This window comes from Anaeromyxobacter oryzae (genome assembly GCF_023169945.1).
GTDB lineage: Bacteria > Myxococcota > Myxococcia > Myxococcales > Anaeromyxobacteraceae > Anaeromyxobacter > Anaeromyxobacter oryzae.
Genome location: NZ_AP025591.1, coordinates 6,596,915 through 6,654,585, shown reverse-complemented (window position 1 = coordinate 6,654,585; position 57,671 = coordinate 6,596,915). Strand labels below are relative to the sequence as shown.

The following is a 57,671-nucleotide window of genomic DNA, read 5'->3' as shown; positions in this document are numbered from 1 at the left end:
GCGCGGCGCCTCGACGCGATGGCGGGCTCGATCGTCTCGAAGCTCCTCCACGCGCCGAGCGCCCGGCTGCGCAGGGCGGCGACCGAGGGAGGGGCCGGCGAGCCGCTCGTCGAGGCCGCCGTGCAGATCTTCGGGCTGTCGGCGCCCGCGCACGCGCGCCGCGGCGAGGCCGCCTGACGGCCGGCCCCTTCACGCGGGGCCGCCGCCCTGCGATGATTGCCGAAGTGAAAGAACGGAACCGGCGCGGATGAACTTCCTCGAGCGCATCTACCAGCGGCTGGACTCGAGCCTCCGCGCGCGCATCCTCGTCCCCACCGCGCTCCTGTTCGCCCTGACGCTCTCGGCCATGGTCGCGGCCGCCGTCCACTTCTACGGCTCGGACATGGAGCGCGGCCGCCAGGAGCGGGCCGAGATCTTCGCCGGGATGGTCGCGTCCGGCGTGTCGAACGTCATGCTGGCCGGCCGCCCGCAGGACGTCTCCGGGCTGCTCGACGCGCTGGTCGCGCACCGGAGCGATCTCGTCTCCGCGAGCCTCATCAACCCGGGCGGGCACGTCTCCGTGTCGTCGAGCCCCGGCCTGCTCGGGCGCGTGCCGTGGGACGGCATCCACCGCGTCGAGGCCGTGAAGGTCGTGACGAGCTTCACGGGGGACCGCGGCGAGTACGCGGTCCTGCAGCCCATCGTGAACGGCGAGGCGTGCACCCGCTGCCACGACGTGCGCCAGCCCGTGAACGGCTGGCTCGACCTGCGCTTCACCCGGGATCCCGTCCTCGCGGCCCAGGCGCAGCTCGCGAAGACGCTGTCGCTCTCCGCCGCCGCAGCGTTCGTCTGCCTCCTCGGCATCGCGCTCTGGCTGCTCGGCCGGGAGGCGGTCACGCCGCTCCAGCGCCTGGTCACCGTGATGAGGCGCGCCGAGGCGGGCGAGCTGACGGTCCGCGCCGACGAGGGTCGGCCGGACGAGGTCGGCGTCGCGGCGCGGGGGTTCGACGCGACGCTCACCGCGCTGCGGCGAAGCCAGGCCGAGCTCGAGGCGTTCTACCGGGAGCGGATGGTGCGCGCCGACCGGTTCGCCGCGGTCGGTGAGATCGCGACGGGGCTCGCCCACGAGATCAAGAACCCGCTCGCCGGGCTCTCCGGCGCGCTCGAGCTGCTCTCGGAGGACCTCGCGCGCGATCCGCGGCACGCGGAGATCGTCTCGGAGATGCAGCACCAGGTGAACCGGCTGACGCACACCATGGAGAGCCTCCTCAGCTTCGCCCGACCCCCGAAGGCGAAGCTCCGCTCGACGGACGCGAACGCGTCCATCGAGAAGGTGCTCTTCCTCATCCGGCAGCAGTCCCGGAACGCGGGCATCACCCTGCATTCCGAGCTGGCGCCCAACCTCCCGACCGTCCTGGCGGATCCCGCCCAGCTCGAGCAGGTCTTCCTGAACATCTGCCTCAACGCCTGCCAGGCGATGGCGGCGCGCGGCGAGGGGGGGAAGCTCACGCTTCGCTCCCGTGCGGCCGAGGGCACCGTGGTCGTGGACATCGAGGACACCGGGCCCGGGATCCCGGCCGACGTCCGCGCCCAGGTGTTCAAGCCTTTCTTCACGACGAAGCGGGAGGGAAACGGTTTGGGGCTGGCGATCAGTGCCCGGATCGTGGCAGAGCACGGCGGCCACATCGGCTACCGGTGCCCGCCCGACGGTGGCACCGTCTTCACCGTGACCCTGCATCAGGCACGCCCCGGGCGCGCCGCGGAGCATGCCGCATGAACGATGCCTCGGCCCGCATCCTCGTCGTCGACGACGAGAAGCTCATCCGCTGGTCGGTGGCGGAGCGGCTTCAGCGCGACGGCTACGAGGTGCTGTCGGCGGAGTCGGGCGAGCAGGCGCTCGAGATGATCTCGGCGTCCCCGCCGGACCTCATGCTGCTCGACGTGAGGCTCCCCGGGATCGACGGCGTGCAGACGCTCCAGCGCGCGCTCTCGCTCCACCCCGAGGTGGCGGTGCTGATGATGTCCGCCCACTCGACCGTGGACGTCGCGGTCGAGGCGATGAAGCACGGCGCCATCGACTTCCTCGTGAAGCCGTTCCCGTTCCAGCAGCTCGATGCCGCCGTCCAGCGCGCGCTCGCGAACTCCCGCACGCGCCGGCAGATCGCCACGCTCACGAGCGACAAGCGCGGGGCGAGCGCGCTCGAGGCGATCGTGGGCGGCTCCGCCGCGATGGAGCAGGTGCGGAGCATGATCTCCCGCCTCGCCACCAGCGACACCACGACCGTCCTCATCGAGGGCGAGAGCGGCGCCGGCAAGGAGGTCGTCGCGCGGGCGATCCACTTCCAGAGCGCGCGCGCGGACAAGCCGATCATGCAGGTGAACTGCGCGGCGCTCCCCGAGCACCTCCTCGAGTCGGAGCTGTTCGGCCACGAGCGCGGCGCGTTCACCGACGCGCACACCCAGAAGCGCGGCCTGTTCGAGTCCGCCGAGGGCGGCTCGGTGATGCTCGACGAGATCGGCGACCTGCCGCCGGGCGGCCAGGCCAAGCTCCTCCGCCTCCTCGAGAACAAGGCGTTTCGCCGGGTCGGCGGCGTCCAGGAGCTGCGGGCCGACGTCCGGGTCATCGCCGCGACCAACGTCAACCTCGAGGAGCGCGTCTCCGAGGGGCGCTTCCGGGCCGACCTGTTCTTCCGCCTGAACGTGGTCCGGATCGTCGTGCCGCCGCTCCGGGAGCACCTCGACGACGTCCCGACGCTCGCGGCGCACTTCATCGTGCGCTTCAACCAGGAGATGAAGCGTCAGGTGAAGGGGATCTCGCCTGCCGCCCTCGAGATGCTGAAGGGCTATCACTGGCCCGGCAACGTTCGCGAGCTGCGGAACGTCGTCGAGCGCGCGTTCATCCTGCACGCCGGCACCGACGAGATCCGCCCCGAGCACCTCACGCCCGAGCTGCGTCGCGTCGCGCCGCCGAAGCGGCAGGAGAAGATCGTCCCGCAGATCACCGAGGAGGGCCTCGTGCTCGACGACGTCGAGCGCCGGCTCATCGCGGAGGCGATGGAGCGCGCGAGCGGCAACCAGTCCAAGGCCGCGCGCCTCCTCGGCGTGTCGCGCGACACGCTCCGCTACCGCCTGAAGAAGCACGGGATGGCGTAGGCGGCGCCGCCGCGGTCCGGAAACGAAACGGCCCGGGATCTCCCGGGCCGCTCGCTTCCGTCGCTTCGCCGGCCCGGAGGCCGCAGCCGCTACGCGATCGCGCGGTCGTCGATCTCCACCGGCTTGCCGTCCGTCGGCCAGTCGATCTCGGCCGCGAGCAGCTGCAGCTCCTGCTTCAGCTTCTCCTTGGCGCGGATCTCGAGCTGCCGGGCGCGCTCGCGGGAGAAGCCGAAGTGCTCGCCCAGCTCCTTCAGCGTGAGCGGGCGGTCGCTCATGACGCGCATCTCGATGATGTAGCGCTCGCGCTGGTCGAGGTGGGCGAGGGCCTCGCCGACCTTCCCGTGCACGATCTTCTGCTCCTCGGCTCCGGAGAGCTCGTCGTCCTGGCCGGGGGCGCCCGCGACCACGAAGTCGACGTGGCTGTAACTTCCGTCGTCCCCGAGCGGTGCGTCGAGCGAGAGATCGCGGCCTTCCATCCGCTGCTCCATCTCGCGGACCTCTCCCGGCTTCACGCGGAGCTTCTTCGCGACCTTGTTCGCGTCGTGCCCGTCCGAGTCGACGCCGTGCTCGGAGGACATCTTGTCCAGCTCGCGCTTCGTGCGGGCGAGGGAGAAGAACAGCTTCCGCTGCGCCTGCGTGGTCCCGAGCTTCACGAGCGACCAGGACTTGAGGATGTAGTTCTGGATGTACGCGCGGATCCACCACACCGCGTAGGAGATGAGGCGGATGCCCTTGTCCGGGTCGAACTTCTGCACCGCCTTCATGAGGCCGATGTTTCCCTCCTGGATGAGGTCGGCCATCTTGAAGCCGTAGGAGCGGTACTCGTAGGCGACCTTCACGACGAACCGGAGGTTGGCGGTCACGAGCCGGTGCGCTGCGCGCGTGTCGGCGTCCTTGCGGAACTCGCGCGCGAGGCGCTGCTCGTCCTCGACGGAGAGCAGCGGGAACCGGTTGATCTCCGAGAGATAAAGCTCGAGGGAGCTCGTCGTGCTCGGATAGGGCTGGCGGGTCATCTGGCCTCCTGGTGTACTCCGTCGTCGCCTCCCTACGCACCAAGCAACCGGTGTGCCGCCAGGGCCCCGAACGGATAACCCCCTGAATACGGCTGCTTGGCCGGAGGGCGGCGCTAGGGGTCCCGAGCCGGGGGCTATAATCATTACAGGGTCCCAAAAGAAAGGCCCTCCTCTTGGGTTTTTTGCCTGTAATAGTTTCAAAGACCTCTTTCAGACCTCGGTCGACCCACTTGCGGATGGTCGCTCGTCTCCCCATCGTGAGTGTTCGTCTCCGCGACAAAACGACCGAACGGGTACGTGCATGTCCGCAAAAGACGATGACGTTCCTCGGCCGGAGGAATCCCGAGAGCGCGAGACGCGCGGCAACTACCTGGGCTTCGTCGCGCACGAGGTCAGGAATCCGCTGTCGACCGCGCTCTGGTCGGCGGAGCTGCTCGCCCGGATGGCCGCCGAGGAGCGGGGCGGGCCGCGCGGCGAGAAGCTGACCGCCATGTGCCTGCGCTCGCTCGGGCGCGTGCGCCAGCTCATCGAGGACCACTTCCTGAGCGAGCGGCTCGACGTCGGCGGGATCCCGATCCGTCCCGAGTCGCTCGTCATCGGAGCGGTCGTCGAGGAGGCCGCCGGCCGCCGGCCGCCGGACGTCGGCGCCGTCACGATCGACGGCGACGCGTCGGTGACGCTCGAGATCGACCGGGCGCTCCTCGACCGGGCGCTCGACGCGCTGCTCGCGGCCGCCGGACGGGAGGCGGCGCCGGTGCGCGTGACGGTGCGGTCCGACGGGGGGCGTCTGGCGCTCGCGATCGCCGGCGCGCCCGCGGCGGCCGATGCGCTCGAGGATCCGAAGAAGGGCTCGCCGAGCGATCTGAAGGGGCGGGCGCTCGCCCTGCCGCTCGTACGGCGCGTGGCGCCGGCGCTGGGGGGAACGCTGGCCGTCGAGGGGGGAGCGTTCGTGCTGACGCTCCCGCTGCAGGCGGCCTATACTTCCCGCCCCGACGCCGCCGCCCACCCATGAACCGACCGCTCGTCCTCGTCGTCGACGACGATCCCGACATCCTCGATGCCATCTGCGACATCCTGGAGGCCGAAGGCTATCGCGTCGCCCGCGCCCGCCACGGGCTGGAGGCGCTCGAGCGCGTGAGCGAGGAGCTCCCCGCCGTCATCCTCCTGGACCTGATGATGCCGGTGATGGACGGACTCGCGTTCGCGAACGCGCTCCGGCAGCGGCCCGTGCCGCGGAGGATCCCGATCGTCGTGATCTCGGCGGATGGGAACCCGCAGAAGGTGGCGGCGCTCGGCGCGCAGGGCTACCTCGCGAAGCCGTTCGACATCGACGCGCTGCTCACGCACGTGTCCCACATGGCGGGCCACGCGGTCCCACGGTAGCAGGCGGTCCGCGCGGGGCGATCGCCGGCCGGCGCCAGACCGCCCCTGGTTTCGCGGTGTTCCCTTGACACGACGGGCGCGGACGGGTAGATAGCCGACCCTTTCCAAGTGCACGTCCTCCGCGGCCTTTCTCGACGCGCGGCGGACCAATGCGAGGTGTTCATGGCGACCGGACTGTTGGCGAAGAAGGTTGGGATGACGCAGATCTTCACGCCCGAGGGCGACTGCGTTCCCGTGACGGTGATCGAGGCGGGCCCCTGCACCGTGGTCCGCCGGAAGACGGCGGAGAAGGACGGCTACGACGCCGTCGTGCTCGGCTGGGAGACCGTCGACGAGAAGCACGCGCACCGGCTCACGAAGGCGGAGGTCGGCGTCTTCAAGAAGGCCGGCACGCCGATCTTCCGGCACGTGAAGGAGATCCGCGTCAAGGACGCGAAGCTCCTCGGCGACCTGAAGGCGGGTGACGTCCTCACCGTCGACAAGGTCTTCAAGCCGAACCAGCGCATCGACGTCTCCGGCGTCACGAAGGGCCGCGGCTTCGCCGGCGTCGTGAAGAAGTGGGGGATGAAGGGTGCCGCCCGCGACTCCTCCACGTCCCACGAGCACCACCGGCACATCGGCGCGATCGGTCAGCGCAAGACGCCGGGCAAGGTGTGGAAGGGCAAGCACCTCCCCGGCCACTACGGCAGCGACAACGTCACGATCCAGAACCTCACGGTCGTCGGCGTCGAGGCCGAGAAGAACCTCCTCCTCGTGTCCGGCGCCGTCCCCGGCCACGCGGATGGGGTCCTGTTCGTGAACACCGCCGTGAAGGGCCAGCCGCGGCCGAAGCAGAAGCAGGAAGAGCGCGCCCGCGCGAAGCCGAAGGTCTAGCGACCTCGGCAGCACGCCGCGCCACGAACGCCGCCCGGGAGACCGGGCGGCGTTCTGCGTTTCGGGGCTCTCGATCGGTCCGCCGGAAAGACGACGCCCCGCGCGGCAGCGGGACGCTGCACGGCGGGGCGGGGGATCTGCCTCGGGGCGGGGAGGGTGGCCCGCTACGCGTCCGCGGTCGCCGCGCCGCGCTTCCGGTCGCGCTCGATCTTGTAGCGGACGGTCGGGTCGAGGAACTTCTTCCGGAGCCGGATGGACTGCGGCGTCACCTCGACGAGCTCGTCCTCGGCGATCCACTCGAGCGCCATCTCGAGGCTCATGTCCCGCGGCGGCGTCAGGATGACGTTCTCGTCCCGGCCGGCCGCGCGGATGTTCGTGAGCTTCTTCTCCTTCGAGATGTTGAAGTCGAGGTCGTTGTCGTGGCTGTGCTCGCCCACGATCATCCCGGCGTACACCTTGTCGCCGGGCTTCACGAACAGCGAGCCGCGCTCCTGGCAGTAGAAGCAGGCGTAGGCGACCACGTCCCCCACCCGGTCCGCGACGATGGCGCCGGTCTTCCGCTTCTCGATCAGCCCCTGCCACGGCTCGTAGCCGTCGAACTGGGAGGACATGATCCCCTCGCCGCGGGTGAGGGTGAGGAACTCGCCGCGGAACCCGATGAGCCCGCGCGCCGGCACGCGGAACTGGAGGCGCGTGCGGCCGGAGCCGATGGGCTGCATGTCGACCATCCGGCCCTTGCGGCCGCCCATGCTCTGCGTCACCCCGCCCACCGCCTCGTTCGGGAGGTCACACACGAGCAGCTCCATCGGCTCGTGCACCTCGCCCTCGACGGTCTTCAGGATCGGCTCGGGGTTCGAGACGGTGAGCTCGTACCCCTCGCGCCGCATGTTCTCGACGATCACGGCGAGCTGGAGCTCGCCGCGGCCGACCACCTTGAATGCGTCGGGCGTCTCGGTGTCCTCGACGCGGATCGAGACGTTCTTGTAGGCCTCGCGGTAGAGCCGCTCGCGGATGTTCCGGCTCGTGACGTACTTCCCTTCCTTGCCGGCGAAGGGGCCGTCGTTCACCTTGAACACCATCGACATGGTGGGCTCCTCGACGCTGATGCGCGGGAGCGCCACCGGGTTCGTGAGGTCGGCGATGGTGTCGCCGATGCCGATCTCCTCCGCGCCGGCGATGCAGACGATCTCGCCGGGGCCGGCGTCCTTCACCTCGACGCGCTTCAGCCCGTCGTACGCGTAGAGCCGCACGACCTTGGCGGGGACGATCTTCCCCTCCTCGCGGATGACCGCGATGGCGTCGCCCTCGTGGAGGACGCCGGACGCGATCCGCCCGATGGCGAGGCGGCCCACGTAGTCGTCGTAGTCGAGGTTGTCGACGAGCATCTGCATGTGCGTCAGGTCGCCGACGGGCGGCGGCGGCACGTGCGTGAGGATGGCGTCGAAGAGCGGCTTCAGCGAGTCCGCCTCGAACGCGCCCTGGAGCGTGTGGGCGGCCCGGCCCTCGCGGGCGATGGCGTAGATCACCGGGAAGTCGATCTGGTGCTCGTTCGCGCCGAGATCGATGTAGAGCGAGTAGACGAGGTCGAGGACCTCCTTCGCCCGCGCGTCCTGGCGGTCCACCTTGTTGATGACGAGCACCGAGGGGAGCCCGAGCGCGAGCGCCTTCGAGAGCACGAAGCGCGTCTGCGGGAGCGGGCCCTCCGCCGCGTCCACCAGCAGCAGCACGCCGTCGACGAGCCGCAGCGCGCGCTCGACCTCGCCGCCGAAGTCGGCGTGGCCGGGCGTGTCGACGATGTTGATCTTCACCCCGTTGTAGGTGACGGCGGTGTTCTTCGCGAGGATGGTGATGCCCTTCTCGCGCTCGAGGTCGTTCGAGTCCATGACCCGCTCGACCACCTGCTCGTTGGCGCGGAAGACTCCCGCCTGCCGCAGCATGAAGTCGACGAGGGTGGTCTTGCCGTGGTCGACGTGGGCGACGATCGCCACGTTCCGGATCTGCTCGCGCGGTATCATGAAGCTCCAGTGCCTGAAACCTAAAAGGCCGGAACTCATAGCCTTTCGCGCGCGATGTCGCAAGGGGCACGGAGGTGCTTCGGCCGGACGCCCGTCCGGAGGGCGTGCTAGCATCCTCCCCCGATCGATTCGACCCCGCGCGACCGGGGGGCGCGCGCGCGATGCCCCACGCGATCTTGTTCGTGGACGACGAGGCGGAGGTCCTCTCGCTGCTCGCGCGGACCTTCTCGGCGCGCGACGGCTACGAGGCGCTCACCGCGACTTCCGGCCACGAGGCGCTCGCGCTGCTGGCGGCGCGCGACGTCGATCTCCTCGTCACCGACCAGCGCATGCCGGGGATGACGGGCATCGAGCTCATCGCCGCCGCCCGCCGGCGCGTCCCCGATCTCTGCGCGATCGTGCTCACGGCGTACACCGATCCGGACGATCTCGTCGCCGCCATCAACCAGGGGCAGGTCTATCGGTACCTCGTGAAGCCGTGGGAGAGCGTCGACCTGCGCCAGACGGTCGCCTCCGCGCTCGAGCAGGTGCAGCTCAAGCGGGATCGCGCCCGGCTGCACGCGGAGCTGGAGCGGCGACTCGCGGCGCTCCAGATCGCCTCCGAGATCGCGCGCGACGTCGGCGCCGCGGAGAGCCCCGCGGCGCTCCTCGAGCGCGTCGTCGCGCGGCTCCCCGAGATCGTGCCGTGCGACGCGGCCGCGGCGCTGCTCGCGCCGCCGGGCAGCGCGCCGGTGCTGCTCGTCCGCGCGAGGACCCGGCTCGGCGACGCGGCGCTGGGGGCCGTGCGGGCCGACGCGCTCGCCGCGCACGCGGAGCACGCCGGGGCGGCCGTCGACGCGGCCGCGCTCGAGCTGCGGCTGGTGGGCGCCGCCGACGGGCGCGGCCCCGACGCGTTCGCGTCGCGCCTCACGGTCCCCGTGCACGCGGACGGCGCGGTGGCGGGCGTGGTCGTCCTCGAGAGCGCCGCCATCGAGGCGTTCGGGGACGGCGACGCGCGCGTGCTGGACGTGCTCGTGAACGAGCTCGCCGAGGCGCTCCGGGCGTTCGCGACGCGCGTCGACGCGGAGCGGCGGCGGCTCGAGCGCGTCGTGGAGAGCCTCGCCGACGGGCTCGTCTTCGCGCCGCAGGATCGCGACGAGGTGGTGGCCAACCCGGCGGCGCGGCGGATGCTCGGCGCGCCCGCGACGGGGCCGCTCACCCGCGCGTGGCTCGAGGAGGCGCTGGGGAGCCCCGTGCTCGCCATCGGCCGGGGCGCTCCGCCGGGCTCGGTGGCGCGGGCGGTGGAGGGTCAGGAGATCCGGCGCGGCGAGCGCAACCTCGCGCCGATCGTCTCGCCGGTCCCGGACGGGAGGGGGCGCCTCGCGGGCGTCGCGGTGGTCCTCCGCGACGTGACCGAGCAGCGGCGGCTGGAGGAGCGCAAGGAGGAGTTCGTCCACGTCGTGAGCCACGAGCTGCGGACGCCGCTCACCTCCATCACCGGCGCGCTCGATCTCGTCCTCGACGGCCTCGTCGGCGCGCTCGAGCCGAAGCAGGAGCGCTACCTCAAGATGGCGCGGGACTCGACCGAGCGGCTGAACGCGCTCGTCGACGACATCCTGGACGTCGCCCGGCTCGCGAAGGGCAAGCTGCGGATGGAGCTGGAGCCGGTGCGGCTGGACGAGCTCGCGCGCGCCGCGGCGGACCGCTGGCAGGCCGCCGCCGCCGAGCGCGGGATCGAGCTCCAGGTGCACGCCCCGGCGGCGCCCGTCGCGATCACGGCCGACCCCGGCCGCCTCGGCCAGGTGCTCGCGAACCTCCTCACGAACGCGGTGAAGTTCTCGCCGGAGAACGGCGTCATCCGCGTCCGCGTGTTCCGGTCCCAGGCGCTCGGCGGCGTCGCCGGCCTGTCGGTCTGGAACGCGGGCGACGCGATCCCGGAGGAGGACCTCGAGCGGATCTTCGAGAAGTTCGAGCAGTCGCGCTCCGGCTCGAGGGGGCGGACGCGCGGCTCGGGGCTCGGGCTCGCGATCTGCCGCGGGCTCGTCGAGGCGCACGGCGGCCGGATCTGGGCGGAGAGCGCGCCGGGGGAGGGCGTGAAGCTCGTGGCGGTGCTGCCGGACGAGCCGCCGAAGGCGCCGGAGAAGGTGTCGCGGGCGGACGGCGCCGTCGCGGTGGTCGTGGACGAGGCGGATGCCGCAGCGCTCGCGCGGGGCGTGCTCGAGGGGCGCGGCTTCCGGTGCCGCACGGCCGCCACGCCCGAACAGGCGCTCGCGCTCGTCCGCGGCCTGCGGGCGCGCCTCGTCGTGTGGGATCCGGCGCTCCCGGCGGTCGCGGAGGTGCCCTTCGCCGAGATCCTGCGCCACGACCCGGACGCCCGCGACGCGCGGCTGCTCGTCGCGAGCGCGCCCGCGGGCCGCGGCGCGGCGCTCAGGGCCGGTGCGGCGTTCGTCGCGAAGCCGGCGAGCGCCGCGGAGCTGGCCGCCGCCGCGGAGGACGCGGTGGATCGCGCCCGCGCGACGCGCGCCCGCGTCCTCGTCGTGGACGACGACCCGGCGATCCGCGCCATCTGCGCGGAGGTGCTCGCCGCCAGCGGGTACGAGGTGGTGGAGGCAGGCTCGTGCGCCGAGGCCCGCGCGGTCGTCCGCGACCGCCGCCCGCAGGCGCTCCTCGTGGACGTGCAGCTGCCCGACGGCGACGGGTTCGGCCTCCTCGAGGCGCTCGCGGACGTCCGGGTCCAGGAGCCGTTCGCGGCCGTGTTCCTGTCCGCGCGCGGCGAGGTCCAGGACAAGGTGCGCGGGCTCGGCCTCGGCGCCGACGACTACGTGACGAAGCCGTTCGACGCCCGCGAGCTCATCGCACGCCTCGACGCCGCGCTGGCGCGCCGCGAGGCCGCCCTGCACGCGTCCCCGATGACCCGCCTCCCCGGCGCGCCCGCGATCGACCGCGAGGTGGCGCGCCGGCTCGCCGCCCGCACGCCGTTCGCGCTCACCTACGTCGACCTCGACAACCTGAAGGCGTTCAACGACCACTACGGCTACGCCAAGGCGGACGGCGTCCTCCTCCAGACCGCCGAGATCCTGCGCGACGCGGTGGCGCTCGAGGGCGGCGACGGCGCGTTCCTCGGCCACGTCGGCGGCGACGACTTCGTGCTCCTCACCGCCCCGGACCGCGCCCACGCCGTGTGTCGGGCTGCGCTCGCCGCGTTCGACCGGGTGATCCCGCTCTACTATGACCGCGCCGATCGCGACCGCGGCTACATCGAGGCGCCGGACCGGTACGGCGCGCGGCGGCGCTTCCCCGTGCTCTCCGTCAGCGCCGTCACGGTCCTCGCCGCGCCGGGGCGCTTCGCGGGGCACGCCGAGCTGGCGCGCGCCGCCGCCGAGCTGAAGCAGCGCGCGAAGCGCGTCCCCGGGAGCGTGCACCTCGTCGACGGGGCGGCGTCGTGAGCCTCGGTCGGAAGCTCGCGCTCTTCCTCCTCCTCGCCGCCGTCGCCCCGCTCGCGGGGGTCGGGTTCGCGCTGCTCGCACGCGTGCAGCGGACCCTCGGAGAGCGCACCGCGGCCGAGCAGCTCGCGCGCGCCGAGACGGCCGCGGCGACGGTCACCGAGGACCTCGAGCGGACCGACCGCGAGCTCGACGCCTTCCTCCGCGCCTGGCGGCCCGATCGGCTCACCGACCCGGAGCTGCAGCGGCTCCTGTTCCTGCTCTCGCAGCAGGTGTCGGGCGCGAACGCCGCGGCGGTCGTCGACGCGGCCGGCTCGGTGCGCGCCGCCGTGGACGAGGCCGCCCGGCCCGCGGGCGACCCCTCGACCCAGGCATTCGTCGCGGCGCTCCGCGCCACCGCGGCGGCGCCGGATGCCGGCCTGGTCCTGGCGGTGTACGAGGATCCCGCGCGCGGTCCCCTCGTCGCGGCGGTTCGCGGGGTCCGCGCGGAAGCCGGGGCGGGCTGGCTCGTCGGGGCCCGGCTCGACCCCGAGCGGACGCGACGGCGGCTCGACGCCGCCGCGGCCGCGGGCGGCGGGGCGTGGCTCCTGGACGCTCGCGGGGGGCCGCTCGTCGCATCGTCGGGGGCCGGCCCGCTGGCGGCCGAGGAGCGCGACGAGGTCGCGGCGGCGCTCGCGCCGGACCGGCGCGGCGCGCTCCAGGGACGCCGCCTCGTCGCGGCGTGGGCGCCGCTCGGGAACGGGACGGGGTGGGGGATCCTCGTCGCCGTCCCGGCGCGGGTCGCGTACGCCGACGTGATCCGGACGCGCCGCGAGGTCCTCGCCGCGAGCGCGCTCGTGCTGGCGGTCGTGCTCGCCGCGGCCGCGCTCCTCGCGCGGCGCCTCGCCGCCGGCCTCGCGCGGATCGACGCCGCGGCGCGCGCTCTCGGGTCCGGCGACCTCGCCGTGAGGCTCCCCGTCCGCGGCGGCGACGAGGTGGCGGCGGTGTCCGCGACCTTCAACGGGATGGCGGAGGAGCTCGGGCGCGCCCGCGCGAAGCTCGAGGGGTGGAACGAGGAGCTGCGGCTGGAGGTCGAGGCGCGGACACGCGACCTCGAGGCGGCGCACGCGCGGCTCCTCGAGGCGCAGAAGCTCGCCGCCGTCGGCCGGCTCGGCGCGGGCGTCGCGCACGAGATCAACAACCCGCTCGCGGGGATCCTGGGGAACGCGCAGCTCCTCCTCGAGGAGAAGGCGCCCGGCGACCCCGACCGGGAGGCGCTCTCGACGATCGAGGACCTGGCGCGCCGCTGCCGCGACGTGGTGCGGCGCCTGCTCCGCTTCAGCCAGCAGGGCGCGCAGCCGGATCTTCGCGAGCTCGACCTGAACGCCGTCGTCTCCGAGGCGCTCGCGCTCGCGGGCGGCGAGGTGGCCGCGGGCGGAGCGCCGGTCGACGTCGTCCTCGCCGACCCGGCGCCGCGCGTGCGCGGCGACGCCGGCCAGCTCGCGCGCGTGGTGCTGGACCTCGTCTGGAACGCGCGCGCGGCGTGCGATGGGCGCAGCGGGGCGCGCATCCGCGTCGAGACGGCGCGCGCGGCGGACGGCGCGCGCATCCTCGTCCAGGACGGCGGCAAGGGGATCCCGGCCGAGGACCTCCCGCACCTCTTCGAGCCGTTCTTCACGACGAAGGCCCGCTGGACGGACGTCGGGCTCGGGCTGCCGGCGGCGTACGCCGTCGTCTCGGCGCACGGCGGGCGGATCGACGTGTCGAGCCGGCCGGGCGAGGGCAGCACGTTCACGGTCAGCCTGCCCGGGGCGAAGGGGGCGACGGTATAGTCGCGCGGCATGGGCCGACGGGAGCACGTCCGGTTCTGGGCCCTCGCGGCGCTGCTCGTCGCGGGCGCCGCCGCGGCGTACGCGGTCCTCCTCGGGCGCGAGCCGGCGACGCCGAAGGCGACCGTCGCCTCGGCGGACGCCGCTCCCGTGCTCGCGGTCACCCGCGTGGTGGGCCAGGTCGAGCGCGTGCGCGGCGCGGAGCGGGCGCCCGCTCGAGCCGGCGACGCGCTGCGCCGGGACGACGCCCTCGTCGCCGGCGTGGACGGTCGGGTCGAGCTCTCCGCGGGCGACAGCTACACCGTCGAGCTCGAGGGCGCGGCGCGGTTCGACGTGCAGCAGATCACCGCGACGCTCGCGCGCTTCCGGCTCGAGTCCGGCCTCGTGTCGGCGCGCGTGCGGGAGGACCCCCGCCGCACCGTCGAGTTCGAGGCGACGCGCGGGACCGTCATGCGGACGCGTGGCGGCGCGGTGTCGATGTCGCGCTCCGGGAAGGTGGTGGCCGTCGCCGCGACCGAAGGGGCCGCCGAGCTCGAGAGCGCCGGGACTACCGTCGTCGTCGGCGCCGGCAAGCGCGCCACCGCGGTCGAGGGTCTCCCGCCCTCGGACGCGGTGCCGCTCCCGCCGGAGCTGCTCCTCAAGGTGGCGTGGCCCGGGGAGCGGACCACGAACCGCGCCCGGATCGTCGTACGCGGCCGCACGGAGCCCGGTGCGGTCGTGGTGCTCGGCGGCGAGCCGGTCGAGGTCGGTCCGGACGGCACGTTCATGCACGTCCTCTACCTGCGGGAGGGAAGCCAGGTGCTCGAGGCGAGCGCGCGCGGCGTCGGCGGCCGTTCGTCCCGGGAGCACGGGCCGCCGGTGGTCCTCGACACCCGGGCGCCGGACCCTCGGTTCGATACCCGGGGGCTCTGGGGCGGTTCGCCTCGGTGAGTCCGTTCCCCACACGGCGGTCAGGCGAGAGCGGCAGAGCGCCCGCTTGACCGTCCTCTGCGGGGGAGCACACTATCCCCCAGCTGGAGGGACGCGCACGGAGGGAGAAGCCGTCCGCGCACGCGCATCAGGCGCGGCGCCGCCGGTCCGCGCGCGACCGCAGGAGGGGACCCGTGCAGCGCATCGTCCACGCCACCGCGCTCGCGGTCGCGCTCGCGGCGCCGGTCGCCGCGCGGGCGCTGCCGGTCGGCGACCTCCGCTGGCTGGTCGAGGCGCCCGGCGAGCAGACGAAACCCTCCATCGACGGTCCCTACGTCGTCTACGCGGATCACTCCGGCGCGGACTGGGACGTCCGCATGTACGATCTCTCGACCGGGACGACGGTCGACGTCGCCGTCGGCCCGGGCGACCAGCAGAGCCCCGACGTCTCCCGCTCCGTCGTCGCGTACCGCGCGCCCTCCGGCATCGAGGTCTACTCGATCCCGCTGCGGGCGCTCCTCCGGTCCGGCGCGGAGCAGGACGTCGCCGGCGCGCCGGCGACCTCCGAGGCCGTCGTCGCGTGGGAGCGGGACGCCGCCGACGGCTCCGGGCGCGACGTCGTCTGGTCGAGGCTGCTGCAGCCGAAGGTGAACGGCGTGCTCGGCGGGCCCGGCGACCAGCACGCGCCCGCCGCGTTCGGCGACTGGGTCGGGCTCGTGGACGACGCGGACGGCGGAGCGGTCCGCATGCTCGACACCACGACCGGCGAGGTCCGCGAGGTCTGCCCCGGCCGCGCGACGGGCCTCGCGATGGACGGTGCGCCCGACGCGCCGCGGGTGGTGGTGGCGCGCGACGCCGGCGGCGGCGACACGGACGTGGAGGTGTACGACACGCCCGGGGTGCTCGGTGCGGCGCTGCGCGTCCCCGGGACGCAGCGGAACCCGCACGTCTCCGGGGATTGGGTCGCGTTCGAGGACCTCTCGACCGGTCACTCGCAGGTCGTCCTGTGGAACCTCGCGACCGGCACCGCGTTCGTCCCGCACCCGAGCGCGAGCGATCAGATCCTGAACGACGTCTCGGCCGTGCCGGGCCAGTCGGTCCGGGTCGTGTTCGCCGACGACGCGCACGGCGATCTCGACATCGCGATGTACACCCTGCCGCTCCCGTTGGCGGACGACGGCGCGCCGGCGAACTGGCCGCCCGCACCGCCGCCGGCGCGGTGCGACGACCCCGCCGCGATCGTGCTCGCGGACCTGACGCTCGCGCGCGAGACGGGGAAGCCGTTCGTGGCGCAGGCGCCGCTCGCCGGCGCCGTCACGGAGGGAAGGGTCCTCGTGTGTCTCGACGCGATGGGCGTGTCGAGCGCCGGCGTCGTCCTCGGCGACCGGCCGGTGATCGCCGCGACGCCTGCCGACTTCGCGATCCCGGTCCATCACCTCGAGCGCGTCGTCACGATCGAGCCGGGGGACGGGCGCGTGGCCGCCGCGGCCGCGGGCGTCCCCGGCGCGACGCTGCGCGTCCGCGTGCTCGGCGGGGCCGTGCCGCCGCTCGCCTGCGAGGGTCCCGGCTGCGGCGGGCACCTCGACGGCGGCCCCGGGACGCACGGCGCGCCGCGCGGGCAGGGCTGCGGCAGCGCGGGCGCGGGGCTCGCGCCGCTCGGGCTCGCCGCCGCCCTCCTGCGGCGGCGCCGCCGCGCGTGAACGCCGCCGCCGCGCTCGCCGCCGCGCTGGTCCTCGCCGCGCCGGGCGCCCCGCCGGCGATCCGTCTCCCGCCGTGGCCGCTGTCGCCGGACGGCGACGTGGTGGCGCTGACGCCCGGAGCGCCGCTCCAGGCGGACGGGGCGCGCGCGGAGCCGCTCGCGCCGGGGCTCTGGCGCGTCGTACCGGCGCCCGGCGTCCGGGAGGTCGTCCTCGTCTCGGGCGCCGCGAGGCGCGTCGCGCCGGTCGGCGCGCCCCCGGGTCGCGTCGAGATCGCGGTGACGCCGGGCCAGCCGGTGAAGGGGCGCGATCGCGAGGTGGCGCTCGTGCTGACGGTGCGGGACGCCTCGGGCGCGGTCGACGCGGGCGCGCCTTCGCCGGTGGTCTCCGCCGCCGCGGGGCACGTCGGCGCGGTCGCGCCGGATGGGCCGGGACGGTTCACCGCACGGTTCGAGCCCTCGCCGGCGCGCTGGCCGGAGGTGGCCATCGTCGTCGCGCTCGTGCCGCGGTGCCCGCTCTGCCCTACGCCGCGCGCCGTCGGCGCCATCTCGTTCCCCGTCGCCGCGGCGATCACGCTCCCCGGGCGCGCCGAGCCGGGCGTGCGCACGACGCTCGAGGTCGGCGGGCGCTCGTTCGGCCCGGTGACGGCGGACGCGCGCGGCCGCTTCAGCGTGGACGTGGTGGTGCCGCCCGGCGCGCGGACGGCGATCGCGACCTCCGTCGACGCCATCGGGAACCGCAACCGGACGACGGTCGACCTCGGTCTCCCCGCGGTGGACCGGCTCGCGTGCGCCGCGTGGCCGAGCGCCGTCCCGGCGGACGGCTCCGCGAGCGCGTCGCTGTGGTGTCTCGCGACGGAGCCGGGCGGTGCGCCCGTCCGGGCGGCGGCCCTCGCGGCCTCCGCGCGGCGCGGCGTCGTCGGCCCGCTCGAGCCCGGGCCGGGCGCGCTCCAGCACGCGACGTACCGGGCGCCCGTGGGCGGCGGCGGCCGGGCCGACGCCATCGAGATCGCGTTCCCGGGCGGTGGCGCCGCGTCGTGCGAGGCCGTGGAGATCGCCCTCGCCACCGGGGCGCCCGCCGCCCTCGAGGCGAGGCTCGCGCGGGATCCCGTCCCGCTCGGCGCGATCGTCGCCGCCGACACGGCGGTCCGGGACGCCCGCGGCGACCTCCTCGGCGCGGCGCACGGGCCGGCCGGCGCGCGCCAGGGCTTCGTGGCGCCCGACCGGTTCGTCGCGCGCGCCGCTCCCGCCGCGAGGAGCGAGACCGGGGAGGGCGGACGCGAGCCGGACTGGATCCAGCGCGCGCCGCTGGCGTTCGAGCTCGCGCCGGGGCGGGAGGCGGCGTCGCTCTCGATCCGCCGCGACGGCCGGCAGTGGGTCGCGACGGCCCGCACCGTCGACGCGCGGGCGGCGGCGGGCGTCGTCGTGCGATTCGGCTCCGGGGCCCGGGTCACGACGGACGCGGCCGGCGAGGCGCGGGCGCCGGCGTCCGGCGACGAGGAGACGGTCGAGGCGGACGGCGGCGCGCGCGCGGCGGGGTGGGCAGATGTCGCGCCGCCTGCGACCCCGGTGGCCCTCGTGCGGACGGTCGACGTCCCGCTCCGGCCGCCGTCGCCGATCGAGGTCGTCGCGCGCCTCGATGCTGGGACGCTGCGCTTCGAGGTGGACGACGCGGACGGCCGCCCGGTGCCGGGCCGGCGGGTCGTCCTCCGCGCCGAGGGCGTCACCCTCGGCCCGCCGTCGCCGGACGGCGCCGGGCAGCGCTGCGCGGTCGCGGGAAGGCCGGGCCGCATCGCGGTGGTCGACGCGGAGACGGGCGTCGCCGCGCTCGTGGAGGTCCGGTGAGGAGCCCCTGGGCCGCGTTCGTCCTCGCGGCCCCGCTGGTGGCGGCCGGCCAGCCCGTGGAGCTCGGCGCCGCGCGGCGGATCGGAGGCACCGTGCTCGGCCGCGTGTGCCTGGACGTCGACGGCGACGGCAGGTGCGAGGAAGAGGAGCCCGGCGTCGCCGGAGCCCGGGTGATCGCGTCCGCGGGCGGGGTCGCGATCGCCGGCCCCGATGGCCGCTTCCACCTGCTCGACGTGCCGGACCGCGTGGTCGCGCGGGATCGGACCGCGTACGGCGGGCTGTCGATCGCGGTCGAGGGGCTCGGCGCGCGCGCCGCCGTCGAGCTCGCGGCCGAGGGCGCCGCCTCGGTCGACCTCGCGGTCCCGGCGGCGCCCGCCGGGTCCCCGCCCGCGCTCGCGCTCGACCCCGAGGCGGTGCGGCCGCCCGCTCCCGGGGAGCGGGAGATCCTGCTCGCCGGGCGGGTCCCGGTCGGCAGCGTCGTCGAGGTCGGCGGGGTCGCGCGCGCGGTCGGCGCTGGAGGCGAGGTGCTCGTCCCGGTCCCGCTCGAGCACGGCGCCCGGCTCATCGAGCTCGTGATCCGCGCGCCGGGCGGAGCCGTATCGATCGTGGCCTGGCCGGTGTTCGTGGGGCGCCGCGCCGACGGGAGCGTCCTCGTGCTCCCCGGCGCGCCGGAGCGCGTCGCGACGGTCGCCGCCGCGCCGGCCGCGGGCGGGGGGCTGCTCGTCAGCGGCACGATCGCGCCGGGGCGCCGGCCGCGGATCGCCGGCGCGCTCGCCACGCCGGGCGCGGGAGGCACGTTCGCGGCGTTCGCGCCCGCGGGCGCGCCGCCCGAGCTCGAGGTGCTCGAGGCCGACGTCGCGCGCGTCCGCGTGCCGCTAGCGGCCCCCGCGGCCGCCGGGATGTCCGTCGCGACGGCCCTCGGGGAGGCGGAGGTCTCCTTCCTCGGCCGGCCAGGGCTCCTCGTCACCGGGCGGGCGTCGGGCGCGCTCCGGGCGCGGCTCGGGGCGGTCGACGTCGAGGCGGGCGCCGACCTCGACGACCGCGATCGGCTCGGGGACCTGGCGCGCCCGCGGGACGCGCTCACGCTGGAGCACGCCCTCGAGCCCGCCCGGACGTTCCTGACCGCGGGCGACGCGGGCGCCGCGGACGATCGTAACGCCGCGCGGGGCCGGCTCTGGGCGCGGGTGGCGGGGGACGGCGGCCGTCTCGAGCTCGGCGGCGCGCGCGCGGGGCTCACCGGATCCGAGCTCGGGCGTTACGACCGCGCGCTCTTCGGCGGGAAGGGGGAGGGCGCCGCCGTGCTGGGTCCGGTGGAGCTCCGGGCGAGCGCCTTCGGCGCCACGCTCCGCGCCGACGCCGCGGGCAACGCCCCTCCGCTCCCGGCCCACGACGCGCTCTCCGCCACGGGCGGCGCGCTCTTCTGGCTCTCGCACGGCGAGGTGGTCCCCGGGAGCGAGGCGCTCCGCGTCGAGTGGCGGGACCCGTTCACGGGGCGCGTGGTCCGGCAGCGGACCCTCGTTCGCGGCGAGGACTACGAGATCTCGTGGGCGACGGGGCGCGTCATCCTGGCGCGGCCGCTCTCGTCCGTGGCCGCGCCGGCGGCCCTCGTCACCGCCGACCCGTTCGTCGCCGCCGCGGCGGTGCTCCTCGCGGATTACCTGCACGCGTCCGCCGGGCCCGTGGCCGACGATCTGCGGGGCGGGCGGGTCTCCGCCGCCGCCGGGCCGGTCTCGCTGGCGGTGCACGGGGTCAGCGAGGACCGGCCGGGCTCGCCGTACCGGCTGGCCGCCGCGACGGGCATCTTCGACCTCGCGCTCGCGGAGGTACGCGTCGAGGCGGCGCGGAGCACCGGCCTCGCGCTCGACGCCGCGAGCGGCTTCTCGCGGTCGTCGGACGGAGGGTTCGTCTTCGCGGCGCCCGCTCCGGCGGCGGCGGAGGGCGACGCGTTGCACGTCGAGGTTCGCGGCGGGGGCGGGCCGGTCCGCGCGGACGCGTGGTGGCGGGTCCGCGAGGCCGGCTACTCCGACGCCGAGTTCCTCGAGACGCGCGCCGCACGAGAGCGCGGGGCCGAGGTCTCGCTCGCGGGGCCGGTCGCGCTCGAGCTCCGGTGGGCGGAGCGGCAGGGCACCGACCCCCGCGATCCCGCCGGCGCGACGCCGCTCGACGCGCGCCGCGCCGTCGCGCGGAGCGAGGTGGTGCTCGGCGGCATCGCCATCGCCGCGGAGGCCATCGACACGCGGCTGAGCGCGCCGGCGCCGGGAGAGGAGACGTCCGCCGGGCTCCGCGCGGCGGCGGGCGTCGCGCCCGGCCTCACGCTGGACGTCTCCCATCATCAGGCGCTGCGGGTCACGGGCGCGGGCGTCGACCCGACCTTCAGCGCCGTCGGGGCCATGATCGAGACCCACGAGGAGACGGTCGGGCTCCGCGCCGGCTGGGGACCCGCGATCGGCCCGAGGCTCGTCGCGATCGGCGAGCGCCGCGGCCCGGGCGACGCCGTGTACGGCACCTTCTCCGTGGATCCGGACGCGCCCTCCGCGTTCAGGTCGGACGCCGGCACGCTCGGGGCCCGCCGCACGGCCGGGGACGCCGAGATCTTCACGGAGGAGCAGTTCGCGCGCGATCCCTTCGGCCTCCGCAGCGCGCGCGTCGTCGGGGCGCGGGTCGCGCCCGCGGCTGGCCTCACGGTCTCCCTCACCGCCGAGCGCGGGGAGCGGCTCCGCCCCGGCGGCGAGCCGACGCGCCGGAGCGCGGCCGCCGCCGCCGCGGGCCTGGTCCGCGGGCCCGTGCTGGCGGCGCTGCGCGGCGAGGTCAGGGACGAGGGCGACGGCCACGCCGTCGCGGCGGGCGGGTCCGTCGAGTGGCGTCTCGCGCCGCCCGCGACGCTGTCGGCGCGCGCCGGGTGGTCGCAGGGCGTCGTCGGTGGCCGCGAGGCGCTCGATCTCGAGGCGGCGGTCGGCGGCGCGCTCCGGCTCGCGCGCGCATCCGCGCTCGCCACCGTCGCGCGGCTCGCGGAACGCCGCCCCGGGGAGGCGCGGCGCGACGGCGTCCTGGCGCGCGCGGCGCTGACGGTCGACGCCGCGTCGCGGCTCTCCGTCGGCCTCGCCGCGGGGGTCGCCGCGTGGCGGAGCGCGGGCGGCCGCGACGACCGGCTCGCGGGGAGCGTTCGGGCGCGGGTCCGGATCGCGGGGCCCGTCGATGCGGCGGCGGAGTACGCGCGCCGCGCGCCGCTCTCCGGCGCACGCCTCGGCGCGCTCGACGCCGTGCGCGTCGAGGCGGGCGTCGCGGCGGGCCTCTCCCGCGTGGCGCTCGGGTACAATCTCGTCGGCTTCGGCGGGGACGGGCTCGACCCCGCCGCCGACACGGGCCGGCTCTATCTGCGGGTGCAGGTCGGGTACTGAGGATATGCGCCGCCGTCACGTCCTCCTCGCGCTCGTCGCCCTCGCTGGACCCGCCGCCGCGCAGTTCCGCCCGGAGCCGATGGTGATCCCGCTCGACGCGTTCGGCGCGGCGACCGTGGGGTCCGTCGCGTCCGGCTGGCCCGCGGAGGACGTCCTCCAGCTCCCGCCCTCGCCGGTGGCGCCGCCGCTGCTGCGGCCGTACCGGCACCTGCTCTCGCGCCCGGCGCTGGGACGCGCGGTGGACGGGGCCGCGACCGAGGTCGCCGCCGGCTTCCTCGGCGGCCACGCCGCGGGCAGCCTCGCCGACCTGGTCTACCCGCGCGGCTCCTCCGTGAGCGTGTCCTTCGGCGCCGACCCCGCGACGCTGCGCTCGTTCGCGGCGTTCTCCGGCTCGGCGCCGACCGTCGCGTTCGTGCGGCTCCTGCCTCGCGACGGCGGCGACGTGCTCGTGGGCCCGGTCGGCACGGGCGGGTACGTGCCCGGGACGATCGACGCCGTGGACCTCTCCACCGGCGCAGTCGCGGAGCGGCGGTCGTGGCCCATCACGGCGATCGTCTCGCGGATCGGCGCGCCCGCGCAGGTCTTCCCGATCCGGCTCTCGCCCACCGCCCGCGCGCTCGGGATCGACGACCTCGCGGTGCCCGGGCAGGGCGAGGTCCAGCTCCTGCTGCACGAGGCGGCGCCGCAGGGTGGGCTCGCGGGTCTGAGCCTCCTCGCGGTGAAGGCCGGCGACCACGTGGACGCGACGCAGGCGCCGTGGCTGCCCGACGGCATGGGGCAGGGGGACGTCCACGGCGTCGCGCCGCTCGACGTGGACTTCGACGGGGTCCCGGATCTGGTCCTCTCCCTCGCGGTGTTCACCGACCCCGCACTCGCGACGCCGCGCGGCCTCGTGTGGATCCGCTCGACCGGCGCCCTCGCCGACTACGGCGACCGCACGGGGCGCTGGGGAGACCTCCGCGGACACCCCGACCTCGCCGGGATCACCGATCCCGTCACGCTCCGCGCGCTGACGATCGGCGGCCGGCCCGCGATCGCGGTATGGGACCGCGCGAGCGACGCGATCGCCGTGATCACCTCCGACGCCACGGCGCGCCGCCTCCGACTCTGGCGCGGGAGCGCCGGGGGCCTGCAGATCACCGACCTGTGGCTCGGGGACGTCGTGGGCAGCGCCGCGCCGGATCTCGTCGCGAAGGGCTACGACGCCGCGACGAACGCCTACGCGCTCCTCGTCTTCCCCGACGCCGGCGACGCGTGGCCCGAGCTGGCGTGGGCCCCGGGCAGCCCCGGCGTGGCGGCGCGGGGCCTGGACCACCCGATGTCGGTCGACGCGCGCGACGCCGACGGCGCGCTCACCGTGGAGTGGCTGCTCGCCGGGCGCGAGGACCCGCCCGCCGGGACCGGCGCGACGTTCGCGCTGCCCGGCGATCGGCTGTGCTCGGCCGGCGCGGAGGTGCCCGTCCGCGTCCGCGCGACGGACGACCTCGGCGTGTTCGCCGAGCTCGCGGGCGCGGTGCAGGTGGTCCTGACGCCGCCCGAGCTCGGGATCGCCGGCGCGGCGCCGCCGGGGAGGCTCGCGCTTCCGCCGGGCGGCACGCGCGCCGTGCTCGAGGGCAAGGCCTGGACCGGGTGCGGCCGGCTCGTGACGTTCACCTGGGGCGGCGCGGGGTTCCCGGCGACCGCCGTCGTGGCCGTCGAGAGCGGCCCCACGTGGACCCGGCAGACGCTCGACCTCCCCGAGGCCGCGTACCCGGCGCTGCTCGCCGGCGCGCCGCAGGTGACGCTCGCCGCGGTGGACGACGCCGGCCTCGCGAGCCCGGTCGCGACGCTGTCCCTGGAGCTCGACGCGACGGGGCTCGTCGCCGTCAGCCAGGCCGCGGATCGTGCGGCCCTCGCGGAGGGCGAGGTCGCGGTCGTCCGCACCACGCTCGAGAGCCGGCTCGCCGTGCCGCTCCCCGGGGTCGTGGTGGCCGCACGGCTCGCCGGCCTCGCGGTCGCCGGTCCTGCGCGCGTGCTCGGCGCGACCGGACGCGACGCGGGCGGCGGTGCGGTCGTGCTGGACGCGCTCCCGCCGGCGGGGACGGCGGTGGTCGTCGAGCTGCCCGTCCGGGCGACGTCGGCGGAGAGCGGCGCCGCCGCCGCGGAGGTCCGATCGTCCGGCGGGCACCTCCTCGCCCCTGCGGAGGCGCTCCGGAGGACGACCGAGGCCCTGCCCGGGTGCGGCTGCGCGGCGGGGAGCGGGGCGGACGCGCTCGGCCTCGCCGCGCTCGTGGCCGCGGCCTGGCGACGGCGCCGCCGCGCTACATGAACCCGATGCGGCGCGTCGAGGCGAGGACGCGCTCCACGGCGTCGAGCACCCGCATCACCTGGCACGCCTGCAGGAACGCCAGCGTGTCGCGCTCCGGCTGGTCGGCGAGGCGCACCAGGTCGGCGACGCTCTTGGTCCCGTCGGCGATCGGGAGCAGGCGCGCCTCCGCGGGCCGGAGGCGCAGCGCGTAGAGCTCGAAAGCGGGATCCGGCGCCGGCGCGAGGTGGACGTCCGCCGGGAGCTCCGCCCGGAGCCGATCCAGCGTGGCGGTCCGGAGCACGCCCTCGAGGACCAGGTCCGCCATCGCGATCCTCACCGGGACGCGGCCCGCCGGTGGCCGCCCGAGCTGGAACGCGTAGCTCCCCGCGCGCCACTCGAACGTGGACCACGCGACGGCGCGGATCTGCGCCGCGACCAGCTCGGCGCGGCGCTCGGGCGAGAGGAGGCCCTCGCGGGCGAGGAGGTCGGCCGTCCGCCCGTCCGGCGCGGCGCGCCGGAGCGCGTCGAGCCGCTCCGCCGTCACGAGCCCCCGGCGCACGCAGATGGCGCCGAGCCGCTCTCCCGCCACGTTCGAGGCCGCGTACACCGGGACGCCCTTCTCGACGACGACGATCTTCTTCACCGGCCCGGCGGTGAGGGTGAGCGCGCCCGTGGCCTGCCCGACGTGGAGCGCCACGAGGAGGCGCGGGACCGTGGTGGCCCCGAGCGCGCCGCGCGGCGGGGGCGGCGCGTCGCGCTCGACGGTGGGTGCGCGCGGCCCTTCCGGGAGCGGCGTGGCGAACCCGTCGCGCGGCGCGGGCGCCGCAGCGGGCGGCGGGTCGTCGAGCGCGAAGACCGGCGCGGCGGCGATGGAGGGATCGTCGTCGGCGCGGAGCGGCACCGACCCGGTGACCTCGTCCTCCGCCTCCTCCTCGACGGGGCGCGCGACGACCCCGGCGAGCCGCGCCGCCGCGGCGATCACCTCCTCGACCGGGAAGGGCTTCTCGAAGACCTCGCGCGCGCCGAGGCGGCGGAGCTCCTCGCGCCCGCGCTCGCCGCGGTAGACACCCGACACCGCGACGGCGGGCACCGCGGCGCGGGCGCAGGCGGCGAGCGCCTCGGCTGCGCCGAGGTCCGGGAGCGGGAGGTCGAGGATCGCGACGGCGGCCCCCTCGAGCGCGTTCACGGCGCCCCCGCCGGGCGCCAGCGACACCTCGGCTCCGAGGCGGCTGGCGGCCGCCGCGAGCAGCCCGCCGAGCTCGGCGTCCTCGGCGGCGACGACCAGGCGCTTTCTCGAGAGGGGCAGGGTCACCGGCGGTCGAGGCTACCACAGGGCGCGACGCTGGCGTGGCCCGCGGGCGCGGGGTTAGGCTGCGCCCGTGCCGCTCGCGTTCCACCACCTCGCCATCCAGTGCGCCGACCTCGATCGGTGCGAGCACTTCTACAGGGAAGTGCTCGGGCTCGCCGTGCTGAAGCGGTGGCCGCGCGAGGGAGGCGGCGACCGGAGCGTGTGGCTCGCGATGGGCGACGGTGAGCACGCCGGGTTCCTCGCGCTCGAGCGGGCCGAGGAGCAGCCGGAGCCGCACGCGTGGCGGGACGGCCGCCCGGGGCTGCACCTCGTCGCCCTGCGGATCGGGCCGGCGGAGCGGCGTGGGTGGGAGGACCGCCTCGAGGCGGCAGGCGTCCAGGTCGTCCATCGGACGCGCTGGACCATCTACTTCCACGATCCCGAGGGGAACCGGATCGGGCTCACGCACCACCCTCACGATCTCTGATCGCGGGCGGCGCCCCCGCTAAGCTCACTCGCGTGATCTTCGATCGCCGCCGCTACGGCGCGGACAACTACACGTACCTCCTCGCGGAGGGGGCCGACGCCGCGCTCGTCGATCCGGGCGATCCGGACGTCGCCCTCGCGCTCGCGGCCGATCACGGCGTCCGGCCGCGCTGGATCCTGCACACGCATGGACACGGCGATCACACCGGCGGCACGGCGCGCGCCGCGGCGGTGCTCGGTGCGGAGGTGCTCGGCCACGACGCCGACGCGCAGTGGTACGCCCCGGACGTGGACCTGGCGGGGCGCGACGCGCTCGCGCTCGGCGCGCTCGCGGTCCGCGTGCACGCCGCCCCCGGGCACACGCCGGGCTCGGTCCTGCTCGAGTGGGCGGGGCGCCTCCTCACCGGCGACACGCTGTTCTGGGCGGGGTGCGGCAACTGCCGTCACGGCGGCGACCCCGCCCGCCTCGCGCGGACGTTCCTCGACGTGATCGCGCCGCTCGACGGCGCCCTCGAGGTCCACCCCGGCCACGACTACGCGGCGAGGAACCTCCCGTTCGCGCTCGGCCTCGAGCCGGAGAACGCCGCGGCGCGCGCGCGGCTCGCCGAGGCGGAGGCGGCGCGGGCAGCCGGGCGCGAGCCGCCGCCTTCGACGCTCGCCGGCGAGCGCGCGGTGAACCCGTTCCTCCGGCTGGACGCGCCCGGCGTCGCCGCGGCCATCACCCGCGAGGCGCCCGCGGCCCGCGGCGCGGCGGCGCGGTTCGTGGCGCTCCGCGCGCTCCGGGACCGGGGGTAGGGAAGGGGCGCGCACCGGGTGGTACAATCCGGGGCGCACGCATCGTCAACTCCCGGACGGATCGACATGAAGCCCTCCCTCGCGCTCGCGCTCCTCCTCGCCGCCCAGGCGGGCTCCGCCGAGGAGACGATCCAGACCACCGAGGCGACCGGGCAGGCCGCCGCGACGACCGACGGGCTCGCCGGGAGGGAGCAGGCGAAGGACGATGCGCTCCGGAGCTGCGTCCAGCAGGTGGCGTCGACCCTGGTCACCGCCGCGGCGGACGCCGATCAGGCGCAGCTCCTGTCCGATCGGATCTACGCCCACCCGGCGGCCTACGTCCGGCGCTTCGAGATCCTCGACGACCGGCAGGACGGCGGCACCTGGGTGACGAAGGTCCGGTGCGAGATCTCCGGGGCCCGGCTCCAGGACGACCTGCTCGCAGCCGGGATCGCGTACCGGCGGGCCGGCATGCCCCGCCTGCTCGTCCTCGTGGCCGAGCAGCCGATCGACGCGACCGGGGCGAGCGGCTGGTGGCAGGGCGGCGGCGCGGCGGACCGGCGCAACGCGGAGCGCGCGTTCGTCGAGCGAATGGAGAGGTCGGGGTTCGGGATCGTCGACGCGCAGGCGCTGCAGGGGAGGGGAGCGCTCGACGCGATCGGCGCCGACCCGGACGTCCGGAAGGTGCGCGAGCTCGGGCTCGCGAGCGGCGCCGGGCTCGTCGTCGTCGGCCGCGCCGTCGCGAGGGCGGCCGGCGAGCTGCGGCTCGACGGCGGCACGTTCTACTCCGCCGTCGCGAGCGTCTCGGTGCGCGCGATGCGCGTCGACACGGGCGAGGTGATCGCCGCGGTCGAGCTCACGAGCGTCCCGGCCCGCAGCTTCGACCGGACCGCGGCCGGGCGCGGCGCGCTCGTCGAGGGCGGCCGCCAGCTCGCGCGCGAGCTCTTCGCGCGCGTCGGAAGGATCGAGGCGCGCGATGGATCCGGCGTTCGCCGCATCGCGATGTCGGTGAGGGGCGTCGACGACTACGCGCGCCTCGCCGCGTTCAAGGGAGTCCTCGTGAGCCAGGTCCGCGGCGTGAAGGACGTGCAGGAGCGATCGATCGAGGGCGGCCGCGCGGAGCTCGAGGTCGTGCTCGCCGGCACGAGCCAGAGCTTCGTGACCGATCTCGTCACCCGGAAGCTCGCCGGGTTCACCGTGGAGGTCCGCAGCGTGACGCCGGATGCGGTCGAGATCGACCTCCTCCAGCGGTGACCACGGAGCGGGAGGAGCGGCGGCGGTGAGCACCGGCATCGGGCGCGCGGAGGAACCGGACGGGCGGGAGGGCTCGCCGCTGAACCTCGCGAACGCCCTCACGGCGTCTCGCATCCTCCTCGCGCCCGTGTTCCTCGTGCTCTACGTCCACGGCGACCGGCTCCGCGCGCTGGCGGCGTTCGCAGCGGCGGCGGCGACCGACGTGCTCGACGGCCTCGTGGCGCGGGCGCTCCGGCAGCACACGCGCCTCGGCGCGTACCTCGATCCGATCGCCGACAAGTTCCTCGCCGCCTGCGCGCTCGTCGCGCTCGCCGCGACGGGCCGGCTCCCGGCCTGGCTCCCCGTGCTCGTCATCACGCGCGACCTCGTCCAGCTCGCGGGCGCGGCGATCCTCCGGACCACCCGGCACGCGATCCCCGTCGCGCCTACCCGGATCGGAAAGTATGCGACGTTCGCCCTCGCCACGACGGTCGTGCTCGCGCTCGCCGCCGAGTACGGCGCGTCGAGCGACCTCGCGCCCTACGCCGCCGCGATGGGACTCCTCGCGGCGGAGTGCGTCGCGATCTCGTTCACGCAGTACGCGCTCTTCTTCGTCCGGGCCATCCGGACGCCCGCGGGCGCTGAGCGGGCAGGGGAGCGAGACAGCCGTTGACACCATCCGCGGTCGCGCTATAAACGCGCCTCGCTGGACAGGGCCAGGCGCGTAGCTCAGCGGTAGAGCACTGCCTTGACACGGCAGTGGTCGAGGGTTCGATTCCCCCCGCGCCTACTGAGACGAGAGAAGGGTCGCCCTCACCGGCGGCCCTTTTCTCTTTCCGGGATGACGGGTCGGGCCAGGGGGTGAGCCGGGCTCACGCTCCGACCGCCGGGTCCACGTCAGCCCCGGCCGCTCGGTGCGGCGCTCGCTGGCGATCGGATGCCGTGACGCTCGCCTCGGCGTCGGAGGCCCGGGCGTTCGAGGTCTCCAGGAGGTCCATCGCGGCGAGCATGGCCACGAGCGCGATCGCGAACTCGATGACCTCGCCCACGTCCCCCACGAACGTGTCGATGAACGCGAAGAGCGCGATGGAAGACGCGAACAGGAGGCGCGTGCCCGCGCGCGGCACCGGAACGGCGCGCACGAGCCGCCAGCGCGTGCCGAAGCCTCGCTCGCGCAACGTGGGCAGCACGAGCCACACGGCGGCGGCCACCGCGTAGAACGCCGGGTTCCCGAGGCTGACGACCTCCCTCGCCGCCCGGGAGGCCCAGCCCGACGGGTCGAGCCCGAACAGCACGCCCAGATCGAGGTTGTGCAGGTTCGTCTCGTGCTGGAAGTTCGCACGGTACATGAGGCCCGTCGGGCGCCAGCCGAAGTAGTGCTCACCCCAGCTGCTCTCCTCCCCGGCCGCAACGAACGAGAGGAGCGGCAGGAACCACGTCCAGGCACCGGCGGCGACGGCGTGGCGGCGCGCCGGCCGGAACAGGATCACGGCATAGATGACCATGGCGATGAGCCAGAACGCGAACTCGAGATGCTCGAGGGGACCCTCGCGCACCATCGACCAGCGCCCGCCGCGGTTCACGAACTCGTCGATCATCCTCGCGGTTGCCGGGTGCCAGGGGCGTACGACGACGCCCCACACGCTGATCGCGAACACCGCGATGATGATGGCCCACGCCGCTCCCCGCACCGTCGGGGGGAACCACGACCTGCGGACGATCGCGGGACTCCGGCTCATGGTCTAGCCTCCTGGTCTGGCACGTTCCCGATTACGCCCAACGATAGGCGGCTCCGGCGTGCCTCCAATCAGCTAGTTCGAGGTCCCTGCAACGCGTGACGCGTCCCGACGCAGCTGGCCCCGCGCAAGCCGACGCCGTGCCTCACCGCGAGCCGCTCACGAGGGGCTCGCGCCGTCTCGAGGCTGGCGGGCTCACGCGTCCGTTCAGCCCGCGAGGGCCGACATCAGCTCCCGGGCGCGCTCCCGCAGGACGGGCTTGAGCGGCTTCCCCGCGGCACTGCGGGGCAGCGCGTCCACCGCGACGACGCGGGTCGGGACCTTCACACGCCCGAGCACCTGGAGGCAGTGACTGCGCAGATCGCGCTCGGTCGCGCTCGCGCCGGGCCGGAGCTCGACGAACGCGACCGCGACCTCGCCCTCGAGGTCGTCCGGCGCCCCGACCACCGCGGCGTCGGCGACCGCCGGGTGCGCCGCGAGCGCCTCCTCGATCTCGTCGGGCACGACGCGGTACCCGCCCACCTTCAGGATCTCGCGGGCGCGGCCGGCGAGGAAGAGGAACCCGTCCGCGTCCCGGCGCGCGAGATCGCCGGTCCAGAGCCACCCGTCGTGGAGGATCGCCGCCGTCTCCTCCGGGGCGTCGAGGTAGCCCGGCGTGACGCTCGGCCCGCGCGCCACGAGCTGGCCGAGCTCGCCCGCCGGACGCTCGCGGCCCGCGTCGTCGACGACGCGCAGCTCGACGTCCGGGACCGCGATCCCGACGGAGCCCTCCTTGTCGGCGGCGCGCTCCGGCGGGAGGAACGCGAGCCGCGCCGTCGCCTCCGTCTGCCCGTACATGACGTACAGGCGCGCCGGCGCGAACGCTGCCCGGGCCCACGTCAACGTGGTCGCGTGCATCCGCCCGCCGGCCTGCGTGACGTAGCGGAGCGCGGGGTGCGAGAACGATCGGACGTCCACCTCCCGCCTCAGCAGCTCGAACGTGAGCGGCACGCCGGCGAGGCCGGTGCACTCCTCCGTCCCGAGCGCGGCGATCGCGATCCGCGGGTACATGAAGCGCGGCTCCACGAAGAGGGACGCCCCGACGAAGAGGTGCGTCTGGAGCACGCTCTTCCCGTAGCAGTAGTGGAACGGCAGGAGCGCCATCGCGCGATCGGCCGCGCTGAGGCCCAGGAAGGACACGATCGCGCGGGTGTTCGTCTCGACGTTCCCGTAGGTCTGGACGACCCCGTGCGGCGCGCGCGTGGACCCGGACGTGTAGACCACGAGCGCGGGCGCGCCCGCGGTGACCGGAGCCGGCCCCGCGATGGGCCGGGCGGGGACCGCCGGCTCGCAGGCGGGGCCGAGCGGCGTCGTCCCGCGCGCCGGGAAGGCGCCGTCCGAGAGCCGCGGGCCGGTCGCCCAGGCCCACTCGAGCCGTCGATCGTCGCTGCACGCTTCCGCCCAGGTCGCCGCGTCGCGCGCGTGGACGATGGCGAACCGCGGCCGCGTCTGCGAGAGGATCGACGCCAGGGTCCGCGCGGTCGTGCGCGGGTCGATCTCGACGGCGCACGCGCCGATCGCCTGCACCGCGAGCGTCGCGATCGCCGCCGCGGGCGAGAAGGGGAGGGCGACGACGACGCGATCCGCGGGGCCGGCGCCGCGCGTCGCGAGATCGCCGGCGAGGACGGCCACGCGCTCCGCGACCGCGGAGTAGGCGAGGCGCGTCCCCGGCGCGTCGAGCGCCTCCGCGCGCGGCGTGCGCGCAGCGTGCCTGAAGAGCCACTCGGCAGGAGAGGAGGCCCTGTCGCCGGCACCGTCCGGAGTCGCCATGCGGCCTCCCGGGTCCCGGGACGCGTCTGCGGCTGGGCCGCGGGCCGCGCCAGAGGCGCCTTGCGGCGCGCCCCCGCGCTCGCTCTGCCCCCGCCCGCTCACGCCGCCCGCTTTCGCTGGACGTACGTGTCGATGCTCGCGACGGAGTCGAAGTTCGCGGGCACGAGATCCTCCTCCGCGACGCGGACCCCGAGCTCCGTCTCGACGAACGCCACGAGCTGGACGAGGCCCAGGGAGTCGACCGCGCCGCTCGCGAGGAAGGACGCGTCGTCCGGCAGATCGTCGACGAGGAGCCAGGACCGGATGAACTCGCGAAGGCTGTCTCGGACCGCCATCACGCCCCCCCGGAGTGAACGGCCGACCGTTCTCCCGTACCACCGCCCGGATCCCCCGTGAACTTCCGCGGGGGGTGGCCTCGCGAGAGGGAGGCGCGATGCCATGCGCGCCATCGCGGAGCGCGCGCGCTCGCCCGACCGCCGGCCCGAACGAAAGGCTTTTCAGGCCCGCCGGGGCGTGCGAAAGTGCGCGACCGCTACGCCGGGTGCGTTCCCGCCTCCGGGCCAGCCGTCAGGCTGGCTTTTTTTGCGACCGCGGATAGGCATATCGACATGTCCGAACTCGTGAAGGTGACCCTCCCCGACGGCAGCCAGAAGGAGGCCGCGAAGGGGACGACCATCCTCGACTTCGTGAAGACGCAGATCGGCCCGGGCCTCGCGAAGGCCGCGTACATCGCGAAGCTCGACGGCGCGCCCGTCGATCTGTCGCGCCCGCTCGACCGCGACGCGAAGCTCGAGATCGTGACGACGAAGAACCCCGAGGCGCTCGAGGTCGCGCGGCACGACGCCGCCCACGTGATGGCGAGCGTCGTCCAGAAGCTCTACCCCGGGACGCAGGTCACGATCGGGCCCGCCATCGAGGAGGGCTTCTACTACGACTTCGCGCGCGACACGCCCTTCACGCCCGACGATCTCGAGAAGATCGAGAAGGCGACCAACGACGCGATCAAGGCCGACGTGCCCTTCGTCCGCGAGGAGATCTCGATGGACGCGGCCCTCGGCCTCTTCGAGGGGATGGGAGAGAAGTACAAGGTCGAGATCGTGAAGGACATCGCCGCGAAGGGCGCGAAGACCCTGACGCTCTACAAGCACGGCGACTGGGTCGACTTCTGCCTCGGCCCGCACGGCCCGTCGACCGGCAAGATCGGCGTCGTGAAGCTGCTCAACGTCGCCGGCGCGTACTGGCGCGGCGACGCGAAGAACGCGATGCTGCAGCGGATCTACGGGACGACCTTCTTCGACAAGAAGGAGCTCGACGCCTACCTCGCGAGGCTCGAGGAGGTGAAGAAGCGGGATCACCGGAAGCTCGGTCCGGCGCTCGGCCTCTTCGCGTTCCACGAGTGGGCGCCCGGCGCCGCGTTCTGGCTGCCGCACGGCACCACGCTCTACAACCTGCTCGAGGAGGCGATGCGCCGCCTCGTGACGAAGAACGGCTACCTCGAGGTGAAGACGCCGCTCCTGTTCAACAAGAAGCTCTGGGAGCAGAGCGGCCACTGGGGCGTGTACCGCGAGAACATGTTCCTCGTCTTCGACAAGGAGTCGGATCAGGCGCTCCCCGTCGAGGAGCGGCTCAACATGAGCCTGAAGCCGATGAACTGTCCGTCGCACCACCTCATCTACCGGATGGGGAAGCGCTCCTACCGCGAGCTGCCGCTCCGGTACTTCACGGTCGACGTGCTCCACCGGAACGAGCTCTCGGGCTCGCTCGGCGGTCTCACCCGCGTCCGCCAGTTCGCGCAGGACGACTCGCACATCTACCTCGCCGAGTCGCAGATCCCCGACGAGATCCAGCGCATCGTCGATCTGATGAAGATCGTCTACGGCGCGTTCGGGCTCGAGTTCTCGCTCAAGTTCTCGACCCGGCCGACGAAGCCGGAGGACCGCATCGGCGACGACGCGCTCTGGGATCGCGCCGAGGGCGCGCTCCGCGCGGCCCTCGACCGGATGGGGCTCCCCTGGGAGCTGAACCCGGGAGACGGCGCCTTCTACGGGCCGAAGATCGACTTCGTCGTGACGGACTCGCTGGGCCGCACCTGGCAGACCTGCACGATCCAGCTCGACTACGCCGCCCCGGAGCGGTTCGACCTGACCTACGTGGGCGACGACAACACCGAGCACCGGCCGGTCGTGATCCACCGCGCGGTGTACGGCTCGTTCGAGCGGTTCATCGCGATCCTCACGGAGCACTACGCGGGCAGCTTCCCGACCTGGCTCGCGCCGGTGCAGGCGCGCATCGTCACCGTGTCGGACCGCTTCGACGCGTGGGCGCGCGAGGTCCAGGCGACGCTCGCGGGGCAGGGGTGGCGCGTCGAGGTGGACGAGTCCTCCGACACGCTCGGCGCGAAGATCCGCAAGGCGCAGCTCGCGAAGATCCCGTTCACGCTCGTCATCGGCGAGAAGGAGGTCGCCGCCAAGGCCGTCGCGCCGCGCCGCCACGGCGGCGAGGATCTGAAGACGATGCCGCTCGACGCGTTCGCGGCGCTGATGAAGAAGGAAGCGACGCCGCCCTTCTAGGGCGCAGCCCGTCCCGGGCGCCTGCCCGGTCCGCGCCCGCCCGGCTCCCTGCCGGGCGGGCGTTCCTTCTTGACGACCCCGATCCGCCCAGCTAGCCTGTGTGGACGATGTTCGGTCGTTGCCACACGCGTCGACTTCTTCGCCCGGCGGGAGAGGTATCCCGGCACGGGTAGCTGCGCCGCGACCTCTCCCGCCGTAACCGGCCGGAGAGATCGCCCCGACGCGAACGACTCTTCGGCCCCATCCCCTGGGAACCCGAGGAGCCGTTAGATGACGAACCGTCGACCCCCGCAGCAGCCCCCCGCAGCCCTGGCACCGGTTGGATCTTCCGGCGACTCTGGTAGTATCGCCGGTTCCCACAGCGCCCGACATGCGCAAGGCAGCGAAACGAAAGGGCAATGGAACGTGAGTGAGTCCGCCGATCGTGTCGTGATCTTCGACACCACCCTCCGCGACGGTGAGCAGTCGCCCGGCGCCTCGATGAACCTCGAGCAGAAGCTGCAGGTCGCCCGCGCCCTGCGCGATCTCGGCGTGGACGTGATCGAGGCGGGCTTCGCCGCCGCATCCCCCGGCGATCTCGAGGCCATCCGCGCCGTCGGGCAGCAGGTCGAGGGCCCCGTCATCGCGAGCCTCGCCCGCTGCAACAAGGGCGACATCGACGCGTCCTGGCAGGCGCTGAAGGACGCGCCCCGCCGTCGCTGCCACGTCTTCCTCGCCACGAGCCCGATCCATCGCGACTTCAAGCTCAAGATGGCGAAGGACGAGATCATCAAGCGGTCCATCGACGGCGTGAAGTACGCCCGGGAGCGCTTCGAGGACGTCGAGTTCTCCGCCGAGGACTCCGCCCGCACCGAGCTCGAGTTCCTCGCCGAGGTCGTCGAGCGCGCCATCGAGGCGGGCGCACGCACCGTGAATATCCCGGACACCGTCGGCTACGCGCTGCCGGTGACGTACGCCGAGACGATCCGCTACCTCGTGAAGCACGTCCGCGGGATCGACAAGGCGATCATCTCGGTCCACTGCCACAACGACCTCGGCCTCGCCGTCGCTAACAGCCTCGCGGGCGTGATGGCGGGCGCGCGGCAGGTCGAGTGCACCATCAACGGCATCGGCGAGCGCGCCGGGAACGCCTCCCTCGAGGAGGTCGTGATGGCGTTCCGCACGCGCCACGACGTCCTCGCGGTGAAGACGGGCGTGAAGACCGAGCGCCTGTACCCGACGAGCCGCCTCGTCTCGCAGGTGACGGGCCTCCACGTGCAGCGGAACAAGGCGATCGTCGGCCAGAACGCCTTCGCCCACGAGGCGGGCATTCACCAGCACGGGATGCTCACCCACCGCGAGACCTACGAGATCATGCGCCCGGAGGAGGTCGGCTTCGCGCACAGCTCGCTCGTCCTCGGCAAGCACTCCGGCCGCCACGCGCTGAAGGACCGCCTGGTCGCGCTCGGGTACCAGCTCGACGAGTCGCAGATCGACAAGGTGTTCCAGGACTTCAAGATCCTCGCGGACAAGAAGAAGGACATCTACGACGCGGACATCGAGGCGCTCGTCGTCCACGGGCAGATCCTCGGGAAGGGCAGCGTCGCCTGGGAGCTCGAGGCGCTCTCGACGACGTCCGGCACCGGCACGCTCCCGTGCGCGTCGGTCGCGCTCCGCGCCGCGGGCGGCGGGCGCTTCCAGGAGGTCGCCGCCGGCGACGGCCCGGTCGACGCCGTGTACCGCGCCATCGAGAAGGTCACCGGCGTCTCGGTCAAGCTCCGCGACTACCAGATCGCGAGCGTCTCGACCGGCGAGGACGCCCAGGGTGAGGTGACGATCGAGGTCGAGCACCCGACCGGCGTGTACCGCGGCCGGGCCCTCTCGACCGACATCATCGAGGGGAGCGCGCGCGCGTTCCTCGACGTCGTGAACCGAATCGCGCTCAAGATCGGCCCGCCGAGGGAGAGCGAGGCCCGCACCGAGATGGGGACGCCCTAGATGCAGAAGAAGACGCTGTTCGAGAAGGTCTGGGACGCGCACGTCGTCCGGCCCGAGACGCCGGAGACGCCCGCCGTCATCTACATCGACCTCCACCTCGTGCACGAGGTGACGAGCCCGCAGGCGTTCACCGTCCTGCGCGAGCGCGGCCTGAAGCTCCGCCGCACCGACCGGACGCTCGCGACGATGGATCACTCGACGCCGACGCTCCCGCGCGGCGCCGACGGCAAGTGGCCGTTCGTCGACGCGATGGCGGCGGCGCAGGTCGCGCAGATGGAGAAGAACTGCGCGGACTTCGGCGTGGAGCTCCACGGGCTCGGCGACGACGCGCAGGGCGTCGTCCACGTCTTCGGGCCGGAGCAGGGCGCGACGCAGCCGGGCATGACGGTCGTCTGCGGCGACAGCCACACCGCGACGCACGGCGCGTTCGGCGCCCTCGCGTTCGGCATCGGCACGTCCGAGGTCGGTCACGTGCTCGCCTCGCAGTGCCTCCTGCAGCGCCGTCCGAAGACGCTCGCGGTCCGCGTCGACGGGGCGCTCGGCGCCGGCCTCTCGGCGAAGGACCTCATCCTCGCGATCATCGCGAAGCTCGGGATGGGCGGCGGCACCGGCCACGTCATCGAGTACCTCGGCCCGGCGATCCGCGCCCTCTCGATGGAGGGCCGGATGACCCTCTGCAACATGTCGATCGAGGCGGGCGCGCGGGCCGGCATGGTGGCGCCGGACGACGTGACGTTCCAGTGGCTCGCCGGCCGTCCCCGGACGCCGAAGGGCGCCGAGTGGGAGAAGGCCGTCGCCGCGTGGCGGCAGCTCCCGTCGGATCCGGGCGCGCGCTACGACCGCGAGATCGTCCTCGACGCCTCTGCGCTCGAGCCGATGATCACGTTCGGCACGAACCCGGGGCAGGGCATCGCCGTCACCGGCCTCGTGCCCGATCCCGCGGCGGAGAAGGACGCCCAGGCGCGCTCCACGCTCGAGGCCGCGCTCCGGTACATGTCGCTCACGCCGGGGAAGCCCATCGCCGGCCAGAAGGTGGACGTCGTGTTCATCGGGTCGTGCACCAACGGCCGGCTCGAGGACATGCGCGAGGCCGCGAAGGTCCTGAAGGGCCGCCGCGTCCAGACCCGGACGCTGGTCGTCCCGGGGTCTCACGCCGTGAAGCGCGCGGCGGAGGCCGAGGGCATCGACCGCATCGTCCGCGACTCCGGCGCCGAGTGGCGCGAGCCGGGCTGCTCGATGTGCATCGCCATGAACGGCGATCGCCTCGAGCCCGGCCAGTACTGCGTCTCGACGTCCAACCGCAACTTCGAGGGCCGCCAGGGCCCCGGCGGACGCACGCTCCTCGCGAGCCCGCTCACCGCGGCCGCGGCGGCCGTGGCGGGCGCCGTCGCCGATCCGCGCCGCGTGCTGGAGGGCCGGTGATGGACCCGATCCGGATCATCGAGAGCAAGACCGTCGTCCTCCCGCGGGAGAACGTCGACACGGACCAGATCATCCCCGCGCGGTTCCTCAAGGTGACCGACAAGAAGGGGCTCGGGAAGGTCCTCTTCACCGACTGGCGCTACGAGGCCGACGGCGCGCCGAAGAAGGACTTCGTCCTGAACCGCCCCGAGGCGGAGGGGTGCCGGGTCCTCGTCGCGGGTGACAACTTCGGCTGCGGCTCGTCGCGCGAGCACGCGCCGTGGGCGCTCGTGGACTACGGCTTCCAGGCCGTCATCTCCACCCGCATCGCGGACATCTTCCGGAACAACTCCCTCAAGAACGGGCTCCTGCCCATCGTGCTCGACGGGGACAGCGTCCAGAAGCTCCTCGCGGCGCCGGGGGCGAAGGTCCGGATCGACCTCGAGGCGCAGACGGTCTCGCTCCCCGACGGCACGACCGCGAGCTTCCCCATCGACGGCTTCTCCAAGTACTGCCTGCTGAATGGGGTCGACGAGCTCGGCTTCCTCCTCAAGCAGGAGGAGAGCATCGCCGCCTACGAGGCGAAGCGCCGCTAGGCGCGGAGCGGAGGGCCCCAGCAGTCCATGGCGTTCGATCCCAGGCACAAGAGCCGCGCGCTTTACGACGGCTTCGAGCGGGCCCCCGCGCGCGCGATGATGCGCGCCGTGGGGTTCTCGCGAGAGGACCTCGCACGGCCCGTCGTGCTCGTCGCGAGCACCTGGGTCGAGACCATGCCGTGCAACCTCCACCTGCGCCGCCTCGCCGAGGTGGTGAAGGAAGGCATCCGCGCCGCCGGCGCGACGCCGATGGAGGTGAACACCATCGCCATCTCCGACGGGGTGGCGATGGGCACGGAGGGGATGAAGGCGTCGCTCGTCTCGCGCGAGGTGATCGCCGACTCCATCGAGCTCGTCGGGCGCGGCCACGCGTTCGACGCGGTCGTCGCCCTGGTCGGCTGCGACAAGACCATCCCGGGCGCGGCGATGGCGCTCCTGCGCCTCGACGTCCCGGGCCTGATTCTCTACGGCGGATCCATCGCGCCCGGGCGGTTCCAGGCGCGCGACGTCACGATCCAGCACGTCTTCGAGGCGGTCGGCGCGGTCTCCGCCGGGAAGATGACGGCGGGCGAGCTCGACGACCTCGAGGCGCACGCCTGTCCCGGCGCGGGCGCGTGCGGCGGCCAGTACACCGCCAACACCATGGCGCTCGCCCTCGAGTTCCTCGGGCTCTCCCCGGTGGGCTACGCGACCATCCCCGCCCTGCACCCCGCGAAGGAGGAGGCGACCCGCGCCGCGGGCCGGCTCGCGGTCGAGCTGCTCGGGCGGGGGCAGCGCCCGGCCGACGTCGTGACGCGCCGGTCGTTCGAGAACGCCATCGCGGGGGTCGCCGCGACCGGCGGCTCCACGAACGCGGTGCTCCACCTGACGGCGCTCGCGCGCGAGGCGGGGATCCCGCTCGCCCTCGACGATTTCGATCGCGTGTCGCGGCGGACGCCCATCATCGCGGACCTGATGCCGGGCGGCCGCTTCACCGCCCCGGACCTGCACGCCGCGGGCGGCGTGCCGCTCGTCGCGAAGCGGCTCCTCGAGGCCGGGAAGCTCGACGGGAAGCAGCGCGCCGCCGACGGGCGCACCTGGGCCGAGCACGCCGCCGAGGCGAAGGAGCGGTACGGCCAGGAGGTCGTCTCGACCGCCGGGAACCCGTTCAAGGCGACCGGCGGCCTCGTGATCCTGCGCGGGAACCTCGCGCCCGACGGCGCCGTCGTGAAGATGGCCGGGCACGAGCGGACCTTCCACGAAGGCCCGGCGCGCGTGTTCGATCGCGAGGAGGACGCCTTCGCCGCGGTGAAGGCGGGGAAGGTCCGCGCGGGCGAGGTCGTCGTGATCCGCCACGAGGGGCCGAAGGGCGGCCCCGGGATGCGAGAGATGCTGCAGGTCACCGCGGCGCTCGTGGGGCAGGGGCTCGGCGAGTCCGTCGCGCTCGTGACGGACGGCCGGTTCAGCGGCGCCACGCGCGGCCTCATGATCGGCCACGTCGCGCCGGAGGCGGCGGCGGGCGGGCCCATCGCCGCGCTCCGCACCGGCGACGTCGTGACCATCGACGTCGAGAAGCGCCGGCTCGAGGCGCGCCTGTCGCCGGCGGAGCTCGCGCGGCGGCTGAAGGGCTTCGAGCCGCCGGCGCCGCGGTACGCGTCGGGCGTGTTCGCGAAGTACGCGGCGCTGGTGGGCTCGGCGGCGGAGGGCGCGGTGACTGCGCCGCCCGTGGGCGCGGCCGGCGCTCCGAAGACGAAGAAGAGGAGAAGCGGGGGACGGGCGGAACGCCCGGAGGTGCGGGCCGTCCGCGCGGCGGCGAAGCCGGCGCGCCGGTCGGCCGCGGGCGTAGGTCGAGTACGCGGGCGGCGCAAGGCGCCGCGCAGCCGGTAGCGAGCGAGAGTTCCTCTTCGAACGAAGCAAGACTGAAGGTGAAGACATGGCCAAGGAGAAGATGACCGGCGCGATGGCGGTCCGACGGGCCCTGGAGGCCGAGGGGGTGGACGTCCTCTTCGGCATTCCCGGCGGCGCGATCCTGCCGCTGTACGACGCCCTGTACGGCTGCGACAAGCCGAAGCACGTGCTCGTCCGCCACGAGCAGGTCGGCGGGCACGCCGCCGAGGGCTACGCGCACGCGACCGGCAAGGTGGGCGTGTGCATGGGCACGTCGGGCCCGGGCGCGACGAACCTCGTCACCGCCATCGCCGACGCGTACATGGACTCGGTGCCGCTCGTCGCGATCACCGCCAACGTGTCGTCGAGCCTCATCGGCACGGACGCGTTCCAGGAGGCGGACATCACCGGCATCACCATGCCGGTGACGAAGCACAACTGGCTCGTCACGGACGTCCGGGAGCTGCCCCGGATCCTGAAGGAGGCCTTCTACATCGCCCGGACCGGCCGGCCCGGCCCCGTGCTCGTGGACATCCCGAAGGACGTCCTCAACGCGGAGGTCGAGTTCGAGTACCCGGAGAAGGTGGAGATCCCCGGGTACCATCCGCCGGTCCGCGAGGAGCCGCGGCTCAAGGACGCGGCGCTGCTCATCCGCTCCGCGTCGCGCCCGGTGGTGTACCTCGGCGGCGGCGTCCGTCACGGCAACGCGCACGCCGAGGTCTTCTCGTTCTGCGAGTTCCTCGGCGCGCCGGTCGTCACGACGCTCCACGGGAAGGGCGCGTTCCCCGAGACGAGCCCGCTCTGCCTCGGCATGTTCGGCATGCACGGCTCGCGGTACGCGAACTACACCGTCCAGAACTCCGACCTGATCGTCGCGCTCGGCGCGCGGTTCGACGATCGCGTCACCGGGAAGCTCTCGACGTTCGCCCCGGAGGCGAAGGTCGTCCACCTCGACGTGGACCCGGCGGAGATCTCGAAGCTCGTCACCGCGACGGTCCCGCTCGTCGGCGACCTCAAGACGCTCCTCCCGCAGCTGCACGAGGAGGTCCGCCACGCGTTCAAGGATCACGGGCGGCCGGACCTGTCGCTCTGGTGGAAGCGCGTCGCCGACTGGCGCGAGAAGCACCCGATGAAGTACCAGCAGGAGGGCAAGGACCAGCTCCTCCCGCAGTACGTCATCGACACGGTCTGGAAGAAGACGGGCGGCAAGGCCATCGTCACGACCGGCGTCGGCGAGCACCAGATGTTCGCCGCGCAGTGGTGGAAGACCACCGAGCCCCGCGCGTTCATCACCTCGGGCGGCCTCGGCACGATGGGGTTCTGCCTCCCGGCGGCGATCGGGATCCAGCTCGGGAAGCCCGACGCGCTCGTCATCGGGTTCGACGGCGACGGGTCGTTCCAGATGACCCTGCAGGACCTCGCGACGGCCGTGGAGCTGAAGCTCCCCATCAAGATCTTCATCCTGAACAACCTGTTCCTCGGCATGGTCCGGCAGTGGCAGGAGCTGTTCTACGACGAGCGGTTCGCGGAGACGCCGCTCGCCGACCTGCCCGACCTCGTGAAGCTCGCCGACGCGTACTCGTGCCTCGGGCTCCGGGCGAAGACCCCGGCGGAGCTCGATCAGGCGATCGACAAGGCCCTCGCGAACAAGAGCGGCCCGACCATCGTGGACGTCCGTGTCCGGCGGGAGGAGAAGGTGTACCCGATGGTCCCGGCCGGCGCCCCCCTCAACGACATGATCGACGGTGAGTGACATGGAACGGATCGAGACGCGACCGAACGGCTCCACGCACACCATCAGCCTCCTCGTCGAGAACAAGCCCGGCGTGCTGCACCGGATCGCCGGCCTGTTCTCGCGGCGCGGCTACAACATCGCGAGCCTCACCGTCGGCCCGACGGAGCGGCCGGAGTACTCGCGGATGACCATCGTCGTCCGGCTCTCCTCGAAGCCGGTCGAGCAGGTGGTCCGTCAGGTGCAGAAGCTCGTCCCCGTGGTGGAGGTCCGGGAGCTGTCCGTCCAGGACCTCATCGAGCGCGAGCTCATGCTCGTGAAGATCCGGACGCCGGAGCGGAACCACGCCGAGCTCCGGGCGCTCGCGGAGACCTACGAGGCGACCATCGTGGACGTGTCCCCCGACGCGCTCGTCGTCGAGGCGAGCGGGAACGCCGGGAAGCTCGACGCGCTGGAGGAGCGGCTCCGCCCCTTCGGCATCCAGGAGATCTGCCGCTCGGGCCGCATCGCGCTCGAGCGCGGCTTCAAGACGCTGGCCCCCCCTTCACTGAAGTAAAGGAAAGAGAGCACATGGCAGCGACGATCTATTACGACAAGGACGCGAACCTCGACCTCCTCAAGAAGCGGAAGGTCGCGATCATCGGGTACGGTTCGCAGGGCCACGCCCACGCGCTGAACCTCCGCGACTCGGGCGTCGACGTGCGCGTCGGCCTCGCGGCCGGCTCGAAGTCCAAGGCGAAGGCCGAGGGCGCCGGGCTCCGCGTCCTCTCGGTGGCGGAGGCCTCGAAGGAGGCCGACGTCATCATGATCCTCATCCCGGATCAGACGCAGAAGGCCGTCTACGACGCCGAGATCGCCCCGCACCTCTCGAAGGGCAAGGCGCTCCTCTTCGCGCACGGGTTCAACATCCACTTCGGGCAGATCCGCCCGCCCGAGGGCGTCGACGTCCTCCTCGTGGCGCCGAAGGGCCCGGGCCACATGGTCCGCCGCCAGTACCAGGACGGCCGCGGCATCCCCGGCCTCATCGCCATCCACCAGGACGCCGGGCAGGCCAAGCAGGTCGGCCTCGCGTACGCCCGCGGCATCGGCTGCACCCGCGCCGGCGTGCTCGAGACGACGTTCAAGGAGGAGACGGAGACCGACCTGTTCGGCGAGCAGGCGGTCCTCTGCGGCGGCGCCTCGGCGCTCGTGAAGGCGGGCTTCGAGGTGCTCGTCGAGGCGGGCTACCAGCCGGAGAGCGCCTACTTCGAGTGCCTCCACGAGCTCAAGCTCATCGTCGACCTGATGTACGAGGGCGGCCTCGCCTGGATGCGCCACTCCATCTCGGACACCGCCGAGTACGGCGACTACACCCGCGGCCCGCGCGTCGTGAACGCCCAGTCCAAGGACGAGATGCGGAGGATCCTCAAGGAGATCCAGACCGGCCAGTTCGCGAAGGAATTCATCCTCGAGAACCAGGTGAGCCAGGTCACGATGAACAAGTACCGCGAGGCCGAGAAGGCGCATCCCATCGAGGAGGTGGGCAAGCGCCTGCGCGACATGATGAGCTGGATCCGCGAGGCCAAGAAGGACTCGTCGGACCCGGGCAGCCGGTAGGAAACAGAGGGAAAGGGCGCTGGTCCGGCGGTCCGGCCGGACGGCGCCCGCGGACGAGCCGGCACCCGCTCCGCAGCCGCGGAACGGGTCCGGCCCCTCTTGCGTTGACATTTCGTCCCAAATCCTTATTCTTCGCTGTCTTTTTTCAGGACTTGTCGGAGGAGCATGGCGATCCAGCAGAGAGATCCGAGGGGGGGCGGCGGAAGCCGCGACGCTCGCACCAACCGCCGCATCAAGGCGCGCGAGGTGCGTCTCGTCGGGCCGGAGGGGGAGCAGCTGGGAGTGCTCCCGGTCGAGCAGGCGCTGGCGCGCGCGCAGGAGCTCGGGATGGACCTCGTCGAGGTCAGCCCGATGGCGAAGCCGCCGGTCTGCAAGATCATGGACTACGGCAAGTTCAAGTACCTCGAGAAGAAGAAGCAGAACGAGGCCAAGAAGAAGCAGGTCGTGGTCCAGCTCAAGGAAGTGAAGCTCCGTCCGCGGACGGAGGAGCACGACTACGACGTCAAGATCAAGAAGGTCCGCGAGTTCCTCGGCGAGGCCAACAAGGCCCGCATCACCGTGATGTTCCGCGGCCGCGAGATGTCGCACCGCGAGCTCGGGCAGAAGGTGCTCCAGCGCATCATCGAGGACCTCCGGGACGTGGCGGTGATCGAGGCGGCGCCCCGCATGGAAGGGCGCCAGATGTTCATGATCCTCGCCCCGAACCCGAAGATGCTCCAGTCGCAGCGCGACCGCGCCAAGGCCCAGGCCGCCTCGGCGCCCGCCGCCGCGCCGCAGCCCGGCGCGCCGGCCCCCGCGGCCGCTGCCGTCACTCCGGCCCCTGCGCCCGCGCCGGCAGCCGCCGCGCCCGAGCCGGGCGGTCCCCGGTAGCCGAAAGGTCTCGAAGCGCCCGGCCCCGTCGCCGACGGGGGCCGGGCACCCGCAGTGAACGAAGGAAACAACGACGATGCCCAAGCTGAAGACGAAGAGCGGCGCGAAGAAGCGCTTCGTGCCGAAGAAGAGCGGCAAGGTGAAGTTCCGCCGCGCCGGCGTCCGCCACCTCGCGACGTTCGGGAAGACCAAGAAGCAGAAGGTCCACCTGCGTGGGACGGATCACCTGACGCCGGAGGACGCGAAGAAGATCAAGGAGTGCTTCCCGTACGCCCGGTAGGGCATCTCCGGGAAGGCACGTAACGCCCAAGCGGGGTCCAGAAGAGTGAGCGGTCCGTCACGTGGTGTGACGTCCCGCGGCGCCTCCCGCCGGCAAGGAGAAGGAAGATGCGCGTCAAGAAGGGATTCAAGGCTCGCCGTCGTCGCAACCGCGTACTGAAGCTCGCGAAGGGCTTCCGCGGCCGCCGCAAGAACTGCTACCGCCGCGCGAACCAGGCGGTGGAGCGGGCCCTCAACTACTCCACCCGCGATCGCCGCCAGAAGCGCCGCGACTTCCGCGCGCTCTGGATCGTCCGCATCAACGCCGCCGCCCGCCAGAACGGCACGACGTACTCGAAGCTCGTCGCCGCCATGAAGAAGGCCGGCGTCGGCCTCGACCGGAAGATCCTCGCGGAGCTCGCGCTCGCGTTCCCCGGCGACTTCGCCGCGGTCGTGAAGTCCGCCCAGGCGTAGGGGAGGGGGCCCGTGGCCGACCTCCTCTCGCAGCTCGAGGCGCTCGCGAAGGGCGCCCGTGCAGCGATCGCCGCCGTCGCGGACGAGAAGGCCCTCGAGGAGCTGCGGGTCCGCTTCCTCGGCAAGAAGGGCGAGCTGTCCCAGGTCCTCCGGGGCATGGGGCAGCTTCCCGCCGAGGAGCGCCCGCGCGTCGGCGAGGTCGCGAACAAGGTCCGCGACGAGGTCGAGGGGCTCCTCGCGGACGGCAAGCGCCGCCTCGAGGCGAAGGCCCTCGAGGCCGAGCTCGCGGGGCCGCCGATCGACGTGACGCTGCCCGGTCGCCGGCTCGTGCCGCGCGGCCATCGCCACCCGATCACCCGCGCCACCGAGGACATCTCGGCCATCTTCGCGCGCCTCGGCTACGAGGTCGCGAGCGGCCCCGAGATCGAGCTCGACTGGTTCAACTTCGAGGCGCTCAACATCCCGCCGGATCACCCTGCGCGCGACATGCAGGACACCTTCTACGTGGAGGAGTCCACGCTGCGCGCCGGCGTGAAGAACGGGTCCGCGCTGCTCCGGACCCATACCTCGCCCGTGCAGATCCGGGCGATGCAGCGGAAGGGCGCGCCGCCGATCCGGATCATCTGCCCCGGGCGCGTCTACCGGTCGGACTACGACCAGACGCACTCGCCGATGTTCCACCAGATCGAGGGGCTCTGCGTCGACGAGCGGATCACCTTCGCCGACCTGAAGGGCACCCTCGCCGCGTTCGCCCGCGCCTACTTCGGCCCGGGGACGCGGACGCGCTTCCGCCCGAGCTACTTCCCGTTCGTCGAGCCCGGCGCGGAGGTCGACGTCTCCTGCGCGATCTGCGGCGGCACGGGTCGGATACCCGTGGCGCGAGCGCAGGGGCAGGCGGAGGAGCCTGCCCCGAAGCGAGCACCGGGGGGTCCGGGGGGGCAGTTCCCCCCGGGCACGGAGACCAGGCGCTGCGGCACCTGCAAGGAGACCGGCTGGCTCGAGGTGCTCGGGGCCGGCATGGTCCACCCGAAGGTGCTCGAGAACGGCGGCGTCGACCCGAAGCGCTACACCGGGTTCGCGTTCGGGATGGGCGTCGAGCGGATGGCGATGCTCCGCTACGGCATCGACGACCTCCGCCTCTACTTCGAGAACGACCTCCGGTTCCTCGAGCAGTTCTAGCCCCGGGCTCACCGCGCCATGCGCATCTCGCTCAAGTGGCTCTCGGAGTACGTCGACCTCCCTTCGCCCGAGGAGGTCGCGCGCAAGCTCACCGCGGTCGGTCTCGAGGTGGAGGCGATCGAGCGGACGGGGCAGGGGCTCGGCGGCGTCGTGGCCGCGCGCATCGTCGCGTCCGAGAAGCACCCGAACGCCGAGAAGCTGTCCGTCACCCGCGTCGACGCGGGCGGCGCCGAGCCGCTCCAGGTCGTGTGCGGCGCGAAGAACTACGCGGTGGGGAACGTCGTGCCGCTCGCGACCGTCGGCACGACCCTGCCCGGCGGCACCAAGATCGAGAAGGCGAAGCTCCGGGGCACCGAGTCGTTCGGCATGCTCTGCTCCGCGCGCGAGCTGGGTCTCGCCGAGGATGCGAGCGGCCTCCTCATCCTCCCGAAGGACGTGAAGCCCGGCACGCCCATCGCCCAGGCGCTCGGCCTCGAGGACGTGCTGCTCGAGGTGAACGTCACGCCGAACCGGCCGGACTGCCTGTCCCACGTCGGGATCGCGCGCGAGGTCGCGGCGATCCTCGGGCAGCGCGTCCGCATGCCCGCGCCGCGGATCGCGGAGCAGGGTGGCCCGGCGTCCGACGCCGTGAAGGTCCGGATCGAGGCGCCGGACAAGTGCGCCCGGTACGCGGCGCGCGTCGTCGAAGGGGTGAAGATCGGCCCGTCGCCGGCGTGGCTCGCCCGCCGCCTCGAGGCGTGCGGCGTCCGGTCCATCTCGAACGTCGTGGACGCGACGAACTACGTCCTGCTGGAGCTCGGTCATCCGCTCCACGCGTTCGATCTCGACAAGGTGGCCGGCCGCGAGATCGTGGTCCGGACGGCGCGCCCGGGCGAGAAGCTCACGACGCTCGACGGCAAGGAACGCGCGCTCGAGCCCGACGATCTGCTCATCGCGGACCGCGATCGCGGCAGCGCGCTCGCGGGCGTGATGGGCGGCGGCGACTCCGAGATCTCGGCGGGCACGACGCGGGTGCTCCTCGAGAGCGCCTGGTTCCAGCCCTCCACGATCCGCCGGACGTCGCGCCGGCAAGGGCTCAAGACCGAGGCGTCCTACCGGTTCGAGCGCGGCGCGGATCCGGGGATGGTCATCCCGGCGGTGGACCGCTGCGCGGCGCTCATCGCCGAGCTCGCGGGCGGCACGGTCCGCCCCGGGATCGTCGACGCGCACCCCCGCGCCGTCGAGGCGCCGGAGGTGCGTCTCCGGTGGCGCCGCCCGACCGAGCTGCTCGGGATGGACGTGGCGCGCGAGGACGCGCGCCGGATCCTCGTCGGCCTGGGCTTCGAGGAGAAGGGGAGCGACGCCGAGGGCGCGACGTTCCGCGTCCCGAGCTGGCGCGTCGACGTGTCCATCGAGGAGGATCTCGTCGAGGAGATCGTCCGGACGAAGGGTTACGACGCCATCCCCGAGACGCTCCCGGCGAACGCGGTCGAGACGCCCGCCGAGCCGGTCGACGCCCAGGTGATCGCCCGCTGCCGCGCCGCGCTCGAGGGCTCCGGCTTCAGCGAGGCGGTGAACTTCAGCTTCGTCGCGGCGCGCGAGCTCGAGCCCTTCGACAACCACGTCCACACCGGCGACGGCTCCGGACGCGCCCTGGGCATCGCCCTCAAGAACCCGATCTCCGCGGACCTCGCGGTGATGCGGACGAGCCTCGTCCCGTCGCTGCTCCGGAACGCCGCGCACAACCGGCGCCAGCGCGTCGACGACCTGCGCCTGTACGAGATCGCCCGGGGCTACTGGCCGAACCCGCAGCCGAAGGACGCGCCCTCGTCCGAGTCGCTCCACGTCGCGGGCGTCCTCCTCGGCCGCCGCTCGCCGGTGGGCTGGGCGGCCCCGGGGGACGCCGTCGACTTCTACGACGCGAAGGCCGCCGTCGTGGCGCTGCTCGAGGAGCTCGGGCTCGGCGGCGCCCGGTTCGACGCGCCCGGCGGATCCTGGCTGCACCCGCGCACCTCCGCCGCCGTGAGGCTCGGCGAAGACCTGCTCGGCGACGTGGGCGAGCTCCACCCGCGCGTCGCCGCGGCGTTCGACCTGCCGCGCGGCGTGCTCGCCTTCGAGCTCCACCTCGACGCGCTCGTCCGCGCCGCGACGCTCGTGCCGCGCTACGGCCCCATCCCGCGCATGCCGGCCGTGCTCCGCGATCTCGCGGTCGTCGTCGACGAGGCGGTGACCGCCGCGAGCGTCGAGGCTCTCGTCCGGCAGGAGCCGCTCGTCGAGGCGGTCACCCTCTTCGACGTGTACAGGGGGGCGCCGCTGCCTGCGGGCAAGAAGAACCTCGCGCTGGCGATCAGCTACCGCGCGCCGGACCGGACCCTCACCGACGCGGAGGCGGAGGACGCCCACGCGCGCATCGTGAAGCGGCTCGCCGCCGGTGTCGGGGCGGAGCTTCGAGGCTAAGGCATGGCGAGGGAGAGCCGGCTCGCGTACGCGGCGCTCGGCTTCGGCCTCGCGGCCGCCCTCGCCTGCTGGAACCCCCTCGCCGCGCCCTTCGGGCTCGTGGTGGGGCTCGCCTCGGTCGTGCTGTCGGTCCGGGCGCTGCGGCGCGGTGTCCGGCGGCCGTTCGCCGCGGCCGGCCTCGCGCTCTCGGTCCTGGCGGTCGGCGCGAGCGCGCTCGTCCTCGCGCTCACCGCCGGCATCGGGCGGGATCTCTCCGGACAGCCCGTCGTCGCCGGCCCCTCACGCGAGGAGGCGACCCGGACGCTCGACGCGGCCGCGGAGCGCACCCGCGCAGCCCGGGAGCGTGCCCGGACCGAGCTCGACCAGATCGACGGGAAGCCGGCGGGCGGCAAGCCGCGCGAAAGCGCGCCAGGGCGGTGACGGACCGTTTGACAGCGCCCTGGAAATCAGCTAACGAAATCGACACTTAGCCGCGTCCACGGGAGCGAACGTGACCAAGGCCGACATCATCGAGAGCGTCTACGAGAAGGTTGGCTTCTCCAAGAAGGAGGCCGCTGAGATCGTCGAGATGGTCTTCGACACGATCAAGGAGACCCTCGAGCGCGGCGAGAAGATCAAGATCAGCGGCTTCGGGAACTTCATCGTCCGGGACAAGAAGTCCCGCGTTGGCCGGAACCCGCAGACCGGCGAGGAGATCGAGATCAGCGCGCGGCGCGTGCTGACCTTCCGTCCCAGCCAGGTCCTCAAGAACGCCCTCAACGGCGGGCCGACCGGCCCTGAGGTCGAGGACGACAACGACAACGACGAGGGCGACGACGGCGACGAGTAGGTCGTCACGCCGTTCGTCCTGAGCCTCGGGATCCGGTCAGCCCCGAGCGTCGCGCCCCGTTCGCCCTGCGCCCTGCGGTAGGGCGAGCAGCCGGCTCAGACCGTCCCGATCCGCGCGCCGGGGCCGCGCGTCGACCCCTCGCTCGTGCTCGGTCCGACGAGCCGGTACAGGGTCTTCCGGTCGATCCCCAGCACCTCGGCCGCGCGCGTCTTGTTGCCGTGGAGCGCGTCGAGGATCTCTCGCGCGTACCTGCGCTCGAGCTCCGCGAGCGTCGGACGGCGCGGCTCCGCGCCCGGGCCGGCGCGCGCATCTGCCCGCGCCGCCTGGATGAGCGCGTCCGCGAGGTCGCTCGCCACCACGGCCTCAAGCCCGGCGTCCCGGAGCAACCGCTCCAGGCGGGCGCGGCGCTCGGGATCCGCGTCCACGACCAGCGTTCGATTGTTGTCCACGATGGGCCCCTACTCAGGGACGGGGGCGAAAGCGAACGGTTACATCGGATCCTTGCCTGGCTCCCGACCCGCCAAGGGTGCCCCCAGCCCCTCCCGCCGGGGCGAAGCAGGGCCTAGCTTCCTCTCCAGGGTAACGACCATGCGTGAGACATCGACGGAACGGTGCGAGTGCTGCGGGGGATCCCTCGGAACGAACCCGGTCGGGCTCCGGTATCGCGGACGCGAGAGCGTCTTCTGCTCGTTCGGCTGTGCGGTCGTCCAGGCGGCACCGGCCTGCTTCGCGTGCGGTACGAAGGTGCTGGGGCGGGGACACGTCGCCGGGGGCCGCACGTACTGCTCGACGGGCTGCGTGCCGGCAGAGGCGACGGCCCCGTAGCGCGGACGAGGCGTCGGCGGGGACGCCGCGCCGGTGTGCGCCTCCCGGCTCGGAAGTCTCGTCGACCTTTCCGCGGCTGGTGCACGCCGAGGGCGGCGACGTCTCGGTAGAGCTATAAAGGCCGCATGGCGGCCATCGATTACACGGATCGCCGGCGCATGCGGCTCGACGTCGAGTTCTACTTCGCGGCCGCCCACCGGCTCCCGCGATACGACGGTCCGTGCTTCCGCATGCACGGCCACAACTACAAGTTCTTCGTCGCGCTGGAGGGGGACGTCGATCCCGCCACGGGGATGATCGCGGACTTCGGCGAGGTGAAGCGGATCGTCCTGGAGCACGTGCTCGCGCGCGTCGATCACCGGACGCTGAACGACGTCCTCGAGAACCCGACGGCCGAGAACATCGCGCGCTGGATCTGGGAGGTGCTCCAGCCGCACGTGCCGGGGCTGTGCGAGGTCCGCCTGTACGAGATCCCCGACTCCTGCGTGACCTACCGGGGGCCGGGTGGCCGCTAGGATCCGCGCGCTCCGCCCCGCGCGCCCTCGCGCCGCGCCGACCCCTCCCGCGCCGTCCGCCGCGGCCGAGGCGGTGTCCCGCTTCCTCGACGCGCTCGGCCTTCCGGCCGCCGTGCGCGGCGCCGACGATCTCGCGGACACGCCCCGCCGCGTGGCGGAGGCGTGGCTCGAGGACCTGGTCGACGGATACCGACACGCCCCGGCGGAGATCCTCGCGGAGACGATCCCGAGCGCGAGCCGGGATCTCGTCGCGGTCACCGGGATCGACTTCCACTCGGTGTGCCCGCACCACCTGCTGCCCTCGCGTGGCGTCGCGCACGTCGCGTACGTCCCGGGCGGACGCGTGGTCGGGTTCGGTCAGATCGTCCGGCTCGTGGACTGCCTGGCGCATCGCCTCGTGCTCGAGGAGGACCTCGCCCGCGGCATCGCGGACGCCCTCGTGCACCACGTGGGCGCGCGAGGCGCCGCCTGCGTCCTCGACGCCGAGCAGCTCTGCATGACGGTGCGGGGCGAGCGCCGTCCCCGGGCGCGCGCTCACGCCGAGGCGTTCGCGGGCGTGCTCGCCCGGGACGGCAGCGTGCGGCGCCGGTTCGAGGCCGCGATCGTGCGCGCGCCGCGCTCCGTTCACCCCGAGCGTGGCGCCCGGGCGGAGCCCCGGCGCGCGGGCGAAGGGCGGGTCCCCGCCGCGTCGGGCCGGCGCGCCGGGTCCGCGGTGCCGCGGAGGCGCGGCCGGTGAGCGCGGCGCGGACCGCCATCGTCACGGGCGGCGGACGGGGCATCGGCGCGGCGGTCGCTCGCGCGCTCACGGCCCGCGGCGTCTCCGTGACGGTCTGCGCCCGCACCGCCGTGCAGCTCGAGCGTGTCGTCCGCGAGGGTGGGGCGGTGCTCGCCGTGGCCGGCGACGTCTCCCGCGAGGAGGACGTCGCACGCGTGGTGATGGCGCACGAGCGGGAGCTCGGCCCGGTGGACGTCCTCGTGAACGGGGCGGGGATCCTGGCGCGCGGCCGCGTCGAGGCCATCTCGCCGGCGACCTTCCGCGCCGTCCTCGACGTGAACCTCGTCGGCCCGTTCCTCTGCGCGCGGGCGGTGATCCCGGGGATGAGGGCGCGCCGGCGCGGGAGGATCGTGAACGTCGCGTCGATCTCCGGTACGCTCGGCACGCCCGAGGCGAGCGCCTACAACGCCTCGAAGTGGGGGCTCATCGGGCTCACGAAGTGCCTCGCCGAGGAGCTGCGCGGCGACGGCGTGTCGTGCCTCTCCGTCTCGCCCGGGAGCGTGGACACCGAGATGCTCGCCCAGACGCCGTTCGAGCCGCTCATGACGGCGGAGGACGTGGCGAAGGTGATCGTGTTCGCCGCCCTCGACGCGCCGGACGCGATGACCGGCTCGAACGTGGAGGTGTTCGGATGACCGCGCCGATCCGGGCCGCGATCGCGGAGCTCGAGGCGGCCTTCCCGCGGGAGCGCCTGACGCTCGACCGCGAGAAGCTCGAGGCGTACGGCCGCGACGAGTCCGACCTCGGGACCTTCCCGCCGGACTTGGCGGTGGCGGTGGAGAGCGCCGAGGAGGTCCGGACGATCTTCGCCGTCGCGAGCCGGCACCGCGTCCCGGTGATCCCGGTCGCGGCGCGGAGCGGCAAGTCGGGCGGCGTCCTCGCGCTCTCGGGCGGCATCGCCGTCTCGCTGGAGCGGATGAACCGGATCCTCGAGATCTCGCCGGAGGACCTGGTCGCCCGCGTCCAGCCCGGCGTCGTCACCGGCGTCCTCCAGGCGGAGGTCGAGAAGCACGGGCTCTTCTACCCGCCGGACCCGAACTCCCTCGAGATGTGCACGCTCGGCGGCAACGTCGCCGAGAACGCCGGCGGTCCGCGCGCGCTCAAGTACGGGGTCACCCGCGAATACGTCCTCGGGCTCACCGCGGTCATCCCGACCGGCGAGATCGTGCGGGTCGGGAAGCGGAGCATCAAGGGCGTCGCGGGCTACGACCTCACCGCGCTGCTCGTCGGCAGCGAGGGGACGCTGGCCGTCGTGACCGAGATCACGCTGAAGCTCCTGCCGCGGCCCCGCCACGTGTCGACGGCGCTCGTGGTGTTCGGGTCCGTCGCCGCGGCGGCGCGCGCGGTGACGAAGGTGCTCACCGCCGGGATCCTCCCGCGCTGCCTCGAGCTCCTCGACGACATCTCGCTCGCGGCGGCCGCGAAGACCTCGCCCTACAAGTTCCCCGCCGGCGCCGGTGCGGCGCTGCTCGTCGAGACCGACGGCAACGACGAGGAGGGCACGTTCGGCGAGATCGTCCGCCTCGCGGAGGTCGTGCAGGAGGACGCGCAGGGCGAGGTGATCGTCGCGCAGAACGAGTCCCAGCGCCGGGACATCTGGGAGACGCGCCGGTACCTGTCGGTGAACCTGAAGGCGCTCCACCCGATGAAGCTCTCCGAGGATATCGCGGTGCCGCGGTCGAGGATCCCGGAGATGGTCGAGCGGGCGAAGGCGGTCGGGGCCCGGCTCGGGCTCGTCGTGGCGACCTACGGGCACGCCGGCGACGGGAACCTCCACTGCAACGTGCTCTTCGACCGCGCCGAGGAGCGGCCGCGGGTGGACGAGGCCGTCGGCGAGATCCTCCGGATCGCCGTCGACCTCGGCGGCACGATCACTGGCGAGCACGGGGTCGGGCTCGCGAAGCGCGACTTCCTCGAGTACGAGCAGGGTGCGGAGGTCGTCGCGCTCGAGCGGCGCCTCAAGGCCGTCTTCGATCCGCTCGGCATCCTGAACCCCGGGAAGATGTTCCCGCCGGCCTGATCTCCGTCAGCGCCTGATCTGGGACAACCTCGCGGATCCCCAACGGATCGCGGCATATCGCCACTCGTCCGCGCGTTCTTGCAAGCGCCGAGGTCTGGGGAAACCCGCCCCATTCCGGACCTGATTCGGGACAAGGCGGGTCTACATTCCTCAGTGCTTTCCGGCTCTTGACGCACCACGGTCCATTGACTTCCAGGTAGGGACCGGGCATACCAGCAGGCCTCGATCCGAGCTTTCAGGCCAGCGACTCGCCGAGGGGCGAGTTCGCTCCAGGCCTGCGGTCGTTCAGCGCTGCGCACTCTCGAAGGAGACGAAGGGCGACATGTCCACGCAAGTTTCCGCGACCAAGAACAAGGTCCAGCAGGTCGATACCGTCACCATCCGCTTCGTCGGCGACTCCGGCGACGGCATGCAGCTGACGGGCACCGAGTTCACGAAGGCGAGCGCGCTCGCCGGCAACGACCTCGCGACCTTCCCGGACTACCCGGCCGAGATTCGCGCCCCCGCGGGCTCGCTGGCCGGCGTCTCCGGCTACCAGGTGAACTTCGGCTCGCGGGAGATCCACACGCCCGGCGACGCGCCGGACGTGCTCGTCGCGATGAACCCTGCGGCGCTCAAGACGAACCTCGCCGACCTGCGCCAGGGCGGCATGCTGATCGTGAACGCCGGCGCGTTCACCGCCTCGAACCTCGAGAAGGCGGGCTACAAGACGAACCCGCTCGAGGACGCGACGCTCAAGGCGAACTTCAAGGTGTTCCTCGTCGACATGACGAAGCTCACCGAGTCCGCCCTCGACGGCTCGGGCCTGTCGTCGAAGGAGGTCGGCCGCTGCCGGAACTACTTCGCGCTCGGGCTCCTGTACTGGCTCTACAGCCGGCCGATGGAGCAGCAGCTCGAGGCCATCGCGCAGAAGTTCGTGAAGAAGCCCGAGTTCGTCGAGCCGAACCAGAAGGTCTTCAAGGCGGGCTACGCCTTCGGCGAGACCTCCGAGCTCTTCTTCCAGCGGTACCACGTGCCGCCCTCGAAGCTCGCCCCCGGCACCTACCGGAACGTGACCGGCAACTTCGCGACCGCCCTCGGCTTCGCGACCGTCGCCCGGCTCACCGGCCGCCAGGTCTTCCTCGGCAGCTACCCGATCACTCCGGCGACCGAGATCCTCCAGGAGATGGCGAACTTCAAGGAGCACGGCGTCGTCACGTACCAGGCGGAGGACGAGATCGCCGGCGTCGGCTCCGCGATCGGCGCGGCCTTCGGCGGCGCGCTCGCCTGCACCTCCACCTCCGGCCCGGGCCTCGCGCTCAAGTCGGAGATGATGGGCCTCGCGGTCATCACCGAGCTGCCCCTCGTCATCGTGAACGTGCAGCGCGGCGGCCCGTCGACGGGCATGCCGACCAAGACGGAGCAGGCGGACCTCCTCATGGCGCTCTTCGGCCGCCACGGCGAGGCGCCGATGCCGATCATCGCGGCGCAGAGCCCGGCGGACTGCTTCTGGTCCGCGATCGAGGCGATGAAGATCGCCTACAAGTGGATGACGCCGGTCCTGCTGCTCACGGACGGCTACCTCGGCAACGGCTCCGAGCCGTTCAAGATCCCGGCGCCGTCCGAGCTGCCGAAACTCGAGGTGAAGTACCAGACCGAGCTCAACTACGCGAACGCGACCCAGTACATGCCGTACCTCCGCGACGCCAAGCTGGTCCGGCCCTGGGCCATTCCGGGCACGCCGGGGCTCGAGCACCGCGTCGGTGGCCTCGAGAAGGACTCGCTCTCGGGCATGGTGTCGTACGACGGCATGAACCACGAGAAGATGGTCAAGACCCGCGCCCAGAAGATCCGCAACGTCGTGGAGGACGTGCCGGACGTCGAGGTGTTCGGGGCGAAGACCGGCGACCTGCTCCTCGTCTCCTGGGGAGGCACCTTCGGCTCCGTGCGCGGCGCCGCCGAGGAGCTCCAGGCGCAGGGGAAGAAGGTCTCCCACGTGCACCTCCGGTGGATCAACCCGCTGCCGAAGAACCTCGGCGACGTGCTGAAGGGGTTCAAGAAGGTCCTGGTGCCCGAGGTGAACGACGGACAGCTCGCGTTCTACCTGCGCGGCATGTTCCCCGGCGTGAACCCCCTCCAGTACAACCGGATCAACGGCAAGCCCATCAAGATCGCGGAGCTCGTCGGCAAGGTCGTCGAGGCCCTGTAGGTCGACCCGGAAAGGACGAGAACGAACATGAGCACGACGAACGGTCAGACGACCAACACCGCCCTCCCGGTCTACACGAAGAAGGACTTCGAGTCGGGCGTCGATCCCCGCTGGTGCCCCGGCTGCGGCGACTACTCGATCATCAACCAGGTCCAGAAGACGCTGCCCGCGGTCGGCGTGAAGCGCGAGAACATCGTCTTCATCTCCGGCATCGGCTGCAGCTCCCGCTTCCCGTACTACATGAACAACTACGGGATGCACACGCTGCACGGCCGCGCGCCGTCCTTCGCGTCGGGCCTCAAGGTCTCCCGGCCCGAGCTGCAGGTGTGGATCATCACCGGTGACGGCGACGCGCTCGCCATCGGCGGCAACCACTTCATCCATGCGATGCGGCGCAACCTCGACCTCAAGATGCTGATGTTCAACAACCGCATCTACGGCCTGACGAAGGGCCAGGTCTCGCCGACCTCCGAGCTCGGCAAGAAGACCAAGTCGACGCCGCAGGGTTCCCCTGACTACCCGTTCAACCCGCCCGCGCTCGCGCTCGGCGCCGGCGCGACCTTCGTCGCCCGGACGATCGACGTCGAGGGCATCCACATGGGCGGCGTGATCAAGGCGGCCGCGGAGCACAAGGGCAGCACGTTCGTGGAGGTCTTCCAGAACTGCCCGGTGTTCAACGACGGCGCCTACACGTTCCTCACGGAGAAGGCGGTCAAGGCCGACGCGCTCCTCCGGATGGAGCAGGGCAAGCCGCTCCTCTTCGGGAAGGACGGGAAGAAGGGCATCCGCTTCAACGCGCAGTCGGCGGAGCTCGAGGTCGTCACCATCGGCGAGAACGGCGTGACCGAGAAGGACATCCTCGTGCACGACGCGAAGCGCGAGGATCCGACCGTCGCGTTCATGCTCGCGAACCTGTCGAACCGCGCCGGCTTCCCGACGCCCATCGGTGTCTTCCGCGACGTGCGGAAGCCCACGGGCGAGGAGCTGACCTGGCAGATCATCGATCAGACCAAGGCGAAGAAGGCCTCGAGCCTCGAGAAGCTGCTCGCCGGCGCCGATACCTGGACGATCAAGTAGGACCGCGCCGGTCCCGCAATGAACGAGGCCCTCTCCCCGGTCCGGGGGGAGGGCCTCTTCGTTTTCAGTGCTGGACGGGCGATCCGAGCCGGGGGAGCCCGTGCTCTCCGTGAACCGTCGAGCGCTCGCGTCGACGAATCGTCGAGCGCTCGGGTCGACCAATCATGGAGTATCTGCGTCGGCAATCACGCCGACACAAAAAAGCACATGATTGATCGCGGTCCAAGCGGCGCAGGCCCCGCGTGTAGTAGTCAGGCACCCTTGCTGCGGGACCGCCCATGGCGGGCGGACTCCGGGGAGCCATAATGACGACGACGTCAACGCCCGCGCCCAAGAAGGACAAGAAGTTCCAGGGCGTCGTGGTGATCAATCGCGAGAGTTGCAAGGGTTGCGCGTTCTGCGTCGAGTTTTGCCCGCTCGGCGCGCTCGAGCTCGAGAAGGAATACAACGCCAAGGGCTATCACCCGCCGTACCTTGCGAAGCCGGAGCTGTGCAACGGCTGCGACATGTGCGGCCTCTTCTGCCCCGACTTCTCGATCTACGGCTACCGCGAGAAGCTCGAGCAGGCGGCCTAGGAGCACGCACTCATGTCCAACGCCAATTCCAGCGGTACCCTCACTGGCAGTCACTACCTGGACGGCGACCACGCCTGCAGCGAGGGCGCCATCGCCGCCGGCTGCCGGTTCGCCTCCGGTTATCCGATCACGCCGTCGACCGAGGTGGTCGAGCGGCTCTCGCAGCGCTTCCCGCACGTGGGCGGCCGGTTCCAGCAGTTCGAGGACGAGCTCGCCGCGTCCATCGCGCTGCTCGGCGGCGTCTGGGGCGGCGCGAAGGCGCTGACCGTCACGTCCGGCCCCGGCTTCTCGCTGATGATGGAGCACATCGGCTACGCCGCCATCACCGAGACGCCCTGCGTGTACATCAACGTGCAGCGCGCGGGCCCGTCGACCGGCCTCCCGACGCAGCCGGCCCAGGGCGACATGATGCAGGCCCGGTTCGGCTCGCACGGCGACTACCGGCTCATCGCGCTCTGCCCGAACTCGCCGCAGGAGTGCTTCGACCTCACCTTCGAGGCGTTCAACCTCGCCGAGGAGTACCGCGTCCCGGTGCTCGTGATGCTCGACGAGGTGGTCGGGCACATGACCGAGAAGGTGGTCATCCCGTCCGACGACAAGCTCGAGGTCACGCCCCGGCGGTACACGAAGAAGAAGCCGGGCGAGGGGTTCAAGCTCTTCGACGCGCCGGCCGGCAGCCTCGTGCCGGAGATGGTGAAGGCGGGCGACGGCTACCGGATCCACGTCACCGGCCTCACGCACGACGAGCGCGGCTACCCGATGATGACGGTGCCGATGCACGAGAAGATGCAGAACCGGATGTTCG

General features: G+C 73.4%; 47 protein-coding genes, 1 tRNA gene and 2 pseudogenes (2 of these 50 running past the window's edge). 43 read left to right on the top strand and 7 right to left on the bottom strand.

Annotation, left to right across the window (positions count from 1 at the left end; genetic code table 11):
* The 3 genes from hemA to AMOR_RS29360 all read left to right on the top strand — a co-directional run.
* Window positions 1–177 carry the end of a glutamyl-tRNA reductase gene (gene hemA / locus AMOR_RS29370; protein ID WP_248357313.1) on the top strand. 1,095 nt of this gene lie to the left of the window's left edge, so only the last 177 of its 1,272 coding nucleotides appear in the window; the start codon falls outside the window, past its left edge; the stop codon is at window positions 175–177.
* Between the two features lie 70 nt (window positions 178–247).
* Window positions 248–1,756, top strand: coding sequence for a sensor histidine kinase (locus AMOR_RS29365; RefSeq protein WP_248357312.1), 1,509 nt, complete (start codon window positions 248–250; stop codon window positions 1,754–1,756).
* Complete coding sequence (locus AMOR_RS29360) at window positions 1,753–3,132, top strand: sigma-54-dependent transcriptional regulator (protein WP_248357311.1); 1,380 nt, start codon at window positions 1,753–1,755, stop codon at window positions 3,130–3,132. The genes AMOR_RS29365 and AMOR_RS29360 overlap by 4 nt, the downstream gene beginning before the upstream one ends.
* Window positions 3,133–3,221: 89 nt before the next feature.
* Here the strand turns inward: AMOR_RS29360 and rpoH are convergent, their stop codons facing one another.
* Entirely contained in the window at window positions 3,222–4,145 is a 924-nt protein-coding gene (gene rpoH, locus AMOR_RS29355; protein ID WP_248357310.1) for an RNA polymerase sigma factor RpoH, read from the bottom strand.
* Window positions 4,146–4,446: 301 nt separating this feature from the next.
* Here rpoH and AMOR_RS29350 point away from each other — a divergent pair, with 301 nt between their 5' ends.
* The 3 genes from AMOR_RS29350 to rplC all read left to right on the top strand — a co-directional run bounded on the left by AMOR_RS29350 (window position 4,447) and on the right by rplC (window position 6,401).
* On the top strand, window positions 4,447–5,157 hold the full coding sequence (locus AMOR_RS29350; RefSeq protein WP_248357309.1) for a histidine kinase dimerization/phospho-acceptor domain-containing protein: 711 nt from the start codon (window positions 4,447–4,449) through the stop codon (window positions 5,155–5,157).
* A complete protein-coding gene (locus tag AMOR_RS29345; RefSeq protein ID WP_248357308.1) occupies window positions 5,154–5,528 on the top strand; it encodes a response regulator in 375 nt (124 codons plus the stop codon). The genes AMOR_RS29350 and AMOR_RS29345 overlap by 4 nt, the downstream gene beginning before the upstream one ends.
* Window positions 5,529–5,690: 162 nt before the next feature.
* Window positions 5,691–6,401, top strand: a complete 711-nt coding sequence (gene rplC / locus AMOR_RS29340; RefSeq protein ID WP_248357307.1) for a 50S ribosomal protein L3 — start codon at window positions 5,691–5,693, stop codon at window positions 6,399–6,401.
* A gap of 164 nt (window positions 6,402–6,565) precedes the next feature.
* Here rplC and typA read toward each other — a convergent pair whose 3' ends face one another.
* Window positions 6,566–8,416 carry a translational GTPase TypA gene (typA, locus tag AMOR_RS29335; protein ID WP_248357306.1) on the bottom strand — a complete coding sequence of 617 codons (1,851 nt, stop codon included), beginning with the start codon at window positions 8,414–8,416 and terminating at the stop codon, window positions 6,566–6,568.
* Window positions 8,417–8,577: 161 nt separating this feature from the next.
* On the opposite strand from typA, the pseudogene AMOR_RS29915 reads away from it, so the two are divergent.
* The 9 genes and pseudogenes from AMOR_RS29915 to AMOR_RS29300 form a co-directional block, all read left to right on the top strand.
* A pseudogene (locus tag AMOR_RS29915) lies at window positions 8,578–10,458 on the top strand (response regulator); the annotation flags it as partial.
* Window positions 10,459–10,488: 30 nt separating this feature from the next.
* Window positions 10,489–11,277 (top strand): annotated as a pseudogene (locus tag AMOR_RS29910) (response regulator); the annotation flags it as partial.
* Window positions 11,278–11,304: 27 nt separating this feature from the next.
* A complete protein-coding gene (locus AMOR_RS29905) occupies window positions 11,305–11,841 on the top strand; it encodes a diguanylate cyclase domain-containing protein (RefSeq protein ID WP_404800971.1) in 537 nt (178 codons plus the stop codon).
* Window positions 11,838–13,649, top strand: coding sequence for an ATP-binding protein (locus AMOR_RS29325; RefSeq protein WP_248357304.1), 1,812 nt, complete (start codon window positions 11,838–11,840; stop codon window positions 13,647–13,649). Before AMOR_RS29905 ends, AMOR_RS29325 begins: the two co-directional genes overlap by 4 nt.
* A gap of 9 nt (window positions 13,650–13,658) precedes the next feature.
* Window positions 13,659–14,576, top strand: a complete 918-nt coding sequence (locus AMOR_RS29320; protein ID WP_248357303.1) for a FecR domain-containing protein — start codon at window positions 13,659–13,661, stop codon at window positions 14,574–14,576.
* A 173-nt stretch (window positions 14,577–14,749) separates the two neighbouring features.
* Window positions 14,750–16,255 (top strand): hypothetical protein, encoded by a 1,506-nt coding sequence (locus AMOR_RS29315; protein WP_248357302.1) that lies wholly within the window; start codon window positions 14,750–14,752, stop codon window positions 16,253–16,255.
* The gene (locus AMOR_RS29310) at window positions 16,252–18,096 is read left to right on the top strand and encodes a hypothetical protein (RefSeq protein WP_248357301.1); all 1,845 of its coding nucleotides are present in this window, start codon (window positions 16,252–16,254) and stop codon (window positions 18,094–18,096) included. The genes AMOR_RS29315 and AMOR_RS29310 overlap by 4 nt, the downstream gene beginning before the upstream one ends.
* Entirely contained in the window at window positions 18,093–21,494 is a 3,402-nt protein-coding gene (locus tag AMOR_RS29305; RefSeq protein WP_248357300.1) for a hypothetical protein, read from the top strand. Before AMOR_RS29310 ends, AMOR_RS29305 begins: the two co-directional genes overlap by 4 nt.
* Window positions 21,495–21,498: 4 nt before the next feature.
* On the top strand, window positions 21,499–23,802 hold the full coding sequence (locus tag AMOR_RS29300; RefSeq protein ID WP_248357299.1) for a hypothetical protein: 2,304 nt from the start codon (window positions 21,499–21,501) through the stop codon (window positions 23,800–23,802).
* Here the strand turns inward: AMOR_RS29300 and AMOR_RS29295 are convergent.
* Window positions 23,795–25,093: a DUF4388 domain-containing protein gene (locus tag AMOR_RS29295; protein ID WP_248357298.1), complete on the bottom strand. Its 1,299-nt coding sequence runs from the start codon at window positions 25,091–25,093 to the stop codon at window positions 23,795–23,797. The two genes, AMOR_RS29300 and AMOR_RS29295, sit on opposite strands and share 8 nt — an antisense overlap.
* Before the next feature lie 67 nt (window positions 25,094–25,160).
* Between AMOR_RS29295 and AMOR_RS29290 the strand changes: the two genes are divergently transcribed.
* The 5 genes from AMOR_RS29290 to AMOR_RS29270 all read left to right on the top strand — a co-directional run bounded on the left by AMOR_RS29290 (window position 25,161) and on the right by AMOR_RS29270 (window position 28,352).
* Window positions 25,161–25,556, top strand: a complete 396-nt coding sequence (locus AMOR_RS29290; protein WP_248357297.1) for a VOC family protein — start codon at window positions 25,161–25,163, stop codon at window positions 25,554–25,556.
* 32 nt (window positions 25,557–25,588) lie between these two features.
* Complete coding sequence (locus AMOR_RS29285) at window positions 25,589–26,350, top strand: hydroxyacylglutathione hydrolase C-terminal domain-containing protein (protein ID WP_248357296.1); 762 nt, start codon at window positions 25,589–25,591, stop codon at window positions 26,348–26,350.
* 66 nt (window positions 26,351–26,416) lie between these two features.
* On the top strand, window positions 26,417–27,583 hold the full coding sequence (locus AMOR_RS29280; protein WP_248357295.1) for a hypothetical protein: 1,167 nt from the start codon (window positions 26,417–26,419) through the stop codon (window positions 27,581–27,583).
* A gap of 25 nt (window positions 27,584–27,608) precedes the next feature.
* Window positions 27,609–28,235, top strand: coding sequence for a CDP-alcohol phosphatidyltransferase family protein (locus tag AMOR_RS29275; protein ID WP_248357294.1), 627 nt, complete (start codon window positions 27,609–27,611; stop codon window positions 28,233–28,235).
* A 45-nt stretch (window positions 28,236–28,280) separates the two neighbouring features.
* Window positions 28,281–28,352, top strand: a tRNA-Val gene (locus tag AMOR_RS29270).
* Window positions 28,353–28,434: 82 nt separating this feature from the next.
* On the opposite strand, the gene AMOR_RS29265 is transcribed toward AMOR_RS29270, so the two are convergent.
* The 3 genes from AMOR_RS29265 to AMOR_RS29255 form a co-directional block, all read right to left on the bottom strand.
* The gene (locus tag AMOR_RS29265; RefSeq protein ID WP_248357293.1) at window positions 28,435–29,301 is read right to left on the bottom strand and encodes a hypothetical protein; all 867 of its coding nucleotides are present in this window, start codon (window positions 29,299–29,301) and stop codon (window positions 28,435–28,437) included.
* A 204-nt stretch (window positions 29,302–29,505) separates the two neighbouring features.
* Complete coding sequence (locus AMOR_RS29260; protein ID WP_248357292.1) at window positions 29,506–31,107, bottom strand: class I adenylate-forming enzyme family protein; 1,602 nt, start codon at window positions 31,105–31,107, stop codon at window positions 29,506–29,508.
* A gap of 98 nt (window positions 31,108–31,205) precedes the next feature.
* Complete coding sequence (locus AMOR_RS29255; RefSeq protein WP_248357291.1) at window positions 31,206–31,442, bottom strand: acyl carrier protein; 237 nt, start codon at window positions 31,440–31,442, stop codon at window positions 31,206–31,208.
* A gap of 273 nt (window positions 31,443–31,715) precedes the next feature.
* Here AMOR_RS29255 and thrS point away from each other — a divergent pair, with 273 nt between their 5' ends.
* From thrS to AMOR_RS29180, 15 genes are all read left to right on the top strand, one after another.
* Window positions 31,716–33,677, top strand: coding sequence for a threonine--tRNA ligase (gene thrS / locus AMOR_RS29250; RefSeq protein ID WP_248357290.1), 1,962 nt, complete (start codon window positions 31,716–31,718; stop codon window positions 33,675–33,677).
* Window positions 33,678–34,082: 405 nt separating this feature from the next.
* Complete coding sequence (locus AMOR_RS29245; RefSeq protein WP_248357289.1) at window positions 34,083–35,654, top strand: 2-isopropylmalate synthase; 1,572 nt, start codon at window positions 34,083–34,085, stop codon at window positions 35,652–35,654.
* The gene (gene leuC, locus AMOR_RS29240) at window positions 35,655–37,076 is read left to right on the top strand and encodes a 3-isopropylmalate dehydratase large subunit (RefSeq protein WP_248357288.1); all 1,422 of its coding nucleotides are present in this window, start codon (window positions 35,655–35,657) and stop codon (window positions 37,074–37,076) included.
* Window positions 37,076–37,651 (top strand): 3-isopropylmalate dehydratase small subunit, encoded by a 576-nt coding sequence (leuD, locus tag AMOR_RS29235; RefSeq protein WP_248357287.1) that lies wholly within the window; start codon window positions 37,076–37,078, stop codon window positions 37,649–37,651. Before leuC ends, leuD begins: the two co-directional genes overlap by 1 nt.
* 27 nt (window positions 37,652–37,678) lie before the next feature.
* The gene (ilvD, locus tag AMOR_RS29230) at window positions 37,679–39,517 is read left to right on the top strand and encodes a dihydroxy-acid dehydratase (RefSeq protein ID WP_248357286.1); all 1,839 of its coding nucleotides are present in this window, start codon (window positions 37,679–37,681) and stop codon (window positions 39,515–39,517) included.
* A 46-nt stretch (window positions 39,518–39,563) separates the two neighbouring features.
* Window positions 39,564–41,270: a biosynthetic-type acetolactate synthase large subunit gene (gene ilvB / locus AMOR_RS29225; protein WP_248357285.1), complete on the top strand. Its 1,707-nt coding sequence runs from the start codon at window positions 39,564–39,566 to the stop codon at window positions 41,268–41,270.
* A 1-nt stretch (window position 41,271) separates the two neighbouring features.
* Window positions 41,272–41,805 (top strand): acetolactate synthase small subunit, encoded by a 534-nt coding sequence (gene ilvN, locus AMOR_RS29220; RefSeq protein ID WP_248357284.1) that lies wholly within the window; start codon window positions 41,272–41,274, stop codon window positions 41,803–41,805.
* A gap of 14 nt (window positions 41,806–41,819) precedes the next feature.
* Window positions 41,820–42,845: a ketol-acid reductoisomerase gene (gene ilvC, locus AMOR_RS29215; protein ID WP_248357283.1), complete on the top strand. Its 1,026-nt coding sequence runs from the start codon at window positions 41,820–41,822 to the stop codon at window positions 42,843–42,845.
* A 165-nt stretch (window positions 42,846–43,010) separates the two neighbouring features.
* Complete coding sequence (gene infC / locus AMOR_RS29210; protein ID WP_248357282.1) at window positions 43,011–43,715, top strand: translation initiation factor IF-3; 705 nt, start codon at window positions 43,011–43,013, stop codon at window positions 43,713–43,715.
* A gap of 76 nt (window positions 43,716–43,791) precedes the next feature.
* Window positions 43,792–43,995 carry a 50S ribosomal protein L35 gene (gene rpmI / locus AMOR_RS29205; protein ID WP_248357281.1) on the top strand — a complete coding sequence of 68 codons (204 nt, stop codon included), beginning with the start codon at window positions 43,792–43,794 and terminating at the stop codon, window positions 43,993–43,995.
* Window positions 43,996–44,102: 107 nt separating this feature from the next.
* Window positions 44,103–44,447: a 50S ribosomal protein L20 gene (gene rplT / locus AMOR_RS29200; protein WP_248357280.1), complete on the top strand. Its 345-nt coding sequence runs from the start codon at window positions 44,103–44,105 to the stop codon at window positions 44,445–44,447.
* A gap of 12 nt (window positions 44,448–44,459) precedes the next feature.
* On the top strand, window positions 44,460–45,626 hold the full coding sequence (gene pheS / locus AMOR_RS29195; RefSeq protein WP_248357279.1) for a phenylalanine--tRNA ligase subunit alpha: 1,167 nt from the start codon (window positions 44,460–44,462) through the stop codon (window positions 45,624–45,626).
* Between the two features lie 18 nt (window positions 45,627–45,644).
* A complete protein-coding gene (gene pheT, locus AMOR_RS29190; RefSeq protein ID WP_248357278.1) occupies window positions 45,645–48,062 on the top strand; it encodes a phenylalanine--tRNA ligase subunit beta in 2,418 nt (805 codons plus the stop codon).
* Between the two features lie 3 nt (window positions 48,063–48,065).
* The gene (locus AMOR_RS29185; protein ID WP_248357277.1) at window positions 48,066–48,482 is read left to right on the top strand and encodes a hypothetical protein; all 417 of its coding nucleotides are present in this window, start codon (window positions 48,066–48,068) and stop codon (window positions 48,480–48,482) included.
* A gap of 70 nt (window positions 48,483–48,552) precedes the next feature.
* The gene (locus tag AMOR_RS29180) at window positions 48,553–48,891 is read left to right on the top strand and encodes an integration host factor subunit alpha (RefSeq protein WP_248357276.1); all 339 of its coding nucleotides are present in this window, start codon (window positions 48,553–48,555) and stop codon (window positions 48,889–48,891) included.
* Window positions 48,892–48,986: 95 nt separating this feature from the next.
* Here AMOR_RS29180 and AMOR_RS29175 read toward each other — a convergent pair whose 3' ends face one another.
* Window positions 48,987–49,340: a helix-turn-helix domain-containing protein gene (locus AMOR_RS29175; RefSeq protein WP_248357275.1), complete on the bottom strand. Its 354-nt coding sequence runs from the start codon at window positions 49,338–49,340 to the stop codon at window positions 48,987–48,989.
* Window positions 49,341–49,841: 501 nt separating this feature from the next.
* On the opposite strand from AMOR_RS29175, the gene queD reads away from it, so the two are divergent.
* The 8 genes from queD to AMOR_RS29135 all read left to right on the top strand — a co-directional run.
* Entirely contained in the window at window positions 49,842–50,231 is a 390-nt protein-coding gene (gene queD / locus AMOR_RS29170) for a 6-carboxytetrahydropterin synthase QueD (protein ID WP_248357274.1), read from the top strand.
* Window positions 50,221–50,967 (top strand): GTP cyclohydrolase I, encoded by a 747-nt coding sequence (gene folE, locus AMOR_RS29165; protein ID WP_248357273.1) that lies wholly within the window; start codon window positions 50,221–50,223, stop codon window positions 50,965–50,967. The genes queD and folE overlap by 11 nt, the downstream gene beginning before the upstream one ends.
* A complete protein-coding gene (locus AMOR_RS29160) occupies window positions 50,964–51,641 on the top strand; it encodes an SDR family NAD(P)-dependent oxidoreductase (protein WP_248357272.1) in 678 nt (225 codons plus the stop codon). Before folE ends, AMOR_RS29160 begins: the two co-directional genes overlap by 4 nt.
* Window positions 51,638–53,026: an FAD-binding oxidoreductase gene (locus AMOR_RS29155; protein WP_248357271.1), complete on the top strand. Its 1,389-nt coding sequence runs from the start codon at window positions 51,638–51,640 to the stop codon at window positions 53,024–53,026. The genes AMOR_RS29160 and AMOR_RS29155 overlap by 4 nt, the downstream gene beginning before the upstream one ends.
* 322 nt (window positions 53,027–53,348) lie before the next feature.
* Window positions 53,349–55,214: a 2-oxoacid:acceptor oxidoreductase subunit alpha gene (locus tag AMOR_RS29150; protein ID WP_248357270.1), complete on the top strand. Its 1,866-nt coding sequence runs from the start codon at window positions 53,349–53,351 to the stop codon at window positions 55,212–55,214.
* A 27-nt stretch (window positions 55,215–55,241) separates the two neighbouring features.
* The gene (locus tag AMOR_RS29145; protein ID WP_248357269.1) at window positions 55,242–56,291 is read left to right on the top strand and encodes a 2-oxoacid:ferredoxin oxidoreductase subunit beta; all 1,050 of its coding nucleotides are present in this window, start codon (window positions 55,242–55,244) and stop codon (window positions 56,289–56,291) included.
* 305 nt (window positions 56,292–56,596) lie between these two features.
* Window positions 56,597–56,866 (top strand): 4Fe-4S dicluster domain-containing protein, encoded by a 270-nt coding sequence (locus AMOR_RS29140; protein ID WP_248357268.1) that lies wholly within the window; start codon window positions 56,597–56,599, stop codon window positions 56,864–56,866.
* A gap of 12 nt (window positions 56,867–56,878) precedes the next feature.
* Window positions 56,879–57,671 carry the 5' portion of a 2-oxoacid:acceptor oxidoreductase subunit alpha gene (locus AMOR_RS29135; protein WP_248357267.1) on the top strand. It continues 374 nt past the right edge of the window, so the window shows 793 of its 1,167 coding nt (coding positions 1–793); it begins with the start codon at window positions 56,879–56,881; its stop codon lies off the right edge, out of view.

Bases quoted from the DNA above. Each gene is read 5' to 3' on its own strand.
- AMOR_RS29365 (WP_248357312.1), top strand. From the start codon at position 248: ATGAACTTCCTCGAGCGCATCTACCAGCGGCTGGACTCGAGCCTCCGC.
- AMOR_RS29360 (WP_248357311.1), top strand. From the start codon at position 1,753: ATGAACGATGCCTCGGCCCGCATCCTCGTCGTCGACGACGAGAAGCTC.
- rpoH (WP_248357310.1), bottom strand. From the start codon at position 4,145: ATGACCCGCCAGCCCTATCCGAGCACGACGAGCTCCCTCGAGCTTTAT.
- AMOR_RS29350 (WP_248357309.1), top strand. From the start codon at position 4,447: ATGTCCGCAAAAGACGATGACGTTCCTCGGCCGGAGGAATCCCGAGAG.
- AMOR_RS29345 (WP_248357308.1), top strand. From the start codon at position 5,154: ATGAACCGACCGCTCGTCCTCGTCGTCGACGACGATCCCGACATCCTC.
- rplC (WP_248357307.1), top strand. From the start codon at position 5,691: ATGGCGACCGGACTGTTGGCGAAGAAGGTTGGGATGACGCAGATCTTC.
- typA (WP_248357306.1), bottom strand. From the start codon at position 8,416: ATGATACCGCGCGAGCAGATCCGGAACGTGGCGATCGTCGCCCACGTC.
- AMOR_RS29905 (WP_404800971.1), top strand. From the start codon at position 11,305: ATGACCCGCCTCCCCGGCGCGCCCGCGATCGACCGCGAGGTGGCGCGC.
- AMOR_RS29320 (WP_248357303.1), top strand. From the start codon at position 13,659: ATGGGCCGACGGGAGCACGTCCGGTTCTGGGCCCTCGCGGCGCTGCTC.
- AMOR_RS29300 (WP_248357299.1), top strand. From the start codon at position 21,499: ATGCGCCGCCGTCACGTCCTCCTCGCGCTCGTCGCCCTCGCTGGACCC.
- AMOR_RS29280 (WP_248357295.1), top strand. From the start codon at position 26,417: ATGAAGCCCTCCCTCGCGCTCGCGCTCCTCCTCGCCGCCCAGGCGGGC.
- AMOR_RS29265 (WP_248357293.1), bottom strand. From the start codon at position 29,301: ATGAGCCGGAGTCCCGCGATCGTCCGCAGGTCGTGGTTCCCCCCGACG.
- AMOR_RS29260 (WP_248357292.1), bottom strand. From the start codon at position 31,107: ATGGCGACTCCGGACGGTGCCGGCGACAGGGCCTCCTCTCCTGCCGAG.
- AMOR_RS29255 (WP_248357291.1), bottom strand. From the start codon at position 31,442: ATGGCGGTCCGAGACAGCCTTCGCGAGTTCATCCGGTCCTGGCTCCTC.
- thrS (WP_248357290.1), top strand. From the start codon at position 31,716: ATGTCCGAACTCGTGAAGGTGACCCTCCCCGACGGCAGCCAGAAGGAG.
- leuC (WP_248357288.1), top strand. From the start codon at position 35,655: ATGCAGAAGAAGACGCTGTTCGAGAAGGTCTGGGACGCGCACGTCGTC.
- leuD (WP_248357287.1), top strand. From the start codon at position 37,076: ATGGACCCGATCCGGATCATCGAGAGCAAGACCGTCGTCCTCCCGCGG.
- ilvD (WP_248357286.1), top strand. From the start codon at position 37,679: ATGGCGTTCGATCCCAGGCACAAGAGCCGCGCGCTTTACGACGGCTTC.
- ilvB (WP_248357285.1), top strand. From the start codon at position 39,564: ATGGCCAAGGAGAAGATGACCGGCGCGATGGCGGTCCGACGGGCCCTG.
- ilvN (WP_248357284.1), top strand. From the start codon at position 41,272: ATGGAACGGATCGAGACGCGACCGAACGGCTCCACGCACACCATCAGC.
- ilvC (WP_248357283.1), top strand. From the start codon at position 41,820: ATGGCAGCGACGATCTATTACGACAAGGACGCGAACCTCGACCTCCTC.
- infC (WP_248357282.1), top strand. From the start codon at position 43,011: ATGGCGATCCAGCAGAGAGATCCGAGGGGGGGCGGCGGAAGCCGCGAC.
- rpmI (WP_248357281.1), top strand. From the start codon at position 43,792: ATGCCCAAGCTGAAGACGAAGAGCGGCGCGAAGAAGCGCTTCGTGCCG.
- rplT (WP_248357280.1), top strand. From the start codon at position 44,103: ATGCGCGTCAAGAAGGGATTCAAGGCTCGCCGTCGTCGCAACCGCGTA.
- pheT (WP_248357278.1), top strand. From the start codon at position 45,645: ATGCGCATCTCGCTCAAGTGGCTCTCGGAGTACGTCGACCTCCCTTCG.
- AMOR_RS29185 (WP_248357277.1), top strand. From the start codon at position 48,066: ATGGCGAGGGAGAGCCGGCTCGCGTACGCGGCGCTCGGCTTCGGCCTC.
- queD (WP_248357274.1), top strand. From the start codon at position 49,842: ATGGCGGCCATCGATTACACGGATCGCCGGCGCATGCGGCTCGACGTC.
- AMOR_RS29155 (WP_248357271.1), top strand. From the start codon at position 51,638: ATGACCGCGCCGATCCGGGCCGCGATCGCGGAGCTCGAGGCGGCCTTC.
- AMOR_RS29150 (WP_248357270.1), top strand. From the start codon at position 53,349: ATGTCCACGCAAGTTTCCGCGACCAAGAACAAGGTCCAGCAGGTCGAT.
- AMOR_RS29145 (WP_248357269.1), top strand. From the start codon at position 55,242: ATGAGCACGACGAACGGTCAGACGACCAACACCGCCCTCCCGGTCTAC.
- AMOR_RS29140 (WP_248357268.1), top strand. From the start codon at position 56,597: ATGACGACGACGTCAACGCCCGCGCCCAAGAAGGACAAGAAGTTCCAG.